The organism is Enterobacter cloacae complex sp. SHL001 (assembly GCF_049236825.1).
Taxonomy (GTDB): domain Bacteria; phylum Pseudomonadota; class Gammaproteobacteria; order Enterobacterales; family Enterobacteriaceae; genus Enterobacter; species Enterobacter hormaechei_C.
Window position 1 is genome coordinate 1 of record NZ_JBMKIP010000013.1, and the last position, 49,663, is coordinate 49,663.

Consider the following 49,663-nt stretch of genomic DNA (forward strand, 5'->3'; position numbering starts at 1 on the left):
TTTTCTTCTGGTGCGTTATCGATCTGGTCGAAAGCACGAGCAGCACCGCCGTAGGTTTTAGCCAGTACGGTAGTGATTGCAGCGGTCAGCGTTGTTTTACCATGGTCAACGTGGCCGATAGTACCGACGTTAACGTGCGGTTTTGTACGTTCAAACTTTTCTTTAGACATCGATTGTCCCTCTAAGACACGGATAAATCGGTGATATCACCACATCAACCAGGCGAAAATGCCTGAACTGTTGAATACATTTACATTGAAACAGAGAGAAAGGGAGGGAGAAGTGAAGTGGTGCTGATACCCAGAGTCGAACTGGGGACCTCACCCTTACCAAGGGTGCGCTCTACCAACTGAGCCATATCAGCACGTATTGGAGCGGGCAGCGGGAATCGAACCCGCATCATCAGCTTGGAAGGCTGAGGTAATAGCCATTATACGATGCCCGCATCCTGAAACTCGGCTACCCAGTTCTTTCTGTAACAAAAAAAGAGATTTCTCTCTTTTCTGTTCGAGCTGGTCAATTTTTCCAACCAGCTCCGGCGGCGTTGTCGCTGCCAGAAAGTGGTGGTGGGGGAAGGATTCGAACCTTCGAAGTCTGTGACGGCAGATTTACAGTCTGCTCCCTTTGGCCGCTCGGGAACCCCACCGGACTTGATGGTGCCGACTACCGGAATCGAACTGGTGACCTACTGATTACAAGTCAGTTGCTCTACCTACTGAGCTAAGTCGGCATCAAGTAGCGCGCATTCTATGGAGACCTGCGCAGTCATGCAACTAAAAAATTGCATAAAACGTTCTTTCGCTCACATTTTATTCGAAACCAGGGCTAACCGCTGTAAATTCATCCGCTCACGGTTAAAAATTCAACATGAACGCCTGATTTCGGCACGCTATAGCCCCAGGTGATGCCTGCCCGGTTAAGCATCGCTTTCCCATATTTTTTCTTATTATTCCTCTCATCTGGTGTTAACCTCCTGCCCATTGTCCAAAATTAACTATGTGATGAGCCCGCACCCGCCGTTTCGTGATGGTTCACAGAAGCATGCTTATGAGCAAAAAAGAGCAAACGTTAATGACGCCCTATCTTCAGTTTAACCGTAGCCAGTGGGCAGCCCTGCGTGACTCCGTCCCTATGACACTGACGGAAGGTGAAATCGCACGGCTAAAAGGGATAAACGAAGATCTCTCCCTGGAAGAGGTGGCAGAAATCTATCTCCCCCTCTCTCGCTTGCTTAACTTCTATATCAGCTCCAATTTGCGTCGTCAGGCCGTACTGGAACAGTTCCTCGGCACGAACGGTCAACGTATTCCTTATATCATCAGTATTGCGGGCAGCGTGGCAGTGGGTAAAAGTACCACCGCGCGCGTGCTACAGGCGCTGCTGAGCCGCTGGCCGGAACACCGCAGCGTGGAGCTGATCACCACCGACGGCTTCCTGCATCCCAACGAGGTGTTGAAAGAACGCGGCCTGATGAAAAAGAAGGGCTTCCCGCTCTCTTATGATATGCACCGCCTGGTAAAGTTTGTTTCAGATCTAAAATCGGGCGTACCTCACGTTACCGCGCCGGTTTACTCGCATCTGATCTACGACCGCATCCCGGATGGCGACAAAACGGTTGTGCAGCCCGACATCCTGATTCTGGAAGGCTTAAACGTCCTGCAAAGCGGGATGGATTATCCTCACGATCCGCATCATGTGTTTGTCTCTGACTTTGTCGATTTCTCAATTTATGTCGATGCGCCGGAAGATTTGCTGCAACGCTGGTATATCAACCGCTTCCTGAAGTTCCGCGAAGGCGCGTTCACCGACCCGGATTCCTACTTCCACAACTACGCCCAGCTCTCTGAAGAAGAGGCTATCAGCGTGGCGACCGGGCTGTGGAATGAGATCAACTACGTCAACCTCAAAGAGAACATCCTGCCGACGCGCGAACGCGCAAGCCTGATCCTCACCAAGAGTGAGAAACACGCCGTCGACCAGATTCGTTTACGGAAATAGATCTCAGACGTAAAAAAACCGGCTTAGCGCCGGTTTTTTTATTTATGCCTGCGGCTTTTCGCCGTTTTCATCCTGATCGACCGCGAAGCAGGCCACCAGCTGTCCGCCATAATCCTTCAGCTGTGGCTGCAACTGCGTGCACGGACCGAAGCGGCGACGGCAGCGGGCGTTGAATGCACATCCCGGCGGTGGGTTAAGCGGGCTTGGCAACTCGCCGGTCAGCTTAATGCGCTCCCGGCGGTCATCCGGGTTCAGTCTCGGCGTTGCAGACAGCAGCGCCTGCGTATACGGATGACGCGGGTTAGTAAAGATCTGATCTTTCGTCCCCTTCTCCACGCAGCGTCCCAGATACATCACCATCACCTCATCGGCAATGTGCTCAACCACGGACAGGTCATGGGAGATGAAGACGTACGACAGTCCCAGATCCTGCTGTAAATCCATCATCAGGTTAAGCACCTGCGCGCGAACGGACACGTCAAGCGCTGAGACCGGCTCATCGGCAATCACCACGTCCGGGTCAAGCATCAGCCCACGTGCGATGGCAATACGCTGACGCTGACCGCCAGAGAACATATGCGGGTAGCGATCGTAATGCTCGGTTTTAAGCCCCACCTTCGCCATCATCGCCAGCGCTTTTTCACGACGCTGCTCTTTGCTCAGATTGCTGTTAATCAGCAGCGGCTCTTCCAGAATCTGCCCCACTTTTTTACGCGGGTTTAAAGAACCGTACGGGTTCTGGAACACAATCTGGATTTTTTGACGACGCAGCTTCTGCGCCTGCGGATCGTGCTTGAGCAGATCCTGGCCCTGATAGTAAAGCTCGCCGCCGGTTGGCGTTTCGATCATCGTCAGCAGACGGCCCAGCGTGGATTTTCCACAGCCCGACTCCCCGACGACCGCCAGCGTTTTACCGCGTTCAAGGCTGAAGGAGACGCCGTCCAGCGCTTTTACCAGGCGCTCGGGGGCAAAAATCCCCTTCTTCACCGGGTAATGTTTTTTCAGGTCGATAGCCTGCAACAGCGGCTGTTGCGTGGTGGCCTCGTGCGTACTCATAGTGTTGGCCTCCCGGCATCATCGAGTGGGTAGTGGCATTTTGACTGCCGACCATCGGCCAGCAGATTCAGCTCTGGCTCCTCGGCGCGGCATTTATCCGTCGCATACGGGCAGCGCGGATTCAGCAGGCAGCCCTGCGGACGGTCATATTTACCCGGAACCACACCCGGCAGTGACGCCAGACGCGCTTTGTCCTGGGCAAACTCCGGCAGCGCGCGCAGTAACGCCTGCGTATACGGGTGACGCGGCGCGCGGAAGATATCGTGCGAACTTCCGGTCTCCACCACCTGACCCGCGTACATCACGATGATTTTGTGTGCCGCTTCCGCCACCAGCGCCAGGTCGTGCGTAATCAGCACCAGCGCCATATTCTCTTTCTGCTGCAACTCCAGCAGCAGCTCGATGATTTGCGCCTGGATGGTTACGTCCAGCGCGGTAGTTGGTTCATCCGCAATCAGCAGTTTTGGTCGACAGGCAATCGCCATGGCGATCATCACGCGCTGGCTCATGCCGCCGGAAAGCTGATGCGGGTAAACGTCCAGACGCGATGCTGGGTCAGGTATCCCCACCAGGTTCAGCAGATCGATAGCACGCTGGCGACGGGTTTTCTTGTTGCCGCCCTGATGCACCTTAATGGCTTCCATAATCTGGAAACCGACGGTGTAGCATGGGTTCAGGCTGGTCATGGGGTCCTGGAAGATCATCGCCACTTCCGCGCCCACCAGCTGGCGGCGCTGTTTTTCGGAAATGCGCTTCAGATCCTGACCGTTGAACTCCAGATTTTCCGCCATCACGCGGCCGGGGTAGTCAATCAGCCCCATAATCGCCAGCGAACTCACTGACTTACCGGAGCCCGACTCTCCTACAATCCCGACCACTTCGCCCTGATTAACGCTGTAGCTGATGCGGTCCACGGCGCGAAACGGTGTGCCTTCGTCGCCAAAGTGCACGGATAATTTATCTACATTTAATAACGCCATCTCGTGCCTCTTACTGCTTCAGTTTGGGATCAAGTGCATCACGCAGACCGTCACCCATCAGGTTAAATGCCAGCACCGTCAGCAGAATCGCCAGACCCGGGAAGGTGACGACCCACCAGGCGCTTTGCGCGAACTGCAACACGTCGGAGAGCATGGTGCCCCACTCCGGTGTTGGCGGCTGCGCACCCATGCCAAGGAAGCCAAGAGCGGCCATATCAAGAATGGCGTTAGAGAAACCGAGCGACGCCTGAACAATCAGCGGCGCAAGGCAGTTTGGGAAGATATTGATAAACATCTGACGCATAGCACCGGCACCCGCCACGCGAGAGGCGGTAACGTAGTCGCGGTTCACTTCCACCAGCACCGCCGCACGGGTCAGACGCACGTAATGCGGTAGCGCAACAAACGTCAGCGCAAGCGCGGCGTTACCAATCGACGGACCAAAGATCGCCACCAGCACCAGCGCCAGCAGCAGGCTTGGCAATGCCAGCATAATGTCGACGACGCGCATGATGATGTTATCAACAATGCCGCCGAAGTAGCCTGCCACCAGGCCGAGTACGATCCCCATGATCAGCGACAGTACGACAACGAGGCAGCCAACCAGCAGCGACAGGCGTGCGCCGTACATCAGGCGCGACAGCACATCGCGGCCCACGTCGTCGGTGCCCAGCAGGTGCGTCAGGCTTCCGCCGTCCTGCCATGCAGGAGGTGCCAGCAGCGCATCGCGGAACTGATCAGCCGGGTTATACGGCGCAAGGAAGTTCGCAAACACCGCAATCAGGATCATGATGGAAACATACACCAGCCCGACAACCGCGCCTTTGTTGCGCTTGAAGTAGTGCCAGAACTCCTGCATCGGCGTCATTGGCACCGGTGCGGTGACCACTTTATTTTGAGTAACTTGTGACATGATGGCCCCTTACTTCTTATGACGAATACGCGGGTTCACCACGCCGTACAGCAAATCGACCAGCAGGTTGACGAGGATAATCATCGTCGCGACCAGCAGTACACCGCCCTGCACAACCGGATAGTCACGGCGTTGCAGCGCATCAATCAGCCAGCGACCAAGACCCGGCCAGGAGAAGATGGTTTCGGTCAGGATCGCCCCCGCCAGCAGCGTACCGACCTGCAAACCGATAACGGTCACCACCGGCAGCATAGCGTTACGCAGGGCATGAATGATGATGACGCGCATACGGGTCAGGCCTTTAGCGCGGGCTGTACGAATATAATCCTCGCCCAGCACTTCCAGCATGGAGGAACGGGTCATACGCACGATCACCGCCAGAGGGATGGTGCCCAGCACCATTGCAGGCAGGATCATGTGCGCAACCGCATCAATGAAGTTGCCCTCTTCGCCCCAGATCGCCGTATCAATCAGCATAAAGCCGGTTAACGGGTTGGTGTCGTCAAGGAAAACCATATCGCTGACGCGTCCGGAGACCGGCGTCAGATTCCACTGCACCGAGACCAGCATGATCAGCATCATGCCCCACCAGAAGATAGGCATGGAGTAGCCGGTCAGTGCCAGGCCAACAGCGGTGTGGTCGAAAATAGAGCCACGCTTAACGGCAGCCAGTACGCCAACGGGGATCCCTACCGCGGTCGCGAAGATCATGGCGCAGATACCGAGTTCCAGCGTCGCTTTAAAGCGCGGTACGAACTCGTCCCACACCGGAAGACGGCTTTTCAGTGAAATCCCTAAATCGCCGTGCAACACACCCCAGATATAGTGGAGATACTGCTGCCACATCGGCTTATCAAGGCCGAGTTCAGCCAGCAGTTGCGCATGACGTTCAGGGGAGATACCACGCTCGCCTGCCATAATCATTACCGGGTCACCCGGGATCATATGGACGAAGGCAAAAGTGAGAAGGGTGATACCGATAAACGTCGGGATAACCAGTCCCAGACGTCGGAGGATGAACTGCAACATAACCCGGATTCTCTCTGATGACGCACGCCCAGTGGCGTGACGTCTGTATTGCTCACAAATGTAAATTCCCTCTCCCTGTGGGAGAGGGTTAGGATGAGGGGATGCATGCACGCCCCTCACCCCTGCCCTCTCCCACAGGGAGAGGGAGAACACCCTACTTATTATTCAACAGACACGTTTTCGAAGTGGTGTTTGCCCAGTGGATCGACCACGTAGCCCTTCACTTCTTTACGCACTGGCTCGTACACGGTGGAGTGAGCAACAATCAGCGCCGGAGCCTGATCGTGCATGACAACCTGAGCTTGCTTGTACAGTTCAATACGTTTGTTGTGATCGTCGGTCGCACGCGCCGGCTGGATCAGATCTTCAAACGGCTTGTAGCACCAGCGAGAATAGTTTGAACCGTCTTTCGCTGCCGCACAGCTGAACAGGGTCGCGAAGAAGTTGTCCGGATCCCCGTTGTCGCCGGTCCAGCCCATCATGACCGCCTGGTGTTCGCCCGCTTTAGCGCGCTTCAGGTACTCGCCCCACTCGTAGGTTACAATTTTGGCCTGTACGCCAATCTTCGCCCAGTCAGCCTGAACCATTTCCGCCATACGACGTGCGTTCGGGTTGTAAGGACGCTGTACCGGCATCGCCCACAGCTCGACGGTGAAGCCTTTGTCCTGGCCCGCTTCTTTCAGCAGCGCTTTCGCTTTCTCAGGATCGTAGGTGTAGTCCTTAATGTCGTCGTTATAACCCCACATGGTTGGTGGGATCAGGTTCTTGGCCGCAACGCCCGCGCCCTGGTAAACGGCTTTGATGATCGCTTCTTTGTTCACCGCGTAAGTCAGCGCCTGACGCACTTTCACGTCATCGAACGGTTTCTTCTCGGTGTTGAAGGAGAGATAACCCACGTTCAGGCCCGCCTGCTCCAGCAGGTTGATATTTTTGTCCTGCTTCATGCGCGCGATGTCAGCCGGGTTTGGATACGGCATCACCTGACATTCGTTTTTCTGCAATTTTGCGTAACGCACGGATGCGTCAGGCGTGATGGAGAAGACCAGACGGTCGATCTGCGGCTTGGTGCCCCAGTAGCCCGGGAAGGCTTTATACAGAATACGGGAATCTTTCTGGTACTGAAGCAGCTGGAACGGGCCGGTACCGATTGGGTTCAGGTCCACTTTTTCCGGCGTGCCGGCTTTCAGCATGTTGTCAGCGTACTCTTTAGAGAGAATCGAGGCGAAGTCCATCGCCAGGTCAGCCAGGAATGGCGCTTCCGGACGCGTCAGCACAAACTGAACGGTTTTATCGTCCACTTTTTTCACTTCAGCGATCAGGTCTGGCAGACCCATCCCTTCGAAGTATTCATAGCTGCCGCCAGACACTTTATGGTACGGATTCTGGGCATTTTTCTGACGGTCGAAGGAAAACACAACGTCGTCGGCGTTAAAGTCGCGCGTAGGTTTAAATTCTTTGCTGTCCTGCCACTTCACGCCCTGGCGCAGGTGGAAGGTATAGGTTTTACCGTCTTCGCTGATATCCCACTTTTCAGCCAGGCCAGGAATTACTTCCGTGGTGCCGGTTTTAAATTCAACCAGACGGTTATAGATCGGTACAGAGCTTGCGTCGTAAGTCGTACCAGAGGTAAAGAGCTGTGGGTTAAAGCCTTCCGGAGAGCCTTCAGAACAGTAAACCAGGGTTTTTGCCTGTACGCTTGCTGCAACAGTCATGGCCACCAGGCTCAGACCAAGCTTCAGCATCCCTGACTTCTTCAAGGAAATACTCATTATTGTGCTCCAATGTGATGTTTTGCTTTGTTGTGTTACGCCGCCTGACCTTTATTTATTTTTTACCCGGTCCGGTCGGTGATGCCCGAAGGCGTTAAAAGGGATAGAGAATCCTTTCAGAAGAGCGTTTGAGTTGCAGCGCAGATCCTCCCTGAAATGCCCCTCGTGCCCTACAATCTGTCAACAGAATGTGAAAACGTCAATACAGGTGGCGGGGATTTACGTGGAGTGTGAGAAACCGCAAACAAAGATTAAAAAAACCCTGACCGTGAGTTTTCAGCAGAGAAATTTATGCTACTCGCCATGATGCAGCACAATTATCTTCATATTTCGCAACACTCAGTGATTAAGTTTTATTCAGAATGGGTAAATTTTCTTACAGAATGGTGATTATCTGAGCACTAAATACCGCGAACGTTAAAACGCACAGCGAAAAATGCTGAGGTTATCCATAAGCAACGCGAAAAAAGATCAAACTATATATAAAAAAATACAATGGATTATGTCACAAAACCGCAAGCAGGCAGGGGGAAGCAGGGCTAAGGGGTATTTTGAGGACTCGTGCGGGGTAACGCGTTAATGCAAAAAGGGCTAACCTTGCGGTTAGCCCTTTTTAGAATGTGGTCGGCGAGAGAGGATTCGAACCTCCGACCCACTGGTCCCAAACCAGTTGCGCTACCAAGCTGCGCTACTCGCCGAATGCGGAGCGCATCTTACTGCTGAGGTGCGCCCCCGTCAATCCCTTATTTTCAAAAAGCCATTCAACTGGCGATATTCTCGCCAGACCAACTACTGCGCGGCTTTTGTGGTGTTATCAGGGAGTTTACACCAGTTGTTGTTTTCGTTAATCCCACCGTTCGGTGAGGTATAGCCGAGACAACCCATAATGGTGTCGTACAGCTCAACGTGACGGCGCGGTACCTTGATCTCTGCCTGCTGTTTCAGATGGGCAAACATTTTGGCTTTGTCCGGGTTTTCCAGGTACTTATCCGACATCCACATGATCATCGGCACGCGGAACTGCTCAGGCGGGGCCAGCTTACGCGGCGTGCCGTGTAAATGCTCTTTCTCGTTGATGGACTCGCCGTGGTCGGCCGCGTAAATCACAATCGCTTTCTTATCGCGAAGCTGGTCGATCACCCGGCTGAGGAAGGTATCCACATACAGAATCGAGTTATCATAGGCATTGATCAGCTCCTGCTTGCTACAGTTCTTGTTAATGCCGACGCACTCAGGCGTCCATTTGGCGAAATCGCGCGTGTAACGCTGATAGTAGCTGTAGTGTGAACCTTTGGTATGCAGAACAATAAGGTGCTTACCCTGCGGATGGTTTTTCAGCGACTGTTCCATCTCAGAGAGCAGCAGCATATCATCAACGTTCTTTCCGCGGTTACGCGGCTCGGCGCCAATCTGCTCGCGGTAGGCGATGTTATCCGCCATGGTGTTGGTGTAGAACCACATCTCACTTTGCATGGCGAACAGATCGGAGCTAAATCCAAGCTGCTTCAGAACAGCAAACACGTTTTGCTCTTTGAGAGTGCGCTGAGGATTATCACTCGCACCGCCCTCACGAACAAACATACAGCGCAACGAAAGCTTCGTGGCGGTATCGCAGGAGTAGCCGCGGTATGCCACCAGGTTCTTTTCCTGCGCCAGTTTCGGGGTGGTATCGCGGTCATAACCGAGAATACCCATATGATCCCAGCGCGTCGTTTCGCCGATAACGAAGACCACGTAAGTATCATCCAGCCCGTCAGCCGGAGCCTGGTAGGTGAACTTTTTGGTCGGGTTAATCAGCGATTTCACATCGCTGGATTCGTCCGCCTGGGCCCAGGCATAAAGACCTAACGCCGACAGCCAGTTAGACGGCAGATACGAGTTAGCCACCACGCCGCCGTAGCTTGGCATATCTACGCCTGTCGCTTTTTCGATCCGCTTTTGCTGTTTTTCCATCAGGCGAATAGGCGCCCATACCAGCAGACCCGCCAGAAGAACGACGGCGACGTTGCGGATGCGTTGCCCACGGGTACGCAGCTGGCGTAACAGGGTATAGCGACAGGTATTACTCCAGATAAAGAAGAGCGGGATCAGGCAGGTCAAAATCGTCCACATGATGAACCCTTGCCCCACCACCTCTTTCGAGAGGTCGATGTCCGTGGTCATCACCGAGGCCACAATACCGTAGCCAATGACCACATTCATGAATGTCATGTAATAGCTTGCGGCGGCAGAGATAATCACCACCAGCGAGGCCAGAACCTGCCATGTACGTCTGCCAAAAAGCGAGAGCAGACGTAGCAGGAAGAAGGTTGCCAGAATTGAGCCAAACACTTCAATCGCGGCGAAAATCCCGTTTCTTACGGTGAGGTGTTCAAAATAACCTTCCACTCTTCTGAACAGCACCGCGCCATTCAGAAACAAACCGATATAGACAGCCAGCATCAGACACAATCTTTGCTGGGTAAGAGACCTGATATATTTCATGCAAACAACCCTGGGGGAAGGGGTATAAAGACCCGCCGAATCTCATTGAGAAAGCAGACAGAGTAAGTAGGTGCGAGATAAACCGTTATCAGAAACGTCTACAAGCGCGATAAGTAGACCACAGCGAGGAAGAAAAGTGGCAGCAGAGAATGTGAATCGATGAAAATTTTTACAAAATAACAAGTCCGGAAGTGATATGGCGATAAAAAAAGAGGCCCTGCGGCCCCTTTTTATCGAATCATGCATGCGCTTCTTTATATACCTCGCGCTGCGGCTGACGAATCGTGGTGGACAGCGCCAGTGAAATAATCAGCAAGGCAAATATCACGCAGAATGTCACGTAGAAGCCACCAAACAGCGAGGCAATCAGCGATCCGCAAATACTGCCGATACCGAAGCCGAGATAAATCACACCGTAGTTTTTCGCCAGATTGTTCAGCCCGAAGAACTCGCTCACCAGCGACGGGAAGACGGTAATGGTGCCGCCAAAGTTAAAGGCTACGCAGGCTATCGCCGCAAAGAATGTCGCTTCGTTCAGCGGAGCGAACAGCAGCGCTGCCATCCCCACCAGGGATATCACCTGCCCCAGCGTAATCACGCGGATCCTGGCGATTTTGTCAGACAGGATACCCAGTACCAGACGACCCGAGAGGTTAGCGATGGAGATGACCGTTACCGCGTTCGCCGCCGTCGCCGCGTCCAGTTTTACCATTCCCTGCGCGATATCTTTCGCCACGCCGATGACATACAGACCGCTCATGCAGGCCGTCAGGAACATCACCGCCAGCATCCAGTACTGCGGTTTACGCATGGACTGTGCAAGGGTGAAATCATTCTCCACCACACCGTTAACGGTTTTCACTTCCTGCTGCGGCGCGTCTTTCATCAGCGTTGCGCCGAAGAGGATCATCACCAGCACAATCACGCCCCAGATCATAAAGGTTTTCTCAAGCCCCACCGAGGCCAGCAGATGCGCATCGATGAATTTGAAGCCAAGGCTGCCCAGGCCATATGAACCAATGGCAAACGCGGAGATAAGCCCTTTACGCTCCGGGAACCACTTCACGCAGTTAGACAGCGTCAGCAGGTAACCTGCGCCGTCCGCCAGCCCCACCAGCACCCCGGCGCTCAGCCACAGCATCATCAGGTTGTCGGAATATGCCGTCAGGAAGAAGCCCACGCCCAGCAAGATCCCGGAGGCCATGGTTACACGCTTCACGCCGAAGCGCTCCTGAAGTTTGCCCGCCACGGAAGAGGAAATTGCTAACCCAAGACTCAGCAAGCCGAAGGAGAACGCCACCTGGCTTATCGGCGCGCCGATCTTATCAGACAGGGCGCTGTTAAACAGACTCCAGGTATAGACCGATCCCAGTGCGAACTGGGTAACGATGGTGCCTAATAGCGTCAGCCAACGCGTGCGGTTATAAGTTGATGTGTTCATGGCAGTGTCCTGCAAGATAAATTAAGGAAATTCGCTGAGGACACGATAAACAAAACCCCATAACACCAGGGGTAAAACGGCATGAAATGCAGGAGAAACGGAATGAAATGCCTGGAAGCGGGAATGAATGACCTTGCCGGAGAAGAAAAAGGTCAAAGGTGAGCGATCACTATCGCTACAGTCCTCGCCGTTATTGTATTAAATATGTTACCGCAGCGTTTAAAAAAGTGACAACCCTTTAAAATTTGGCGCTCAATCCCAGCGTATATAAATATTCTTCTTCAGTTTGCTGGTTATAGCTGATCTTCGCCCAGGGGTGTAAATCACCATACTGCGTATCGACACGCCACCCCAATGAGTTCACGCTGGCATGCCAGAGTGGATCGGTAAGCGACTGCGTGGTGGTTGTATCCTCAAACGCATTCACTGGTGCGGAGGGAGCGTCATCAGTGCGCCACGCCATTACGGGCCCGGTGGTGAAATGTCCCGCCACGGGAAAATTCCAGCCAACGCTCAGAACGGTTTCCGCATCCGAACCGGAGGGATCGTTCAGGGTAAACCCCGCAGCATTCTGCGTGCGGTTAATACGCTCCGCGAGAATATCTTCATAACGAGGTTGGTGATCGGCGTCCCATGTATAGCGTTCCATCGTATTACTTTGAGCATCTGAAACGATATATTCCTGTTGCCACGCAAAAGCGGTGTTACAAAAAAGCAGGCAGACTGAAACACCCACCAGGCCAGAAGCAGCATGGCGACCACTGATTTTTTTTATCATCATCAAAGCGACTCCAGAAAGAGCCGAGTTCGGCGATATATGTCATTGTTCGAAGAGGTATTAGGGCGTATAGCCCTGTATTAACTATTGTCTCTTTAGCAGACACGTCAAGCCGGGCAGATTGAAATTTTTGCGTTTACCGTATCAGGAAGGGAGATGACCTATGCAACGTTGCGGCTGGGTAAGCCAGGATCAGCTTTATATCGATTATCACGACAAGGAATGGGGCGTACCGGAAACCGACGGTAAAAAACTGTTTGAAATGATTTGCCTTGAAGGCCAGCAGGCCGGACTGTCGTGGATCACCGTTCTGAAAAAGCGTGAGAACTACCGTAAAGCCTTCCACCAGTTCGATCCGGTAGCGGTTGCCGCCATGAACGACGAAGACGTGGAAAGGCTGGTTCTGGATACCGGTATCATCCGCCATCGCGGTAAAATTCAGGCCATTATTGGTAACGCGCGTGCTTATCTGGCGATGGAGCAAAACGGCGAACCCTTCTCAGCATTCGTCTGGTCGTTTGTGGATAACGAGCCGAAGGTGACGCAGGCCGCCACGCTTGCAGAGATCCCAACGTCGACCCCCGCCTCAGATGCCCTGTCGAAAGCGCTGAAAAAACGCGGCTTTAAGTTTGTGGGCACCACCATCTGTTACTCCTTTATGCAGGCCTGCGGGCTGGTCAATGACCACATTACGGGCTGCTTCTGCCATCCGGAGGGCCACCATGATCCGCAAATGGCAAAGTGAGGACACTGCTCCGCTTTTGAGTCTGTGGCTGGAGAGCACCACCGAGGCGCATCCGTTTATCGACGCAAGTTACTGGCAAGCGAATGAAGCGGTAGTGCGGGATGAATACCTTCCCGCCGCCGAGACCTGGGTCTGGGAAGAAAACGGTACCCTGTGCGGTTTTATCAGCGTCATGCAGTTCCAGTTCGTGGGGGCGTTGTTTATCGCCCCGGCGTTCATCGGAAAGGGGATCGGGCGTGCGCTGCTGAACCACGTTCAGCAGCACTATCCGTATTTAACTCTGGAGGTGTATCAGAAAAACGTGCGGGCGGTGAATTTCTATCATGCTCAGGGTTTTCGCATCGAAGACAGCGCCTGGCAGGATGATACCCAACACCCGACGTGGATCATGAGCTGGCAGGCGGATCAAACGCCGTAAGGGTAAGCGCCGGCCCCTGATATTTCTCCACCCATGCCAGCGCCGTATTCCCCGCGCAGCCATTCCCCAGCTTCGAGCTGGGGAGATCTTTGGTCAGCACGTTTACGGCGCCGTTCTTACAAATACCGCCCTCGTCCAGCGCCAGATCCGGCCATGCGCCCTGATGAATGCAGAAAACGCCAGGGCGGATCCCGTCACTCACCACGGCGCCTGCCAGCACCTGCCCGCGCGCGTTCCAGACCCGAACGAGGTCGCCGTGGTTAATCCCCCGCGCCTTCGCGTCATCGCTGTTCAGCGCAATCGGCTCACGACCCGCCACCGCATACTGCTCGCGCAAAGCCGAATAGTTGAGCTGGCTGTGCAGACGATGGGCGGGATGGGCAGACAGCAGCTGAAGCTGCCCCGGCTGCGCATTGCCATGCCATTCGTCCGGCTCCAGCCACGCCGGATGCGGCGGACAGTCCGCGTAGCCAAAGCTGGCGATGCGTTCGCTGTAGATCACAATCTTCCCGCTTTCGGTTTTTAACGGATGATTCTCCGGATCGCGACGGAAGTCAGCAAAGCGCACAAACCGCGCATTCTGCTCGCTTTCCGGCATTTCGAAGAGTTGATTCGCCTCCCAGAACTCAGCGAATGGCGGCAGCGTCACGCCCTGCGCAGCCCCGCGCTGGCTGGCAATCTGGTAAAACGTTTCCAGCCATTGCAGATCGGTTTTGCCCTCGGTGAAACGCTCCCGACCGCCCGCTTCCCACATTTCACTCAGGTCGGCAAAGACATCAAAATCATCCCGCGCTTCATCCCGGGGAGCCACGACGCGCTTCATCGGCACCATATGCTGATTACTGTAATCCCCCGTCATGGTGAGATCGTTACGCTCGAACGAGGTCGTGGCGGGCAAAACGATATCGGCATGTTTCGCTGACGCAGTCCAGAAGCACTCCGAGATCACCACCAGCTCCGGTTTCTGCCAGGCGCGGATCAGGCGGTTAGTATCCTGGTGATGGGTGAAGTTGGCCCCACCCGCCCACCAGACAAACTTAATATCCGGGAAATGCCGATCCTGGCCGTTGTGCTGATAAAACCCGCCTGGGTTCTCCAGGGCTTCAACAATGCGTGCCACCGGAATTTTATCTACCGCGTCCACGCCACCCTGCACCGAGCCCTGCATGGAGGCCAGCACCGCGGCTTTTCGCGTCGGGTTGCCGCCGTTAGCAAAGTGATAGGAAAGCCCAAAACCGCCGCCGGGTGTGCCAATCTGCCCGAGCATCGCGGCGAGCGTCACCAGCATCCAGTGCTTCTGCTCGCCAAACTGCTGGCGCTGCATCCCCCAGCCGGACATGAGCATCGTGACACGGCTATGGAATAACGTAGCCAGTTCGCGGATTTTAACGGCATCAACGCCGCAAATCGCCGCAGCCCACTCTGCGGTTTTGGCGATACCGTCGGTTTGTCCCGTCAGGTAGTCGGCAAATTTATCGAAGCCCGTGGTGCAGCGCGCCAGAAATTCCGTATCGTGCCAGCCGTTCTCCACCAAGGTGTGGGCGATGCCCAGCATCATCGCCACGTCGGTGCCCATATGCGGCGCGATCCACTCGGCGCTGTCGCCGAAGAAATCCAGCGTTTCAGAACGCATCGGATCGATACAGATGATGCGCTTGCCGCTTTTGCGCAGCGCATCAAAGTAGGAAACGCCCTGCTCGTCGGACGCATTCCAGGCAATTTTCAGGGTATTGAGCGGGTTGGCGCTCCAGAGCACCACTACCTCCGCATGCTCCAGCACCAGCGGCCAGCTGGTCTGCTGCTGATAAACCTCATTCCCGCCCACGACATACGGCATGATTGCCTGCGCCGCGCCGGTCGAGTAATCGCCCAGATGGCCGGTGTATCCTCCGGCCAGGCTCATATAGCGTTGCAGCAGGGTTGCGGCCTTATGCAGCACGCCGTTCGAGCGCCAGCCATAGGAGCCGGCAAAAATGGACGACGGGCCATAGCTGTCGCGAATGCGTTTATGCTGGGTATGGATCAGCGCCAGCGCGTCGTCCCAGCTCACGCGTACGAACTCATCCTGCCCACGAATACCCTGCGGCTTATCCGGTGACGCCAGAAAGCCTTTACGCACCATCGGCCAGCGGACGCGGGTTTTACTGTGTACCTGATCGCGAACGACGGTCTGTAAAGAGTTGAGATGGCGCGAAGGCAAAGCCCCGCGAGACGACAGCACAGTGTCGCCATCGGTTTCGACCAGCATCGGCCCCCAGTGGGCGGCGGTCAGAATGGTTTTTGTTGAGGTGCTCAAAGCGTGCGCTCCTGGTTGCGTGCAGGTGTTTCGGCCTTTCATTGAGGCAGTTTATCGTTTGTGACAAATTTCAGAGTTATACACTGAATTTTCTCCGTATCCGGACGTCATAATCCACTGCCACGTCCATCGTGGCAAAGAATAAAAAGGATTAAGGAAATAAGATGAAAAAACGCGTACTCGTTATTGCCGCTCTGGTGAGCGGCGCACTGGCTGTTTCTGGCTGCACAACCAACCCTTACACCGGTGAACGCGAAGCGGGCAAATCCGGCATTGGCGCGGGTATTGGTTCCCTGGTGGGCGCTGGCGTTGGCGCACTCTCCTCCTCCAAGAAAGATCGCGGCAAAGGTGCGCTGATTGGCGCAGCGGCAGGCGCAGCCCTGGGCGGCGGCGTGGGTTATTACATGGACGTGCAGGAAGCAAAACTGCGTGACAAAATGAAAGGTACGGGCGTGAGCGTGACGCGCAGCGGTGACAACATCATCCTGAACATGCCAAACAACGTGACCTTTGACAGCAGCAGCGCGACGCTGAAACCCGCCGGCGCAAACACCCTGACCGGCGTGGCCGCGGTGCTGAAAGAGTACAATAAAACTGCCGTGAACGTGATTGGCTACACCGACAGCACCGGCAGCCAGGATCTGAACATGCGTCTGTCCCAGCAGCGCGCCGATTCCGTGGCCAGCTCGCTGATCGCCCAGGGCGTAGAAGCGAACCGCATCCGCACCAGCGGCATGGGTCCGGCTAACCCGATCGCCAGCAACAGCACGGCGGAAGGCAAAGCGCAGAACCGCCGCGTTGAGATTACGTTAAGCCCGGTGCAGTAGGTAAAAGCAAAACGGCAACCCCGTTGCCGTTTTTAGTGTTTGCGCCCTCTCCCGTGGGAGAGGGTTGGGGTGAGGGCATCAGACCGCAACCTCCGGTAAGCGCAGCGCCACCCGGCAAATAGCTTGATTCGCCAGATTTTCCCGCTAAGGTATTCTCACTAAATTCAGGGAAATCAGCGATGATCAAACCAACCCGGGCCACCATCAGCGACGTGGCGAAAGCCGCCAAAACCGGTAAAACCAGCATTTCACGCTACCTCAACGGCGAGAAACACCTGCTTTCCGATGCGCTGCTGGCGCGAATCGAACAGGCCATTGCCGATCTCGACTACCGTCCCAGCCTGATGGCGCGCGGCCTCAAGCGGGGCCGCACCCGTCTGATTGGCCTCATCATCGCCGATATCACCAACCCCTACTCCGTAAACGTCCTCAGCGGCATCGAAGCGGCATGCCGTGAGAAAGGCTTTACCCCGCTGGTCTGTAACACCAATAACGAGGTTGATCAGGAGCTGCATTACCTCGATCTGCTGCGCAGCTATCAGGTGGAAGGGATTGTGGTGAATGCCGTCGGGATGCGAGAAGAGGGGCTAAATCGTCTGCAACAATCGTCTCTGCCAATGGTGCTTATTGACCGAAAAATCCCGGAATTTGCCTGCGATGTGGTCGGGCTGGATAACACCCAGGCGGCTACCACCGCCACTGAGCACCTGATTGAACAGGGCTTCGAAGCCATTTTATTCCTGAGCGAACCGCTGGGCATGGTTAACACCCGCCGCGACCGCCTGGCTGCATTTCGTGCCACGCTGGCGCGATATCCCGGCGTGATCGCCGAGAATGCCGAAATCACCCTGCATGAAGCCGGGCAGCTGGATAATACCCTGCGCCAGTTCCATACCCGCCATCGGGGTATGCGCAAGGCGGTGATCTCCGCGAACGGGGCGCTGACGCTTCAGGTTGCCCGCTCGCTTAAACGCATTGGCCTGCACTGGGGCAGCGACATCGGCTTACTCGGCTTTGATGAACTGGAGTGGGCAGAACTTGCTGGCGTAGGCATCACCACCCTCAAACAACCCACCTGGCAGATCGGCTATGCCGCGGTTGAACAAGTGGTCCGCCGCATTGAAGGCACCCGCGACGCCGTACGCGAGCAGGTTTTTTCCGGCGAACTGATCGTTCGCGGCTCTACTGCCCGTTAATTTCCCCTTCGTGACAGCGATCATAAATTCAGCATCCCGATCTTTTCTTTGGAACCGGTTCCATCTAGCGTAATACTATCGATTACGCTCTGGAGTCAGGAAATGAGCAGGAAAATTATGGTGGTCACCGCCGCGTATGGTGCGGATCAGGTGCGACAGGCAGGCGGTCAACGGGCAATGCTTCCCGTTATTGCCGGCGCAGGAGCTGATGGCGTTGAAATCCGCCGCGAGCTCTTCAGCAACGACGAGTTAATGGCCCTGCCTGCGCTCGGCGAGTCCATTGAACTGCTGGGTTTACTGGCGTGCTACTCCGCCCCGGCCCCCCTGTTTATGCCCGATGGCACCCTCAACACGGATCTCCCGCGCTACCTTAGCGAAGCCAGCGCCCTGAACGCGCTGTGGCTTAAAGTCTCGCTGGGTCATTTCAGCGACAAACAGCCGCTTGAAGCCCTGCGCGCACTGCTGGATGAAAGCGGCATGACGCTGGTGGTGGAAAACGACCAGACCGACTGCGGGCAGCTCGCGCCGATGCAGCGCTTCAAAGCCGCCTGCCGGGTAATGGCGCTACCGGTCACGCTGACGTTCGATATGGGCAACTGGCTGTGGGTTGGCGACTCCCCGGAAGAGGCTGCACGTCAGCTGGCTCCCGCCGTGAGCTATATTCATGTCAAGTCCGCAGTCCCGCATAAGGCGCAGTTCCGCGCCGTCGCGCCGGATCAGACCGATTCTCGCTGGCGGGATCTGCTCAATCAACTCCCTGCCGATGCGCCACGCGGTATCGAATTTCCGCTGGAAGGGACGGATCTCACCGCCGTCACCCGCCATTACGTCAACCTGCTGCGCGAGGAGTAAACCATGCACAAGACGCTGGATGTCATCACCATTGGCGAGGCCATGGCGATGTTTGTCGCCACCGAAACGGGCGAGCTGAGCGCAGTGGAGTACTTCATTAAACGCGTGGCAGGTGCCGAGCTGAATGTTGCTACCGGCCTTGCGCGGCTGGGGCTGAATGTCGGCTGGGTAAGCCGCGTGGGAAATGACAGCTTTGGCCATTTTGTTCTCGACTCACTGAAAAAAGAGGGCATTGATGCCGCAGGCGTGACCCTCGACGGACGCTTTGCGACGGGCTTTCAGCTGAAATCTAAAGTTGAAAATGGAACCGATCCCATCGTGGAGTATTTTCGCAAAGGCTCAGCGGCAAGCCATCTCTCCGTGGATGATTATCACGCCGCGTATTTCTCCTCCGCGCGCCACCTGCACCTGAGCGGCGTGGCGGCGGCGCTCTCGGCCAGCTCGTACGATTTACTGGATCACGCGGCTTCGGCAATGAAAGTGCAGGGCAAAACGATCTCCTTTGATCCGAACCTGCGCCCGGTGCTGTGGAAAAGCGAAGCGGAGATGGCTGAGAAACTCAACCGACTGGCGTTTCAGGCGGACTGGGTTCTGCCGGGCATAAAAGAGGGAATGATCCTCACTGGCGAAAGCACGCCCGAAGGCATTGCTGATTTTTACCTCAACAGAGGGGTAAAAGCCGTGGTGCTGAAAACCGGTGCCGACGGCGCATGGTTCAAAACTGCCGACGGCGAGCAAGGCGCCGTCGCTGCGGTAAAAGTCGACAACGTGGTCGATACCGTGGGCGCGGGCGATGGGTTTGCCGTCGGGGTCATCAGCGCTCTGCTGGAGGGCAAACCGCTGTCGCAGGCCGTGGCGCGAGGCAACAAAATTGGTTCGCTGGCGATTCAGGTGCAGGGCGACAGCGAAGGATTACCAACACGAGCAGAGCTCGGCGTCTAAATTCCCTCTCCCTGTGGGAGAGGGCCTGGGTGAGGGCAGCAATCCGCACCAGATAATTAAGCCACCGTGTACCCTACAGACAACGGCGGCAACAACCTCAACAACAGAGGCAAGCCTATGAACAGTTCGACCAATGCAGTAAAACGCTGGTGGTACATCATGCCAATCGTGTTTATCACGTACAGCCTGGCGTACCTGGATCGTGCCAACTTCAGTTTCGCATCCGCCGCCGGGATCAACGAAGACCTCGGGATCACCAAAGGGGTCTCCTCCCTGCTGGGTGCCCTCTTCTTCCTGGGTTATTTCTTCTTCCAGATCCCCGGCGCGATTTACGCTGAACGCCGCAGCGTGCGAAAGCTCATTTTCATCTGCCTGATCTTATGGGGTGCCTGTGCGTCGCTTACTGGCGTGGTGAATAACATTCCTGCTCTGGCGGCTATTCGCTTTATTCTCGGCGTGGTTGAGGCGGCCGTCATGCCAGCAATGCTGATTTACATCAGCAACTGGTTCACAAAATCTGAGCGTTCACGTGCTAATACGTTCCTGATACTCGGTAACCCGGTCACCGTGTTGTGGATGTCGGTGGTTTCCGGCTACCTGATCCAGTCCTTCGGCTGGCGTGAGATGTTCATCATCGAAGGGGTTCCCGCGATTATCTGGGCCTTCTGCTGGTGGGTGCTGGTGAAAGATAAGCCAGCCCAGGCGAAATGGCTTTCTGAGGACGAAAAAGCCGCGCTCCAGGCGCAGCTGGATAAAGAGCAGCAGGGGCTGAAAGCGGTGCGTAACTATGGCGAAGCCTTCCGCTCCCGGAACGTTATTCTGCTGTGCGCACAGTATTTTACCTGGAGTATTGGCGTGTACGGCTTTGTGCTGTGGCTGCCGTCGATTATCCGCAGCGGCGGTGAAAACCTTGGCATGGTGGAAGTGGGCTGGCTGTCATCGGTGCCTTACCTGGCTGCGACCATCGCGATGATTATCGTCTCCTGGGCATCGGACAAGCTGCAAAACCGTAAGCTGTTCGTCTGGCCACTGCTGCTGATCGCTGCTTTTGCCTTCATTGGCTCCTGGGCCGTGGGCGCAAACCACTTCTGGGCTTCGTATACGCTGCTGGTGATTGCGGGTGCGGCCATGTATGCCCCGTATGGTCCGTTCTTTGCCATCATCCCGGAAATGCTGCCGCGTAACGTCGCAGGGGGCGCGATGGCGTTGATCAACAGTATGGGCGCGCTGGGTTCGTTCTTTGGCTCGTGGTTTGTGGGCTATCTGAACGGCGCCACCGGCAGCCCATCGGCCTCTTACATCTTTATGGGGGTGGCGCTTTTTGCCTCGGTATGGCTTACTCTGATTGTTAAGCCTGCTAATAATCAACAGCTACCCGTCGGCGCACGCCACGCCTGAATCCTTTTAAAATCAACGGAGATTAGCATGAAGCCGTCCGTCATTTTGTACAAAGCACTGCCTGAAGACCTGCAAAAACGCCTGGAAGAACACTTTACCGTTACCCGGGTCAAGAACCTCAGCCCGGAAACCGTGGCACAGCACGCCGACGCGTTTGCCAGCGCCGAGGGCCTGCTGGGTTCGAGCGAAAAGGTGGATGCAGCGCTGCTGGAGAAAATGCCGAAGCTTCGTGCTACCTCAACCGTTTCGGTGGGATACGACAATTTCGACGTGGATGCGCTAAACGCGCGCAGCATCCTGCTGATGCACACGCCGCATGCCCTGACGGAGACCGTCGCCGACACGCTGATGGCGCTGGTACTCAGCACCGCCCGTCGCGTGGTGGAAGTGGCCGAGCGCGTGAAAGCGGGCGAATGGACGAAAAGCATTGGCCCGGACTGGTTCGGCGTGGACGTTCATGGCAAAACGCTGGGGATTGTTGGGATGGGCCGCATCGGTCTGGCACTGGCACAGCGCGCGCATTTCGGCTTCAACATGCCCATCCTGTATAACGCACGCCGTCACCACACTGAAGCTGAAGAACGTTTCAATGCCCGCTACTGCGAGCTTGATACGCTGTTGCGGGAAGCCGACTTTGTCTGCCTGATCCTGCCGCTGACGGATGAAACGCGTCATCTCATCGGCAAAGCGGCGTTTGAAAAGATGAAGAAGTCGGCCATTTTCATCAACGCGGGTCGTGGTCCGGTGGTCGATGAGAAGGCGTTGATTGAGGCACTGCAAAACGGTGAAATCCACGCCGCTGGTCTGGACGTGTTTGAACAGGAGCCGCTGCCGGTGGATTCTCCGCTACTGACCATGCCGAACGTCGTCGCCCTGCCCCACATCGGCTCTGCCACTCATGAAACACGCTACAATATGGCGGCGACCGCCGTGGATAATCTGATTGCCGCGCTCGGCGGTAAAGTGGATAAGAACTGCGTTAACCCACAGATACAACAGTAGAAACGAAAAAACCCGCCAGAAGGCGGGTTTTTGAATTTTGTGCTACTGGGCTGGAAGCTTACAGGCTTACAACGTTACCAGCTGCTGGGCCTTTAGCGCCGCTTTCGATGGTGAAGGAAACTTTCTGACCTTCATCCAGAGATTTGTAGCCATCGTTCTGGATAGCAGAGAAGTGTACGAACACGTCTTTAGAGCCATCGTCAGGAGTGATGAAGCCGAAACCTTTATCAGCGTTGAACCATTTTACCAGACCAGTCATTTTAGCAGACATAGAAATTACCTTATTAACAAATATATTGTGCCTTCCGGCTTGATGGATTGCGTTACAGATTTTTAAGCGATGAAGGAAGGGTCACTACGAAGGGTATCTATGGATAACAATCTGGACTGCTTTACTAAACTGCTTTAGGTCTGTGTAACAAACCGACGAACATAGTTATACCGATGTGGTAGATGAATGACAAGCGTTATTTTCATCAAGCATAAAAAAAACCCCGCCGAAGCGGGGGTTTTTCTTATTCCGTAGCAGCGACCGCTGCGCTCCAGGCCTGGCTAAAGGCCTGATGCTGGGACGCGAGCGGCCCGATCAGCGCGTTGTACTGGCTCGCCTGCTGGGAGGTCGGGAACTGGATACCGTTAGAGACGAAGCTCACCTGCGTACCTTGTTCACTGATAAAGTCACCCACCTGAACCAGCTGCTGAGTAAAGACCTGCGCCGCCGGGATCAGCGGTTGCAAGGCGTTTGACGGCTTGGTCACGACTTTCTCATACACCTGGTCATAGACCGGTTTGAGATCCTCGCCCTGCTTCAACGCGGAACGCGACGCATCAGCCTGCATTTTGGCATTTTGCAGCTGCTGGCTCAGTACCCCAAGCGCGCCATTTGACTGGCGCAGCGGTTCGCGCTGGGTCATATAATCCTGTGGAACGCGAATAGCATTCACGCTATCCACTACCGGGCGAATACCGGAATCCATCGCCTGGCTTACCTGTTGTGAATAGCCATACAGAATGGCGTAATCCGACACGAATGGACCAAACTGTTTTTTCTGATCCGCAGTCAGCGTTGGTAAACGCTCGCCGCTACGCATCACTGTATTCTGTAGAAAATCGATAAACGCTTTGCGCTGATCGCCTTCTTTATCGAAACACCCACTCAGGCTAACAACCATCAACAACGCCGCAATAGGCGCAAACCAGCGAGAGCAGGACTTTCCTGTCGCCATTTTATTACTCCTTTCACCCAAAAAGCGCACATCGGCACACGCGTGCCCAACGCTGACAAGGATAGTCCAGGTCAGCCTTGCAAGATAGAGTTTTCATGCAAAACGGGTATTCCCGTTTTTGTACTGACTATTTACAAAAAAATACCTGTGCATCCCTACATATGACTAATCAGGTAATTAGCATAACTATCCATATAGCTGAAACGCGTAAAGCGATCGTTATCGCACAATTAATCACAGCCGTGACGATCCTGTGTCTGGTTTAGGGACTATTCTTAACAGGCTCTCTGATGTTCATGATCCCGATGTGTGATTTATGAGGAGTTCTCAATGGAATTAAAAGATCCTGAGTTTGAGCTGCTGAGCAGCCTGGAACAGATTATTTTTAAAGATGTACCGCCGACGGTTACCCTGAATCAAAAGTCCAATCCTTTTAGTGAATTTGAGCGTTTACGCAAAGGATCGGGCCTGAAAACAGATGAATTCGCAAGAGCGATGGGTGTCAGCGTAGCGATGGTGCTGGAGTGGGAGTCAAAACGTGAAAAACCAACCCCAGCCGAGCTAAAGCTGATGCGCCTGATCCAGGCAAACCCTGACCTTCGCAAGCAGTTAGCCTGATAAAGTTTGTTTGCCCCCGCCCTTGCGGGGGCTTGTGTTTACAGGCTTTCACATCGCCATCCCGTCTCTTCCCACACCAGTTCATGCGTCAACTTCAGCCCTGCCAGAAAGGCTTCATCATGCGACACCACCAGCAGCGCGCCGGGGTAATCGGCTAAGGCCGCTTCTATAGCCTGAACAGAGGCCAGATCAAGATGGTTGGTTGGCTCATCCAGAAGCAACAGCTGCGTTGCCGCTTCACGCCACAATACGCAGGCCAGCGCGGCCTTCAGGCGCTCGCCGCCACTCAGTTCGGCCAGTGGTAGTGTTACTTTCTCTGCGCCCAGCTGAAGCTGCGCTAAACGGGTACGCAGCGCCCCTTCTTCGAGCGGCGTATTGCCCAGGCTAAGGTGTGTCATCACCGACTGCGACAGATCCAGCCGGGAAAGATGCTGATCGAGATACGCACACCTGACAGAGACCTTACAGGTTCCCGTGACAGGGGCTGTTTCGCCCAACATCACTTTCAACAGCGTGGATTTTCCACAGCCGTTCGGCCCGCGTAGCGCCACGCGCAACGGGCCATCCATTCGCCAGTTTATCGGGGAGACAGGCACGTGCGGAACCACCAGTTCTTCCAGCACCAGCACCTGTTTTCCTTCCGGGATTTCACTGCCCGGCAGGGTAAACATCACCGCGTTCTCCTCTTCAACCCGCTCGCGTGCCTGGTTGACCGCAGCGTTCAGAGCATGATTTTGATCGCTATGCTGTTTTTTCCAGGAACCAATACGCTCTTTCGCCGCCCCTTTGTATTTGACCCGTTCAAACGAGGCGATGTTAAGGCTGTCGACCGTGCGAAGCGTTTTGGCTGAACGCCGCAGGCTGTCGTCATGCTCTTTATGCATACGGGCGCGGGTACGCTTGCGTTCGGTGGCAGCATGCTCCAGCGCGGCGCGGGCAGCCAGCTGCTCAGCATCACGCTGGGTTCGATAGCCAGCATAATTCCCACCGTAGCTGCGCAGGCCCAATGCGCTCAGTTCAAGGATACGCGATACCTGGGCCAGCAACTCACGGTCGTGGGAGGCCACCAGCACCCCGCCCTGATACCGGGAAAGCTGCTCGTAGAACCACACGCGGCCTTGCCTGTCGAGGTGGTTGGTCGGTTCGTCCAGCAGCAGGTAATCAGCATCTGCGGCGAATGCGCCGCACAGCAAGGCACGAATGCGCTCGCCGCCGCTCAGCTCTGCCGCGCGTTTATTCGGGTCAAAAGGGGGAAGTTTTGCAGTGATAAAAGCCTGGCTCAGCCGTTCAGCCAGATCCCAGTAACCATCGAGCGTGTCGAGATCGTCGGGTTCATAATGACCGCTGTCGATGCGCGTGCGCGCCGCAAAGATCGCGTCGTAACCAAGCAGTCCGGCAAGAGTCGTATCCGCAGAAATATCCTGCTGCTGCGCCACATAGACGTGTGTACCAAAGCGCTCAATATGACCGCTGGCGGGTTCATCAACCCCTGCCAGCAGCCGCAGAAGACGTGTTTTACCGCTGCCGTTGCGGCCAACCAGCGCGCACACTGACGCATCCAGAGAAAGATTCAGCGGACCAAAAAGGATATCGCCCGTCGCAAACTGACAGGTGACCTGATGCAAAATAAAAGAGGGGGACTGCGCAAAATGAGCCATAAGCACTCCTGAATGAAATCAAAACATCCCCTGCCGACGCGGTGCGTTGAGCAAGGATCGAAATTCATCAGTCGTGTTTGTTCATTTTTGGGGGGCGCTCCTGAGGGCGAAATTTAACGGGAACAAGAATAACGGCAATGCGCCGCCCATTTCAAGGTTAAATTTTCACCAGGCTAATGTCCGAGCGTAAAAAACCCGCCGAAGCGGGTCTCTCAATCAGATAAACGCAAACGCATCGCCAAACAGACGATCTTCCCGCGCGTCACGCTCGTTGCAGAACAGGTCGCGGGCAATTTTTGCCATTTCAAAGCGACCGGCAATATAGATATCGTGCCCGGCCAGCGTCCCATGATCCTGCAATACCGCAGTCAGCACCGTACCGCTGCGCCCGCGCCAGCCCTCTTCAGGCTGCTCGACAACCGGCTCGATGCGCAGGTTTGGATGATTTACGCTCAGCGCTTCCAGCTCAGACAGATCGTAAAGATGCTTCTCTTCACGGCCGCCCCAGTAGATGGTGATGTCGCGATTCGGGTTGCGCGCCAGCGCGGTCAGCAGAATAGAGCGGACATAAGAGAAGCCCGTGCCACCGGCAATCAGGATCAGCGGACGGTCTTCGTCTTCACGCAGCCAGGCCTCGCCATGAGGAATATCGACCACGATTTCACGCTCTTTCAGGATGCGGTCCATCACGGCCATCGCGTACAGGTTAAGCTCAGACGCACCAATATGCAGCTCAATAAATTCCTTCTCTGCTGGCGTTGAGGCCATAGAGAAAGGACGCTTATCACGCTCATCCATCACGACCATCAGGTACTGACCGGCACGGAATGAGAATGCCGCTTCAGGAACCAAACGGACGCGATATACGGTGTCGGTAATAGCATCTACCGACGTCACTTTACAGCTTAAGGTTGTCATTCGCTCTCTCTGTCGGGAAGTCTATAGGGCTAAACGGTCTTATTCTGCCTTACCGTTATTCATTATGGCCAGCTCGTCCCAGATCGCGTCAATTCGCGCGGTCACGGCAGGATCTTTTTCGATCGGGCGACCCCATTCACGGTCGGTTTCGCCAGGCCATTTGTTCGTGGCATCCAGTCCCATTTTTGAGCCAAGTCCGGAAACCGGCGAGGCAAAGTCCAGGTAATCAATCGGCGTGTTTTCCACTAACACCGTATCACGCGCCGGATCCATACGCGTGGTGATGGCCCAGATGACGTCATTCCAGTCGCGGGCATTGACGTCATCATCGCAGACAATCACAAACTTGGTATACATAAACTGGCGCAGGAAAGACCATACGCCCATCATCACGCGCTTAGCGTGACCGGCATACTGCTTCTTCATCGTCACCACCGCCAGGCGATACGAACACCCTTCCGGCGGCAGATAAAAATCAACGATTTCCGGGAACTGCTTTTGCAGGATCGGCACAAACACTTCGTTCAGCGCCACGCCAAGCACCGCCGGTTCGTCGGGTGGACGGCCGGTATAGGTGGAGTGATAGATGGCATCTTCACGCTGGGTAATGTGGGTGACGGTGAACACCGGGAAGTTATCCACTTCGTTGTAATAACCGGTGTGGTCGCCGTACGGCCCTTCGGGTGCCAGCTCGCCCTGTTCAATGTAACCTTCCAGCACGATCTCTGCGCTGGCCGGTACTTCCAGGTCATTGGAGATGCACTTCACCACTTCGGTTTTGGTGCCGCGCAGCAGCCCTGCAAAGGCATATTCAGACAGCGTATCAGGAACAGGCGTCACCGCGCCCAGAATGGTTGCCGGATCGGCACCCAGCGCGACTGAAACCGGGAAGCGTTCGCCCGGATGGGCCGCGCACCACTCCTGGAAATCCAGCGCCCCACCGCGATGGGACAACCAGCGCATGATGAGCTTGTTTTTGCCAATCAGCTGCTGGCGGTAAATGCCGAGGTTTTGACGCTCTTTATGCGGCCCACGCGTCACGGTGAGGCCCCAGGTGATCAGCGGTGCGGCATCGTCAGGCCAGCACTGCATGATGGGAATTTTGGTCAGATCCACCGCATCGCCTTCCAGCACTTTTTGCTGGCACGGCGCACCGCGCAGGCGTTTGGTGGGCATGTTCAGCACCTGCTTAAACTGCGGCAGCTTGTCGAACAGGTCGCGGAACCCTTTTGGCGGCTCCGGCTCTTTAAGAAAGGCCAGCAGTTTGCCCACTTCACGTAACGCCGTGACATCTTCCTGTCCCATCCCCAGCGCCACGCGGCGAGGTGTGCCAAACAGGTTGCACAGCACCGGCATGGCGTAGCTTTTTGGGTTTTCAAACAGCAACGCCGGGCCGCCCGCGCGCAGGGTGCGGTCAGCGATTTCTGTCATTTCCAGATACGGATCAACAGGAAGCGTAATGCGTTTGAGTTCGCCCTGCTTTTCCAGCAGCGCCAGGAAGTCGCGTAGATCGTGGTATTTCATGCAGTTAATCATGGCCTCTCTGTAAGCGCTTCATTATACGGCGTAAGACCGCGTGATGCTGTAATTTTGTTAAATTAGCGTGAACTTCCACGACTTACTCTCTTTTTCGCCATTATAATCACCTTAGCGATCCCGCCAGGGTTTTGGTATGCTTGCGCCCCGAACAATGGGAAGAGTGATTATGCAGGCCTGGTATTTACTGTATTGCAAACGCGGGCAACTTCAGCGCGCGCAGGAACATCTTGAACGTCAGTCTGTTAACTGCCTGACACCCGTGATCACGCTTGAAAAAATGCAGCGTGGAAGACGCACGACCGTCAGTGAGCCTCTGTTCCCGAACTATCTGTTCGTCGAGTTCGACCCCGAAGTGATCCACACCACGACGATCAGCGCCACGCGCGGCGTCAGCCATTTTGTGCGTTTTGGCGCCCATCCGGCAAGAGTACCGTCATCGGTTATTCATCAGCTTTCTGTCTACCAGCAGCCTGAAGATATTACCGATCCGGAAACCCCTTATGCCGGCGACAGCGTGGTGATCACCGAAGGCGCCTTTGAAGGGTTACAGGCCATCTTCGCTGAGCCGGACGGTGAAGCGCGCTCCATGCTGCTGCTCAACCTGCTGAACAAAGAGGTGTTGCAGAGCGTTAAAAACACCGATTTCCGCAAAGTTTAGAACTGCACGCCGAACAGACGACGCACGTTATCATCGGTTTGTGCTGCCAGCCACTGGGCATCTTCTCCGCGCCAGTGCGCCACTCGCTCAGCAATATGCCCCAGGTAGGCCGGTTCATTACGTCGTGATGGCGGTTTGGGCTGCATATCCCGGGGCAACAGATACGGCGCATCCGTTTCCAGCAGCAAACGATCGGCCGGGATAACGGGTAACAGCTCACGCAGTTCCAGCCCACGACGCTCATCGCAGACCCAGCCCGTGATACCCAAATACAGCCCGCGGTTCAGGCAATCCAGCGCTTCCTGACGGGAGCCCGTAAAGCAGTGCAACACCGCGCCCGGCAGTTTCTCCAGCCAGGGTTCCAGTAGCGCCATAAAACGTTCATGCGCATCGCGACAGTGCATAAACACCGGCATCTCCAGCTCTGCTGCCAGCGCGAGCTGGGCGGTAAATGCCTTCTCCTGCTCTTCAGGCGTCGAGAAGTTACGGTTGAAATCAAGCCCGCATTCGCCAATGGCAACCACTTCTGGCGTTTGTGCCAGACGATGAAGCGCCTCAGCGCTTTCATGCGTCCACTGGCTGCTGTCATGAGGATGCACGCCTGCGGTGGACCAGCAGTGTTGATAGCGTTGCGCCAGCTGCCGTGCCTGCTCACTCTCATGCAGATTCGTTCCCGTCAGTAGCAGCCCACCCACGCCGGCGGCAAAGGCGCGCGCCACCACCTCATCGTGGTCTTTCGCAAACTGGGCGCTGGTGAGGTTAAGCCCGATATCAAACATACGTATCCCCATATGACAACCGCCCTGACGGGCGGTTGGTTTTATTCTTTAGTAGTCTCTTCAGACGGCTCGTCTTCTTCGTCCCGGGTACGCCCCTTTCCGACGTAGAAACGAGCGAAGAACACGCCGACTTCAAACAGGCAGTACATGGGTATCGCCAGTAAGGTTTGCGAGAAGACGTCCGGTGGCGTTAACAGCATACCTACGACAAATGCCCCCACCAGGATGTACGGGCGCTTCTTACGCAGATCGTCAGGCGTGGTCACCCCCACCCAGCAGAGCAGGACAATTGCTACGGGCACCTCGAAGGCGACACCAAAGGCCATAAACAGCGCCATCACGAAGCTGAGGTAGCTGGCGATGTCCGTCGACACCTGTACCCCTTCCGGCGCGGTATGCGTCAGGAAGCCGAAGGCCAGCGGGAAGACAACGAAGTAGGCGAACGCCATGCCGATATAAAACAGCAGCGAACTGGACACCAGCAGCGGAATAACCAGCTTGCGTTCATGCTTGTACAGCGCGGGCGCCACAAATGCCCAGACCTGATACAGAATGACCGGCGCAGAGGCAATCAACGACACCCAGAAGGTCAGTTTGATCGGGGTAAAGAACGGTGAAGCAACGTCTGTTGCAATCATCGTCGCGCCCAGAGGCATCTGTTTAATCAGCGGCGCGGAAACCACCTGATAGATATCGTTGGCAAAATAGACCAGACATAAAAAAATGAGGAAAACCGCAATAATGCAGTTTAACAGGCGCTTACGCAGCTCAATGAGATGCGTAATAAGCGGTTGAGTATCATCTACTGCCATGTTTACGCTTTATCACTCGACGAGGGGGATGATTCGGAAACGGGCGCGGCGGGTTTTACCTCAGCCGTTTTGACCACGGGCTCTTCCGGCGGCACCTGCTTTTTCACTTCGGGCTCCTGCGGCGATTGCTCTGGCGAAGCAGCCTGATGCTCCGCGCTGGAAGGCGTTACACCCTCGCGCTGCTCTTCGCTACCCTTCACCACCGGATTGTGGATGGTGTTTGCTTCATCGCTCGCCTTCTCAGGATCGTTAATACTGTAAGAACGCTTCATGGATTCAGCCGCTTCGCGCAACTCATCCATTGATGCTTTCAGCTCCGGCGTCAGGTTGTCCATGCTCGCCTTTTCAACCTTTTTCAGGCTGTCCTGAAATTCCTGAAGCTTCAGCTCCTGCGCCAGTTCGTTCTGCACGGTAGTTGCCAGCGAGCGAAGCGCCCGCACCCAGCCCACGACGGTTTTCACCGCAACGGGTAAACGCTGCGGCCCCAACACAATCAGACCAATCACAAAGACCAGCAGTAACTCACCAAAACCAATGTCGAACACGAATTACACCTGCTCTTTATCGTGACGTTTAGCCTCTTCCTTTTTGGCTTCGTCCTGCTTATCGGCGATGGATTTAGCGGTAAAATCAGCATCCTGACTGGTTTTTTCCTGCTTATTCTCATCATCGCTCATGGCTTTCTTGAAGCCTTTGATTGACGCGCCCAGGTCGGAACCAATCGATCCGAGTTTTTTCGTGCCAAACAGCAGCACAACGATGACGGCAATGATCACTAACTGCCAGATACTGATACCACCCATGCGTGTTCCCCAGTGATAGATGATTAATTAGTCAGATCGCATTATACGTATGCAATCTCTCGATAGCGACGCTAATTCAGCGCGTTTTTCGCCAGCCAGCAAGCCAGACAACCACACCGGCAGCCATAATCCAGGCTGGCATCATTTCCCAGTCCGGACGATTGATCAACAGCAACGTGCCGCTTATCAGCAGCGTCGCGCCAATTCCGAAGAGATAGCGGGACTGCCCCTGACGCACGCGACTGGATTGAAGCTCGTGCGCGATTTTATCCATGCTGTGCTGAAGGTTCTTGCTCTGACGCAAACTGTCGTAAACCAGTTCAGGAATTTCAGGCATTTTTTCAATCCAGAACGGGCCTTTCTCTTTAAGCGAGCGAACCAGGGCTGGAATACCGACCTGATCCTTAATCCAGGATTCGAGGAACGGTTTCGCGGTTTTCCACAAGTCTAACTGAGGATAGAGCTGGCGGCCTACGCCCTCAACGTAAAGTAATGTTTTCTGAAGTAAAACTAATTGTGGCTGCACTTCCATATTGAAACGGCGTGCGGTGTTGAACAGGTTGAGCAGGACGTGTCCGAAAGAGATCTCCGAGAGCGGCTTTTCAAAAATCGGCTCACAGACGGTGCGGATCGCAAATTCAAACTCTTCCACGTTGGTATCTGGCGGAACCCAGCCTGAATCCACGTGCAGCTCGGCCACCTTACGGTAGTCGCGATTGAAGAAAGCGATAAAGTTCTCGGCGAGATAACGCTTATCCTCTTTATTCAGCGAGCCGACAATACCGCAGTCGATGCCGATGTATTTCGGATCTTCCGGGTGCTCATAGCTGACGAAAATGTTGCCCGGATGCATGTCTGCATGGAAGAAGCTGTCGCGGAAAACCTGAGTAAAGAAGACCTGCACGCCACGCTCGGCCAGCAGCTTCATGTTGGTGCCCTGTTTTTCCAGCGCCACCACGTCCGAGACCGGAATACCGTAGATACGTTCCATCACCATCATGTTCTGACTGCAATAGTCAGAATAGACTTCAGGAACATACAGCATCGGGCTGTCTTCAAAGTTTCGACGCAGCTGAATGGCGTTCGCCGATTCACGCAGCAGGTTAAGCTCGTCAATCAGCGTTTTTTCGTATTCCCGAACCACTTCCAGCGGACGCAGACGGCGACCATCCGGCAACAGACGCGGCACCCAGCGAGCCAGGCGATAAATCAGCTTCATGTCTGCTTTGATAACCGGCAGGATATCCGGACGAATCACTTTGATGACCACCTCTTTGCCATTTTCCTTCAGGCGCGCGGTGTGAACCTGCGCAATAGAGGCAGAGGCCAGGGGCTGAATATCGAAATCATCAAACCAGGTCTCGATGGGGATATTGCCCATCGCTTCTTCGATTTGTTTCTTCGCTCTCTCTCCGTCAAACGGAGCAACGCGGTCCTGCAATAGCGCGAGCTGATCGGCAATCTGCGGTGGGAAAAGGTCGCGACGTGTTGAGAGCATCTGCCCAAACTTGATCCAGACCGGGCCCAGCTCCTGTAACGCAAGACGCAGGCGTGCGCCCAGCTCCTGATCCTTATGGCGATTCGGCATCCAGAACAGCGTGCGACGCCAAAGCCGAAGCGGCAGGGTGATACGCATTCTGGGGATAAGCTCGTCGAGCCCGTAGCTCAAAAAGGTGCGAACGATAAAATAGAGGCGCCGAATTTCACCAGGCGTCATTTGCCCTCCAGTTTTTCCAGCCGTTTGGTTAACGCATCAACTGCGCGCTCAACTGCCGCGGTCTCTTCTGCAAACCAGGCGACTTCTAAAGGCCCCGGCGCCATACGCCACTCTTCGGTCAGCACCTCGGCAGCGTAGCGCTGTTGACGGAGCAGACCTTTACGAAGGAAAGCGGAACCCGTGCGCAGCGTTTTGCTTATACCTTCAGCCGCGATGTCGCCGATATAGGGCGCCAGCAGTTCCGCCGGGTCGAATTCAGCCTGATCGCTGAGTGCAACGAAGTTCTGTACCACCTGAATATCGCCCTCGACCTCCAGCTCACCGCTGCGAATAAGCGCCGTCATCTGCTGACGGTCACGCAGTTTTGGCAATACGCTCATGTGCGTAATCACCGAGCAGTCCGCCTCGCCTTCCCACTCCCCCAGAACGTCAAGCTGGCGTTCGCTGAAGACCAGCACAAGCGGCGTCGAGAACTCCTTTAAAACGATGCGCAGCACCTTTCCGTTAAGCCGCTGACGTGCGGTTTTCAGCGCCGGAGCGCGATACAGAAAGGCATTCAGCACATTCTCGATGCCAGCGGTGACTAAGGGTTTAATGGGCACGGGAAACCTCCACTCAGAACTTGTAACCACGATGCAGCGCGACGACACCCGCCGTCATATTGAAGTATTCCACGTTTTCAAACTCCGCATCCTGCATCATCGCTTTCAGCGTGTCCTGATCCGGGTGCATTCGGATGGACTCGGCCAGATAACGGTAACTTTCTGCATCGTTTGCCACCAGCTCGCCGATGCGCGGCAGAACGTGGAAGGAATAGGCATCGTAAGCTTTGCTCAGCGGGTCGATAATCGGTTTAGAAAACTCGAGTACCAGCAGTCGACCGCCCGGCTTAAGCACGCGGTACATGGAGCGCAGCGCTTTATCTTTATCGGTCACGTTACGCAGACCGAAAGAGATGGTGATGCAGTCGAACGTATTATCCGGGAACGGCAGCGCTTCGGCGTTGGCCTGAACATATTCAACGTTGCCTACCACGCCGATATTACGCAGCTTTTCGCGTCCCATTTTCAGCATGGAGTCGTTGATATCCGCCAGCACCACGCGGCCGGTTTCGCCAACCAGACGGGAGAATTTAGCGGTCAGATCCCCTGTGCCTCCGGCTAAATCCAGCACCGTTTGTCCACGGCGCACGCCGCTGCAATCAATAGTGAAGCGCTTCCACAAGCGATGAATGCCAAATGACATCAAATCATTCATCACATCGTACTTCGCCGCCACGGAATGAAATACGTGGGCCACCATGTCAGCTTTCTGCGCTTTGGCGACAGTCTGAAAGCCAAAGTGCGTTGTGTCTTGTGAATCGTCAACCATCTCAGAGCCTGCTAATCAGTCAAATGTTCGTGAAGTGTAACAGATTGGGCGCATTTGCCCTACGTTTCAACCACCGTGAAAGAAACGCGCCGGCTGCGCTTCGGGGGATAAACTCGCCGCTAAATCGTTGTCTTCATTGCGGCTATTTTGCTCACCGTCGCCTTCACGCAGACGAAACTCTTCGTCCTGAGCGGTAGCCTGCTCCACCAGTTCCGGATTAATCTCGCGTTTAACTTCCACCCCCAGGCTGCGAAACGCCTCCGCCTGCGCCAGCAAATTGGCACGCCCGGAGGAGAGTTTTTTCATCGCCTGGCGGTAGTTATCCTGCGCGCGATCCAGGCTTTGCCCCACCGAGGACATATCGTCCACAAACAGCCGCATTTTGTCGTACAGCTTGCTGGCGCGATCGGCAATCTGCTGCGCGTTACGGCTTTGGTGCTCATAGCGCCACAGGTTGGCAATGGTACGTAACGCCACCAGTAGCGTGGTGGGGCTGACCAGCATAATGTTATTTTTCAGCGCTTCGGTGATCAGTTCGGGCTGTCTGTCGAGCGCCAGCAGGAACGCAGGCTCGACCGGAATGAACATCAGCACATAATCCAGCGATCGCAGCCCCGGCAACTGCTGATAATCTTTTCTGCCCAACAGACGGATATGGTTACGCACGGAGGCGATGTGCTCCTGCAACGCTGTTTCGCGGGTGTAGTCATCCTCAGCGTTGAAGTAGCGCTCATAGGCCACCAGCGTCATTTTGGCGTCGATAACCACATCTTTGCCCTGTGGCAGACGAACAATGACATCCGGCTGCATCCGCGAGCGCGCATCGTTCTCAATGCTGACCTGCGTTTCGTATTCGTATCCTTCGCGCAGGCCAGAGGCCTCCAGCACGCGCGTCATGACCACTTCGCCCCAGTTTCCCTGCGCTTTGTTATCACCTTTCAGTGCGCGCGTCAGGTTAACCGCCTCCTGCGCCATCTGCGCATTCAGCTGCTGGAGATTACGAATTTCATGCGCCAGCGTGTGGCGTTCGCGGGCTTCCTGACCAAAGCTGTCCTGTACCTGACGGCGAAAGCCATCCAGCTGTTCACGCAGCGGCGTCAGCAGGCTGTTCAGGCTCTGGCGGTTCTGCTCATCCACGCGGCGATTGCTGTGCTCAAAAATGCGGTTCGCGAGGTTCTCAAACTGCTCGCTAAGACGCTGCTCGCTGTTGATCATCTGACGGATTTTGTCTTCCGCGTGCAGTTGGGTGGACTCAAGACGGGTGGTCACTTCACGGAGATCGGCCTCCAGCGAGGTATTGATATCACGCAGATTGCGCAGTTCGTTATTGAGCAGTTCGCATTCGTCGCGCCAGTGGTCACTCAGCGCAAGCTGTTGTTTCGTCGCGCTAAGTTCAGCGACGATCTCTTCGCGCTCTGCCAGCTGTTCGGCTTTCTGCTGCGCATGCTGGTAGCCGGAAATGAGCCAGCCAATCCCCACGCTCACCAGCGCAATCACTGCATAAATCAGGATTGAGATATCCACAATGCCCCCTGCATCAACGTATTACCGCACAAAATAGAATTGTGCTGTATGAACGTCCAGTTTGAAAGGGTTTTCCTGCGAGGCGTTACGCAAAAAGAAAAGGCCGAGCATGTCGGCCTTTCAGCACTGAAGAGAGAATTAGATCAGGCGGCGCGCCGCTTCAACCACGATTTTCACCGCATGGCTTTCAGTCTGCTTCATGGTTTCAGCGTTCGGGATCTCCTGCTGGGTACGGTTGACGATAACGCCCGCCACCATACCGGCACGCAGACCCTGGCTTGCGCACATGGTCAGCAGCGTCGCAGATTCCATTTCGTAGTTCATGACGCCCATCGACTGCCACTCTTCCATGGAGCCTTTGAAACGGCTCACCACGCGCCCAGAGAAGGTGTCGTAACGCTCCTGGCCCGGGTAGAAGGTATCGGAAGAGGCAGTTACGCCCACGTGGGTGGTGGCGCCCACGGACTTCGCGGCTTCAACCAGCGCGGTGGTGCATTCGAAATCGGCCACTGCCGGGAATTCCATCGGTGCAAAGTGCAGGCTTGCCCCGTCCAGACGCACGGATGCGGTGGTAACCAGCACGTCGCCCACGTTGATGTGCGGCTGAATGGCGCCTGTGGTGCCGATGCGCAGGAAAGTACGAATGCCCAGCTGCGCCAGCTCTTCAACGGCGATAGAGGTAGACGGGCCACCAATACCGGTAGAGCACACGATCACCGCTTTACCGTCCAGCTCTGCGCGCCAGGTGGTGAATTCGCGATGCGCTGCCAGCTTAACCGGCTTATCCATCAGCGCGGCGATCTTTTCCACACGCTCAGGATCGCCAGGGACGATAGCAAGCGTAGCCCCTTGTAAATCGTTTTTAGTGAGGCCGAGATGAAAAACATCAGACTTAGACATAGGTGACTCCTCTGTGGGTCGGTTTGTCAGAAGAAGTAAAACGGTACTTTACAGAAGCAATGTGCATTATTTCGTGACACACCTCACCATGAATGAAAATGATTGCAGTTAATTTCCATAAAATAGTGATTCACATCACATTAACAAGTTATATCGCCGGGTGCTGCACAAAAGATAGACGCTATAAGGCACTGTGGATTGTTAACCTGGTGTCTATATTTATCTTTGCGCTAATCCATTCATTGGTACGGAGAATGCCATGACTGAAAAAACCGGTTTTGCACCTGCTGCGGCCCCGCATGCTTCAACCATCGTCTCAACCCCTGAAGAGGCCATTACCGCAGGCGAGACCTCCATTCCCTCCCAGGGAGAGAACATGCCAGCGTACCACGCGCGGCCAAAATCTGCCGATGGCCCGCTGCCCATCGTGATCGTGGTGCAGGAAATATTTGGCGTTCATGAACATATTCGCGACCTCTGCCGCCGTCTGGCGCTGGAAGGTTACCTGGCCGTTGCGCCGGAACTCTATTTCCGTCAGGGCGATCCGAATGATTACAGCGACATCCCGACGCTGTTCAGCAACCTGGTCAGCAAAGTGCCGGACGCGCAGGTGCTGGCCGATCTCGACCACGTTGCCAGCTGGGCGGCGCGCAACGGTGGCGACCCGCACCGTCTGATGGTGACCGGCTTTTGCTGGGGCGGACGCATTAGCTGGCTGTATGCCGCGCACAATCCGCAGCTGAAAGCCGCTGTGGCCTGGTACGGTAAACTGGTGGGTGAAAAGACCCTGAACTCGCCGAAACATCCAGTTGATATCGCCACCGATTTAAATGCCCCGGTGCTAGGGCTGTATGGCGGCCAGGATACCGGCATTCCGCTTGATACCGTCGAGACCATGCGCCACGCGCTGCGGGCGGCAAACGCGAAGGCCGAAATCGTGGTGTACCCGGATGCGGGACACGCGTTTAATGCCGATTATCGTCCGAGCTATCACGCAGAATCGGCGAAAGATGGCTGGCAGAGAATGCTGGCGTGGTTCAGCCAGTACGGCGGGAAGAAAGCGTAATACAAAAAGCCCGGTGGCGGCTGCGCCAACCGGGCAATCCAGCCCCACTACGCCTGACGCAAATTCTGCGCCGCCTGCACCATGTTCGCCAGCGCCGCGCGGGTTTCAGGCCAGCCGCGAGTTTTCAGGCCGCAGTCCGGGTTTACCCACAGGCGTTCCGCCGGAATGCGCCGGGCGGCTTTTTGCAGCAGCGTTTCAATCCACTCCACGCTCGGCACGTTAGGGGAGTGAATGTCATACACACCCGGCCCGATTTCGTTCGGGTAGTCGAACTCTTCGAACGACTCCAGCAGCTCCATGTCTGAACGCGAGGTCTCGATGGTGATCACATCGGCGTCGAGCGCGGCAATGGAGTCCATGATGTCGTTAAATTCGCAGTAACACATGTGGGTGTGGATCTGCGTGTCGTCCTTCGCGACGGCCGCGTTGAGGCGGAACGCCTCCACGCCCCACGTCAGATAAGCATCCCAGTCGCTGCGACGCAGCGGCAAGCCTTCACGCAGCGCCGGTTCGTCGATCTGAATGATGCCAATCCCCGCCGCTTCCAGATCCGCCACTTCATCACGCAGCGCCAGGGCGATCTGTTTGGCGATGGTTTCCCGGGATACATCTTCACGCGGGAACGACCAGCAGAGAATGGTCACCGGCCCCGTCAGCATGCCTTTTACCGGTTTGTCGGTCAGAGACTGCGCATATTTCGCCCACTCCACGGTGATCGCTTCCGGGCGGCTGACGTCACCGATCACCACCGGCGGCTTCACGCAGCGGGAGCCGTAGCTTTGCACCCAGCCGTTCTGGGTAAAGACAAAGCCGTCCAGGTGTTCACCGAAGTATTCCACCATATCGTTACGCTCGGCCTCGCCGTGCACCAGCACGTCCAGACCCAGACGTTCCTGCTCGACGATCGCCTGTTTGATGTGCTCCGCAATGCCGGTGCGGTAGTGATTCGCATCCAGATTGCCCTTTTTGAAGTCCAGGCGCAGGCCGCGGATCTCGGTAGTCTGCGGGAAGGAGCCGATGGTTGTGGTCGGCCACGCGGGCAGGTTAAAGCGCGCACGCTGGGCTTCGGCGCGCACTTCATACGGGCTCTGGCGCTGGCTGTCCCGGGCAGTGATGGCCGCCAGACGTTTTTCCACCGCCGGGTTATGCACGCGCGTCGAGTGACGGCGCGCCTGGATCGGGGCGCTCCAGTCAGTAATCGCTGCTGTGTCGCCGCTGTTCAACGCGTCGCGCAGCAGAGCCAGCTCCTCACACTTTTGCAGGGCAAAGGCAAACCAGCTTTTCACCTCAGGGTCGAGTCGGGTCTCCACGCTCAGGTCGATCGGGCTGTGCAGCAGGGAACAGGAAGAGGCTACCCACAATTCACGTTTACCGACAATGTCCTTGATTTGTGCATATTTCCCGGTGAGATCGGCACGCCAGACGTTACGACCATTCACCAGACCGGCAGAGAGCAGCCACTCCGCAGGCAGACGCTTGTGCAACTCTGCCACATCGTCTTTGCCGTGAACGAGATCAACGTGCAGACCCTGAACCGGCAGCGCGGTAATGGTGTCGAGGTTCGGCGTTACGCCCTCGAAATAGGTGGTCAGCAGCAGCTTCACCTGGCCCGTGAGCGCGTCATACGCCGGTTTGAAGGCATCCAGCCACGCCTGCGGCAGCTCAAGCACCAGCGCCGGTTCATCGATTTGCACCCACTGAATACCGCGCTTACCCAGCTCAATCAGCACCTGCTTATAAACCGGCAGAATATCGTTCAGCAGGCTGAGGCGGTCGAACTGCTCACCTTTCACTTTGCCCAGCCACAGGTAGGTGACCGGCCCCAGCAGCACGGGTTTCACCTGGTGACCCAGCGCCAGCGCTTCGTCCACTTCATCCAGAAGCTGGGTCCAGGTCAGTTTGAACTGCTGGTCCTTAACGAACTCCGGCACCATATAGTGATAGTTAGTGTTAAACCACTTGGTCATTTCCGCCGCTGCCGCTGGCTCACCCGTTGGCGCGCGGCCACGGCCGATGCGGAACAGGGTATCGATATCCACCGATCCATCGTTGTTCTGATGACGAGCCGGCACGTTGCCAAGCAGCAGGCTGGTGGTCAGAACATGGTCGTACCAGGCGAAATCGCCCACCGGCAGCAGGTCTACGCCCGCCTGTTTTTGCTGATCCCAGTGACGCGCGCGCAGCTCGCGCCCCACCGCCAGCAGTTCTTCGCGGGTGGCGTTACCCGCCCAGTAGCTTTCTTGCGCTTTTTTCAGCTCGCGACGCAGACCAACGCGAGGGAAACCGAGAGTGTGAGTGCGGATTGTCATGGCATACCCCTTGTAGAAATTCGTTATTTAGACGTCCAGATGTTTACACTTCTATAATTGGCAGGTACTGTATATTCCTCAAGCGCAAAATGTTCATGGCGAAGTGAAGGACTTTCATGATCGAGATAAAACACCTGAAAACGCTACAAGCGTTGCGGAACTGCGGTTCTCTTGCGGCGGCAGCGGCCACGCTGCACCAGACTCAGTCTGCCCTTTCTCACCAGTTCAGCGATCTGGAACAACGCCTCGGCTTTCGTCTTTTTGTGCGTAAGAGCCAGCCTTTGCGCTTTACGCCGCAGGGCGAAATTTTGCTTCAGCTGGCGAACCAGGTGTTGCCGCAGATTGCCAGCGCGTTGCAGTCCTGCAACGAGCCGCAGCAGACCACCCTGCGCATCGCCATTGAGTGTCACAGCTGTATTCAGTGGCTGACCCCCGCGCTTGAGAACTTCCGCCAGAAGTGGCCGCAGGTGGAGATGGACTTCAAATCCGGCGTCACGTTTGATCCGCAGCCGTCGCTTCAGCAGGGTGAGCTGGATCTGGTGATGACCTCAGATATTCTGCCGCGCAGCGGTCTGCACTATTCGCCAATGTTTGATTTTGAGGTGCGTCTGGTGCTGGCCCCGGACCATCCGCTGGCCGCTAAAACGCGTATCACGCCGGAAGATCTGGCAACGGAGACGCTGCTGATTTACCCGGTACAGCGCAGTCGTCTGGATATCTGGCGCCATTTCCTGCAACCCGCGGGCATCAGCCCACAGCTGAAAAGCGTGGATAACACGCTGCTGTTAATTCAGATGGTGGCGGCCAGAATGGGGATTGCGGCGCTGCCGCACTGGGTGGTCGAGACGGTTGAACGCCAGGGTCTGGTGGTCACCAAAACTCTGGGTGAAGGACTGTGGAGCCGGCTGTACGCCGCCGTGCGTGACGGCGAGCAGCGTCAGCCGATTACGGAAGCGTTTATTCGCTCAGCGCGGAACCACGCGTGCGACCATCTTCCGTTTGTGCGGAGCGCGGAGCGACCCAGCGGCGATGTACCCACAGCGAAGCCAGGATCACCGTTCCCCCAATAAGGAAACTCGGCCAGTGCGGCTGCTCCTGCCAGATGGCGAGGTTCACCAGTAGCCCCGCCGGCACGTGCACATTGTTCATGATCCCCAGCGTCCCGGCGTCTACCTGCGTAGCGCCGTAGTTCCACATAAAATAGCCCAGCCCCGACGCCACCACGCCCAGCCAGACCAGAACGCTCCACTGCACGGAGGTGGTCGGCAGCTTTTGCGGATTGCCGAGCAGAAACCACGCCGCTACCGCGACAATCGCCGCGCCCATATAGAACCACGCAAACGCGTTATGCTGCGGCATCGGGCGGGTCTCCATCAGACGTTTGTAACCCACCATCCCGATGGCAAAGCTGATATTAGCGAGCTGGACGAACATCAGCCCGGTCCAGAAGTGATCGCTTACCTTGTCATAGCGAATAATCGCCGCGCCAATGACTGCCAGCGCAGCGCTCAGCAGATATCCCCAGCGCAAACGGCGCCTGCTGAGCAAGTCATAAATCAGCGTGATGTAGAGCGGCGTCAGCACGGTGAAGAGCAGAAATTCCGAGACGGACAGGTAAACGTAGGCCCGGAAGCTGAACAGGTACATGATGCCGAGCTGCATCGCGCCTACCAGCATGTACAGCAGTATCGTTTTTAGCGACTGCCCGCGGGTACGCAGGAACGGCAGGAACACCAGCGCCGCCAGCCCCACGCGCATCAGTACCGAGAAGTAGCTGTCGACCGATCCGGCAAGGTATTCGCCAATCAGACTAAAGGAGAAGGCCCACAGGATAGTGGTGATAATGAGTAGCGCCACAATGCTTGTCTCTCAGAAAGAAGGAGAGGCATTGTAGCGAACTCTTTAGTTGACATCTGAACAATAAACAATCAATTGAAGATTATTCAAGGAACAATTTGCGCAGATACTTAGGCACGGCGTTATCGCCGTTGGTGCCGATCACTTCCAGCTCCGGGTGCAGATCTTTCAGGCGCTGGTGCGCGTTCTGCATGATGCAGCCTTTACCCGCCATGGAGAGCATCTCGGCATCGTTCATGCCATCGCCAAAGGCGATACAGTCTTTCAGATCAAAGCCCAGCCGTTTCGCTACCGCTTCCAGCGCGTGACCTTTGGACACCCCGCCCGCCATCACTTCCAGACAGGTCAGCGTGGAGAAGCTCACGTTCACGCGGTCGCCCCAGCGGGCGTTGATCGCCTGCTCCAGCGGCAGTAACTCCTCATGATTTACACAGGTGAAGAATACCTTGCTGATCCCTTCCGGCTCCAGCAGACCCGGCTCGTACAGTGAGTACTGGAATACGGCTTCCTTGAAGAAGCGCATCTCTTCCGGGCGATGGCGGTTCATAAACCACTCGTCGTCGCGGTAAACGTTAGTCACGATATCCGGGTTGTTATGCACAATGCCGAACAAATCGGTGGCGATGTCACGATCGAGATTATGGGTAAAAATCAGGTTGCCGTCCGTGTCATGTACGCGCGCACCGTTAGAGGTGATCATGTACGACTTGATCTCCAGGTTATCGCGGATCTGTCCCACGTCCACGTGGTGGCGACCGGTGGCGAACACAAAGTTCACGCCACGGGCAGTCAGGAGTTTTAGGGTCTCTTTCGCATAAGGCGACAGGGTGTGGTCGGGGGAAAGCAGCGTGCCATCTAAATCAGATGCAACAACCTGGTACATAGGGATTTCAACCTCTGGTGGAAAACAATAATCAGTTATGCCTGTTGAAAAATTCAACAATGGCGTTGAGCGCGACTGAGCGCATAGCGTCCTTTTCAAAAAGGATCTCATGGTACGCACCGTTGATGACCAGCGGTTTACCCCCTTCACAGGGATGGCCCGCAGCGGCGCGAAGTTCACAATAGCGGTCATGCATGCGGTTATCCACCACACGCTCTTCTTCCGCCTGGATCAGGAGCGTCGGCGTGTCATCATCGCCTACGCCCGCCAGCACCTGCTCACCGGCATGAATACCTTCCCGCACCCAGTGCCAGGTGGGGCCGCCGACCCGCAGACGCGGTTCATCGGCATAAAAACGCAGGTTGCGGCGATAACGCTGCCGGCTGTGGGTTAACACGTTGATGGCAAATGGCAATGCCCGCCAGCGTCCTGTTCCGATGGCATAGCCTTCTCGAATGCGCTGATGGCCCTCAGCCCAGTCGAGAAGATGGCGCACCATCCAGTCAGGAAAACGTATCACAATGCCGTACATCGGCGCGGTCAGCGCAATGGCGTCACACTGGTGCTTATGGCGCTGCAAAAACAACGTCGAGATCGCCCCCCCCATGGAGTGGGCAAGAATATAACGCTTGCGCCACGGTCCGGGCTGCACTTCCTGCTGCCAGAACGCGGCCAGATCGTCGACGTAATCGCTGAAGTTATCCACGTGGCCGCGATGGGTATCCGGCAACATCCTGCCAGAAAGCCCCTGCCCGCGATGGTCGATAATTAACACATCAAAGCCCAGATGGAACAGGTCATACGCCAGCTCGGCATATTTGATATAGCTTTCGATGCGCCCGGGGCAGACCACAATCACCCGGTCATTTTTTTCATCACGGAAACGAACGAAGCGTACCGGGATTTCCCCGACGCCCATAAACTCATCTTCCTCACGCTGGCGCCAGAAATCGGTCAGCGGCCCCATGGAGAAAGCAGCAAATGCGTTTTCTCGTGTTTCCCAGTCCTTTTTCTGCTGAAACATTGGGTTTCCACCCCCCGTAATTCAGGGAATATCGTTTTTTTCGTCACCGGTCACAAAATGACTCAACAATAGCGTATTGTGGCATAAAAACAGACGATCCGGGAGTTTCAAATGACCTTCGAATGGTGGTTCGCCTACCTGCTGACATCCATCATCCTCAGCCTTTCACCTGGCTCGGGCGCAATCAACACCATGACCACCTCCATTAATCACGGCTATCGCGGCGCGGCGGCGTCAATCGCCGGTTTACAGACCGGGCTTGGCATTCATATTGTGCTGGTGGGGATTGGTCTGGGCACGCTGTTCTCCCGTTCGGTGCTGGCCTTCGAGGTGCTGAAATGGGCTGGCGCAGCGTATCTTATCTGGCTGGGTATTCAGCAGTGGCGCGCCGCAGGCTCGATTGATCTGCATACGCTCTCCCGGACGCAAACACGCGGCCACCTGTTTAAACGCGCGGTGTTCGTTAACCTGACCAACCCGAAAAGCATCGTGTTCCTCGCCGCCCTGTTCCCGCAGTTTATCGTGCCGCATCAGCCACAGGTGATGCAGTACGTGGTGCTGGGCGCGACCACCATTATTGTCGATATCATTGTGATGATTGGTTACGCGACGCTAGCGCAGCGAATTGCGGCGTGGATCAAAGGGCCTAAACAGATGAAGGCCCTGAACAAAGTCTTTGGTTCGCTGTTTATGCTGGTTGGCGCGCTGCTTGCGTCAGCGCGTCATGCTTAGCGAGAAATGATGAGATGAATGCCGAAGCCGGCGAACAGCGCGCCGGCAAAGCCGTCGATCCACTTCGCGATGCGCTGGTAGCCGCGACGCATCGCCGGTAAGGCAAACAGGCTTGCCACAACGGTAAACCAGGCGAACGTCTCAACAACGATCAGCAGAAAGATCCCCCAGCGCGCGCCCGCGCCGACGTTATCCCCTACAAACAGCGAGAACACAGAGCCGAAGTAGATAATCGCTTTCGGGTTCGCCAGGTTGGTCAGCAGCCCTTTCACAAAGCTACGGCCGCCCGTTGCCAGCTCAACCTTTGGCTCTTCCGGCTTTTTCTCTTCTTTCTTCAGCGCCCCGCGCAGCATCTGGTAGCCCATCCAGCACAGGTACAGACCGCCGCCGACCATGATGATGTTATGCAGCCACGCCATTTTCGCCAGGATCAGGTTCAGACCGAGCAGCGCAACCGCCGCCCAGACCATGACGCCCATGGTAATACCGAGCACACCCATCATTGCCTCTTTGCGGGAGCGGCTGACGGCCGTTTGTGACACGAAGAAAAAGTCAGGGCCAGGGCTCATCAGCGCAACGATGTGCACTAACGCCACGGTGAGAAATAGCATTAACATAATTAGCTCGCGGGGAAATAATACAGTGAGTCACCATCCTGGCACTTTTTCGCCCGGCTGACTACTCCTCATCATCACCATCAGCGTGGGAACGGATGAGCGCCATAAACTCTTTACCAAAGCGCTCCAGCTTACGCGTGCCGACGCCGTTGACGCTGAGCATCTCGCTGGCGCTGAGCGGCATTTGCTCGGCCATCTCGATAAGCGTCGCGTCGTTGAACACCACGTATGGCGGGATGTTCTCTTCATCCGCAATGGCTTTACGCAGCTTACGCAGCTTGGCGAACAGCTTGCGATCGTAGTTACCGCCGTAGGATTTCTGCATCACGCGCGGCTTCAGGGCGACAACGCGCGGAACGGCGAGCTTCAGTTCAACCTCGCCACGCAGGACCGGTCGCGCCGCTTCGGTCAGCTGAAGCGCAGAGTGCTGGGCAATGTTCTGCGTGGCAAAGCCGAGATGGATCAGCTGGCGGATGATACTCACCCAGTGCTCGTGGCTCTGGTCTTTCCCGATGCCATAAACCGGCAGTTTGTCGTGACCCATATCGCGGATACGCTGGTTGTTAGCCCCGCGCAGCACTTCAACGACGTAGCCCATCCCGAAGCGCTGGTTCACGCGTCCGATAGTCGAGAGCGCTTTGCGCGCGTCCATCAGGCCATCGTACTGCTTCGGCGGGTCGAGGCAGATATCGCAGTTGCCGCACGGTGCCTGACGCCCTTCACCAAAGTAGTTGAGCAGCACCAGACGGCGGCAGGTTTGCGCTTCGGCGAAGGCCCCCATCGCGTTAAGCTTGTGCCGTTCGATATCCTGCAACTGCCCCTGCGGTTTCTCCTCGAGACAGCGGCGCAGCCACGCCATATCCGCCGGATCGTAAAACAGCATCGCTTCCGCAGGCAGGCCGTCACGCCCGGCGCGGCCGGTTTCCTGATAGTAGGATTCGATATTGCGCGGAATGTCGAAATGCACCACAAAGCGCACGTTGGGCTTGTTGATCCCCATCCCGAACGCCACCGTTGCGACCACGATTTGCAGGTCGTCGCGCTGGAATTTCTCCTGCACGTCGGCGCGGATATGGTTCTCCAGCCCGGCGTGATAGGCCGCGGCGCTAAAGCCACGGTTTTGCAGACGCGCGGCGGTGTCTTCCACCTTCGCCCGGCTGTTGCAGTAGATGATGCCGGACTTTCCGCGCTGCTCCTGCACGTAGCGTAAGAGCTGATCCAGCGGCTTGAACTTCTCCATCAGCATATAGCGGATGTTCGGGCGGTCGAAGCTGCTGACCTGAATATACGGGTCGTTCAGCCCCAGCAGGCGAACGATGTCCTGACGCGTGGTGTCGTCCGCCGTGGCGGTAAGCGCCATAAACGGCAGCTCGGGGAAGCGCTGACGAAGCTGGCCAAGCGCGGCGTATTCCGGGCGGAAATCGTGCCCCCACTGGGAGATACAGTGCGCTTCATCCACTGCCAGCAGCACCGGATTCCAGTGCGCCAGATGATCGAGGAAGTTGTCCAGCATCAGGCGTTCTGGCGCGATATACAGCAGGCGGATCTGCCCGGTGCGGCACCCGGCCATTACCTCTTGCTGTTGCTCGCGGGTCTGCGTCGAGTTCAGGCAGGCCGCCGCCACGCCGTTGGCAAGCAGCTGGTCGACCTGGTCTTTCATCAGGGAAATAAGGGGCGATACCACGACCGTCAGGCCATTAAGCACCAGCGCGGGCACCTGATAGCAGAGCGATTTACCGCCGCCGGTCGGCATGACCACCAGGCAATCGCGGCCTTCCAGCACGGTTTCAATGATGGTTTCCTGGCCAGGACGGAACTGCTGGTAGCCAAAGGTTTCCTGCAAAACCTGTTTAGCCAGCGATTCCTGATTCAATACTTCCGCCTGCGCCACGTTAACCCCATATGCCAGAAATGAAACAGGCGCTATTTTCAGCGCCTGAGAGAGAAACTTCAACGTTTAACGCAAAAACATTCGAGCAGCTTAGAAAATATCGTTCAGCATGACGCCCACACCGACGCGGGTCTGATTGAAATTGTAGTCGATCAGCGATTCGCCATACCCGCTATACACCTGAGTATAAAGACGAACGTGTTTCGTTACCGGGTAGCTCAGGCCCAGCTCTGCACCGCCGTAGCCGGTATTCCAGTTGTACTGGCCTTTGGCGCTCAGCACCGCGTCACCCAGCTGATAGCCCACTTTAAGCTGATAGTAGCCCATATATTTGGTGATATCCGGGTTGTCATCGGTGCTGCCCACCACGTACCACGGCTTCACTTCCACCATGAAATTGCCGTTCTGCGCCATCAGACGCGTATAGATGCGGTTCCAGCTGCGTGAGGTTGGGTCGGAACGACCGTTAGAATCGTGGTTATAGCCCACCTCCACGTCTCGCAGCGTCCAGCCTGCAAACTCATAATCGGTGGCGAAACCGAGGAACAGCTGCGGTTCATAGTTGGTTTCGCGGAACGGTGAAGATTCCCCGCTGTTGGAGAGCTGCCACCATGACTTCTGCGTGTAAGACGCGCCAAGCACCGAGTTCGGCCCCAGGATGCCGCGCCAGAACGGGAAGGCGAGGCTGAGCTGGAACTTCACCTCATCTTTACGCGCATTATCAGACCAGTTATAGGAGCTTATCGCCTCTTTGTTGAGATCGCTGGTCTGGGTGTAGATCACGTAGTTTGTATCATAAGGGTACAGCGTGAACGGATTGTCATGCTCCTGAAGCATATTGGCGATGATGCTGCCCTTAACGGCAGGTTTATCATGCACCTCTTTGATCGTCGCTTCCTGCGCATATGCTGTGAGGGGCAGCGCAACCGCCGCCAGTAACCAACCCAGATACGTCCGCATCGGTGGTGTTCTCCTGAAATGGTGACATTTAATGAATAGTTTTGTCCGGGCATTCTACAGACTTCTGCGATAACTTCCGCTTCCTCGTTTCTTAAAGTGGCATTCCTTTATCCCGAAGCATAAAATCAACATTTTGTTAACAACAAGGATGCCACGTCAGATGTCAGCCACACTCACCGCCGAAGAAACCTTAAAGCTCGTGGGCGAGATTTTTGTGTACCACATGCCGTTCAACCGTGCACTGGGTCTTGAGCTGGAGCGATACGAAAAAGACTTCGCTCAGCTGAGTTTCAATAATCAGCCAATGATGGTCGGTAACTGGGCGCAAAGCATTTTGCACGGCGGGGTCATTGCCTCCGCGCTGGACGTGGCGGCCGGTCTGGTGTGCGTGGGCAGCACGCTGACGCGCCATGACACCATCAACGAAGATGAGTTACGCCAGCGCCTGTCGCGCATGGGCACCATCGATTTACGCGTCGACTACCTGCGTCCGGGACGCGGAAACCGCTTCACCTGCACCAGCAGCCTGCTGCGCGCCGGGAATAAAGTTGCCGTCGCCCGCGTTGAGCTGCATAACGAGGAGCAGGTTTATATCGCCAGCGCAACCGCCACTTATATGGTGGGTTGAGACGGCAAATTCGGGTAAAATTACTTCACTTTTTTGTAACGGATTTTACCGATGGATGCTAAACAGACGCGGCAGGGCGTTTTACTCGCCCTTGCCGCTTATTTTATTTGGGGTATCGCACCGGCGTACTTCAAACTTATCGCCTATGTCCCGGCGGACGAGATCCTCACTCACCGCGTCATCTGGTCCTTTTTCTTCATGATTGCGCTGATGAGTATCAGCCGTCAGTGGTCAGGCGTCAAAACGCTGCTGAAAACCCCGAAGAAGGTCTTCCTGCTCGCTCTCTCTGCGGTGCTGATTGGCGGAAACTGGCTGCTGTTTATCTGGGCGGTGAATAACCATCACATGCTCGAAGCCAGCCTGGGCTACTTTATTAACCCGCTGGTCAATATTTTGCTGGGGATGATTTTCCTTGGTGAGCGCTTTCGCCGGATGCAGTGGGTGGCGGTGATTCTGGCCTTCTGCGGCGTGCTGGTACAGCTGTGGACCTTCGGCTCACTGCCGGTTATCGCCCTGGGGCTGGCGTTCAGCTTTGCCTTCTACGGCCTGGTGCGTAAAAAAATTGCCGTGGAAGCGCAGACGGGAATGCTGTTTGAAACCCTGTGGCTGCTGCCTGTCGCCGCGATCTACCTGTTCGGTATTGCCGACAGCGCCACCAGCCACATGGGCAGCAATCCATGGTCGCTGAACCTGATGCTGATGGCCGCGGGCGTGGTCACGACGATCCCCCTGCTGTGCTTCACCGGCGCGGCAACGCGTCTGCGCCTCTCCACGCTGGGCTTCTTCCAGTACATTGGCCCGACGCTGATGTTCCTGCTGGCGGTGGTGTTTTACGGCGAGGTGCCGGGTGCGGATAAGATGGTGACGTTCGCCTTTATCTGGGTGGCGCTGGCCATCTTTGTTGCGGATGCGATTTATACCCAGCGCAGGGTGCGCAAAGGGCTGTGATGTTGCCCTCACCCTAACCCTCTCCCACAGGGGAGAGGGTTCCCCAGTAATTTGAAAGCAAAAGCTATAACGTTGCCTCAGAATAACTGAGGGCTTTCAGC

47 protein-coding genes and 5 tRNA genes are annotated in these 49,663 nt (G+C 55.8%); 16 read left to right on the forward strand and 36 right to left on the reverse strand.

What is annotated here, in order from left to right; genetic code table 11:
* The 5 genes from ACOTYH_RS21035 to ACOTYH_RS21055 all read right to left on the reverse strand — a co-directional run.
* Nucleotides 1–170, reverse strand: a 170-nt coding sequence (locus tag ACOTYH_RS21035) for a GTP-binding protein (RefSeq protein WP_001692288.1), incomplete at its 3' end; no start/stop codon positions are given.
* A 118-nt stretch (nt 171–288) separates the two neighbouring features.
* A tRNA-Thr gene (locus tag ACOTYH_RS21040) sits at nt 289–364 on the reverse strand.
* 6 nt (nt 365–370) lie between these two features.
* A tRNA-Gly gene (locus ACOTYH_RS21045) sits at nt 371–445 on the reverse strand.
* A 116-nt stretch (nt 446–561) separates the two neighbouring features.
* Nucleotides 562–646, reverse strand: a tRNA-Tyr gene (locus tag ACOTYH_RS21050).
* Nucleotides 647–654: 8 nt separating this feature from the next.
* Nucleotides 655–730, reverse strand: a tRNA-Thr gene (locus ACOTYH_RS21055).
* A 317-nt stretch (nt 731–1,047) separates the two neighbouring features.
* Here ACOTYH_RS21055 and coaA point away from each other — a divergent pair.
* Nucleotides 1,048–1,998 carry a type I pantothenate kinase gene (gene coaA / locus ACOTYH_RS21060; RefSeq protein ID WP_015569977.1) on the forward strand — a complete coding sequence of 317 codons (951 nt, stop codon included), beginning with the start codon at nt 1,048–1,050 and terminating at the stop codon, nt 1,996–1,998.
* Nucleotides 1,999–2,040: 42 nt separating this feature from the next.
* On the opposite strand, the gene dppF is transcribed toward coaA, so the two are convergent.
* From dppF to ACOTYH_RS21105, 9 genes are all read right to left on the reverse strand, one after another.
* Entirely contained in the window at nt 2,041–3,054 is a 1,014-nt protein-coding gene (gene dppF, locus ACOTYH_RS21065; RefSeq protein WP_017383568.1) for a dipeptide ABC transporter ATP-binding subunit DppF, read from the reverse strand.
* Nucleotides 3,051–4,034, reverse strand: a complete 984-nt coding sequence (gene dppD / locus ACOTYH_RS21070; protein WP_015569978.1) for a dipeptide ABC transporter ATP-binding protein — start codon at nt 4,032–4,034, stop codon at nt 3,051–3,053. Before dppD ends, dppF begins: the two co-directional genes overlap by 4 nt.
* 10 nt (nt 4,035–4,044) lie before the next feature.
* The gene (gene dppC / locus ACOTYH_RS21075) at nt 4,045–4,947 is read right to left on the reverse strand and encodes a dipeptide ABC transporter permease DppC (protein WP_017383569.1); all 903 of its coding nucleotides are present in this window, start codon (nt 4,945–4,947) and stop codon (nt 4,045–4,047) included.
* A 9-nt stretch (nt 4,948–4,956) separates the two neighbouring features.
* Nucleotides 4,957–5,976 carry a dipeptide ABC transporter permease DppB gene (gene dppB, locus ACOTYH_RS21080; protein WP_006810536.1) on the reverse strand — a complete coding sequence of 340 codons (1,020 nt, stop codon included), beginning with the start codon at nt 5,974–5,976 and terminating at the stop codon, nt 4,957–4,959.
* Between the two features lie 161 nt (nt 5,977–6,137).
* Nucleotides 6,138–7,745: a dipeptide ABC transporter periplasmic-binding protein DppA gene (gene dppA, locus ACOTYH_RS21085; RefSeq protein ID WP_003860756.1), complete on the reverse strand. Its 1,608-nt coding sequence runs from the start codon at nt 7,743–7,745 to the stop codon at nt 6,138–6,140.
* Between the two features lie 621 nt (nt 7,746–8,366).
* Nucleotides 8,367–8,443: transfer RNA gene (locus ACOTYH_RS21090), tRNA-Pro, on the reverse strand.
* 91 nt (nt 8,444–8,534) lie between these two features.
* Nucleotides 8,535–10,229: a kdo(2)-lipid A phosphoethanolamine 7''-transferase gene (gene eptB / locus ACOTYH_RS21095; RefSeq protein WP_017383570.1), complete on the reverse strand. Its 1,695-nt coding sequence runs from the start codon at nt 10,227–10,229 to the stop codon at nt 8,535–8,537.
* 238 nt (nt 10,230–10,467) lie between these two features.
* On the reverse strand, nt 10,468–11,670 hold the full coding sequence (locus tag ACOTYH_RS21100; protein ID WP_045338637.1) for an L-lactate MFS transporter: 1,203 nt from the start codon (nt 11,668–11,670) through the stop codon (nt 10,468–10,470).
* 238 nt (nt 11,671–11,908) lie between these two features.
* Entirely contained in the window at nt 11,909–12,451 is a 543-nt protein-coding gene (locus tag ACOTYH_RS21105) for a lipase (RefSeq protein WP_048973805.1), read from the reverse strand.
* 160 nt (nt 12,452–12,611) lie between these two features.
* On the opposite strand from ACOTYH_RS21105, the gene tag reads away from it, so the two are divergent.
* Nucleotides 12,612–13,193 carry a DNA-3-methyladenine glycosylase I gene (gene tag / locus ACOTYH_RS21110; protein ID WP_015569984.1) on the forward strand — a complete coding sequence of 194 codons (582 nt, stop codon included), beginning with the start codon at nt 12,612–12,614 and terminating at the stop codon, nt 13,191–13,193.
* Complete coding sequence (locus tag ACOTYH_RS21115) at nt 13,171–13,611, forward strand: N-acetyltransferase (protein WP_015569985.1); 441 nt, start codon at nt 13,171–13,173, stop codon at nt 13,609–13,611. The genes tag and ACOTYH_RS21115 overlap by 23 nt, the downstream gene beginning before the upstream one ends.
* On the opposite strand, the gene ACOTYH_RS21120 is transcribed toward ACOTYH_RS21115, so the two are convergent.
* Entirely contained in the window at nt 13,580–15,949 is a 2,370-nt protein-coding gene (locus ACOTYH_RS21120) for a molybdopterin guanine dinucleotide-containing S/N-oxide reductase (RefSeq protein WP_063931937.1), read from the reverse strand. The genes ACOTYH_RS21115 and ACOTYH_RS21120 overlap by 32 nt on opposite strands.
* Before the next feature lie 122 nt (nt 15,950–16,071).
* Between ACOTYH_RS21120 and ACOTYH_RS21125 the strand changes: the two genes are divergently transcribed.
* The 6 genes from ACOTYH_RS21125 to ghrB all read left to right on the forward strand — a co-directional run bounded on the left by ACOTYH_RS21125 (nt 16,072) and on the right by ghrB (nt 22,124).
* Complete coding sequence (locus ACOTYH_RS21125) at nt 16,072–16,734, forward strand: OmpA family lipoprotein (RefSeq protein ID WP_015569987.1); 663 nt, start codon at nt 16,072–16,074, stop codon at nt 16,732–16,734.
* Between the two features lie 179 nt (nt 16,735–16,913).
* Nucleotides 16,914–17,930, forward strand: a complete 1,017-nt coding sequence (locus tag ACOTYH_RS21130; protein ID WP_047746386.1) for a LacI family DNA-binding transcriptional regulator — start codon at nt 16,914–16,916, stop codon at nt 17,928–17,930.
* 102 nt (nt 17,931–18,032) lie between these two features.
* Complete coding sequence (locus ACOTYH_RS21135; RefSeq protein WP_033486944.1) at nt 18,033–18,782, forward strand: sugar phosphate isomerase/epimerase family protein; 750 nt, start codon at nt 18,033–18,035, stop codon at nt 18,780–18,782.
* Between the two features lie 3 nt (nt 18,783–18,785).
* Nucleotides 18,786–19,724, forward strand: coding sequence for a sugar kinase (locus ACOTYH_RS21140; RefSeq protein ID WP_047637945.1), 939 nt, complete (start codon nt 18,786–18,788; stop codon nt 19,722–19,724).
* Between the two features lie 117 nt (nt 19,725–19,841).
* Nucleotides 19,842–21,122 (forward strand): MFS transporter, encoded by a 1,281-nt coding sequence (locus tag ACOTYH_RS21145; protein ID WP_001089079.1) that lies wholly within the window; start codon nt 19,842–19,844, stop codon nt 21,120–21,122.
* 27 nt (nt 21,123–21,149) lie between these two features.
* Entirely contained in the window at nt 21,150–22,124 is a 975-nt protein-coding gene (gene ghrB, locus ACOTYH_RS21150; protein ID WP_045329437.1) for a glyoxylate/hydroxypyruvate reductase GhrB, read from the forward strand.
* Between the two features lie 58 nt (nt 22,125–22,182).
* On the opposite strand, the gene cspE is transcribed toward ghrB, so the two are convergent.
* Both cspE and ACOTYH_RS21160 read right to left on the reverse strand, forming a co-directional pair.
* Nucleotides 22,183–22,395 (reverse strand): transcription antiterminator/RNA stability regulator CspE, encoded by a 213-nt coding sequence (gene cspE / locus ACOTYH_RS21155; RefSeq protein WP_003860775.1) that lies wholly within the window; start codon nt 22,393–22,395, stop codon nt 22,183–22,185.
* A 244-nt stretch (nt 22,396–22,639) separates the two neighbouring features.
* Complete coding sequence (locus ACOTYH_RS21160) at nt 22,640–23,350, reverse strand: DUF3053 domain-containing protein (protein WP_017383576.1); 711 nt, start codon at nt 23,348–23,350, stop codon at nt 22,640–22,642.
* Between the two features lie 330 nt (nt 23,351–23,680).
* Between ACOTYH_RS21160 and ACOTYH_RS21165 the strand changes: the two genes are divergently transcribed.
* Complete coding sequence (locus tag ACOTYH_RS21165) at nt 23,681–23,968, forward strand: HTH-type transcriptional regulator (RefSeq protein ID WP_003860776.1); 288 nt, start codon at nt 23,681–23,683, stop codon at nt 23,966–23,968.
* 38 nt (nt 23,969–24,006) lie between these two features.
* On the opposite strand, the gene ACOTYH_RS21170 is transcribed toward ACOTYH_RS21165, so the two are convergent.
* The 3 genes from ACOTYH_RS21170 to ubiD form a co-directional block, all read right to left on the reverse strand.
* Complete coding sequence (locus ACOTYH_RS21170) at nt 24,007–25,626, reverse strand: ABC-F family ATP-binding cassette domain-containing protein (protein ID WP_033486948.1); 1,620 nt, start codon at nt 25,624–25,626, stop codon at nt 24,007–24,009.
* A 216-nt stretch (nt 25,627–25,842) separates the two neighbouring features.
* Nucleotides 25,843–26,544 (reverse strand): NAD(P)H-flavin reductase, encoded by a 702-nt coding sequence (fre, locus tag ACOTYH_RS21175; protein ID WP_003860778.1) that lies wholly within the window; start codon nt 26,542–26,544, stop codon nt 25,843–25,845.
* Nucleotides 26,545–26,583: 39 nt separating this feature from the next.
* The gene (ubiD, locus tag ACOTYH_RS21180; RefSeq protein WP_086524167.1) at nt 26,584–28,080 is read right to left on the reverse strand and encodes a 4-hydroxy-3-polyprenylbenzoate decarboxylase; all 1,497 of its coding nucleotides are present in this window, start codon (nt 28,078–28,080) and stop codon (nt 26,584–26,586) included.
* A 169-nt stretch (nt 28,081–28,249) separates the two neighbouring features.
* Here ubiD and rfaH point away from each other — a divergent pair, with 169 nt between their 5' ends.
* Nucleotides 28,250–28,741, forward strand: a complete 492-nt coding sequence (rfaH, locus tag ACOTYH_RS21185) for a transcription/translation regulatory transformer protein RfaH (RefSeq protein ID WP_003860779.1) — start codon at nt 28,250–28,252, stop codon at nt 28,739–28,741.
* On the opposite strand, the gene tatD is transcribed toward rfaH, so the two are convergent.
* The 9 genes from tatD to udp all read right to left on the reverse strand — a co-directional run bounded on the left by tatD (nt 28,738) and on the right by udp (nt 36,647).
* Complete coding sequence (tatD, locus tag ACOTYH_RS21190; RefSeq protein ID WP_017694739.1) at nt 28,738–29,520, reverse strand: 3'-5' ssDNA/RNA exonuclease TatD; 783 nt, start codon at nt 29,518–29,520, stop codon at nt 28,738–28,740. The genes rfaH and tatD overlap by 4 nt on opposite strands.
* Before the next feature lie 41 nt (nt 29,521–29,561).
* Nucleotides 29,562–30,332, reverse strand: coding sequence for a Sec-independent protein translocase subunit TatC (gene tatC, locus ACOTYH_RS21195; protein ID WP_015569997.1), 771 nt, complete (start codon nt 30,330–30,332; stop codon nt 29,562–29,564).
* A 2-nt stretch (nt 30,333–30,334) separates the two neighbouring features.
* Nucleotides 30,335–30,877 (reverse strand): Sec-independent protein translocase protein TatB, encoded by a 543-nt coding sequence (gene tatB / locus ACOTYH_RS21200; RefSeq protein WP_003860783.1) that lies wholly within the window; start codon nt 30,875–30,877, stop codon nt 30,335–30,337.
* A 3-nt stretch (nt 30,878–30,880) separates the two neighbouring features.
* On the reverse strand, nt 30,881–31,135 hold the full coding sequence (tatA, locus tag ACOTYH_RS21205; RefSeq protein WP_003860787.1) for a Sec-independent protein translocase subunit TatA: 255 nt from the start codon (nt 31,133–31,135) through the stop codon (nt 30,881–30,883).
* Between the two features lie 76 nt (nt 31,136–31,211).
* Complete coding sequence (gene ubiB / locus ACOTYH_RS21210; RefSeq protein ID WP_015569998.1) at nt 31,212–32,852, reverse strand: ubiquinone biosynthesis regulatory protein kinase UbiB; 1,641 nt, start codon at nt 32,850–32,852, stop codon at nt 31,212–31,214.
* Nucleotides 32,849–33,454, reverse strand: a complete 606-nt coding sequence (gene ubiJ, locus ACOTYH_RS21215; RefSeq protein ID WP_003860788.1) for a ubiquinone biosynthesis protein UbiJ — start codon at nt 33,452–33,454, stop codon at nt 32,849–32,851. The genes ubiB and ubiJ overlap by 4 nt, the downstream gene beginning before the upstream one ends.
* A 13-nt stretch (nt 33,455–33,467) precedes the next feature.
* The gene (gene ubiE / locus ACOTYH_RS21220) at nt 33,468–34,223 is read right to left on the reverse strand and encodes a bifunctional demethylmenaquinone methyltransferase/2-methoxy-6-polyprenyl-1,4-benzoquinol methylase UbiE (protein ID WP_003860790.1); all 756 of its coding nucleotides are present in this window, start codon (nt 34,221–34,223) and stop codon (nt 33,468–33,470) included.
* A gap of 66 nt (nt 34,224–34,289) precedes the next feature.
* Nucleotides 34,290–35,747, reverse strand: coding sequence for a DNA recombination protein RmuC (gene rmuC / locus ACOTYH_RS21225; protein ID WP_086524165.1), 1,458 nt, complete (start codon nt 35,745–35,747; stop codon nt 34,290–34,292).
* Nucleotides 35,748–35,885: 138 nt separating this feature from the next.
* Nucleotides 35,886–36,647: a uridine phosphorylase gene (udp, locus tag ACOTYH_RS21230; protein WP_003860792.1), complete on the reverse strand. Its 762-nt coding sequence runs from the start codon at nt 36,645–36,647 to the stop codon at nt 35,886–35,888.
* Nucleotides 36,648–36,906: 259 nt separating this feature from the next.
* Between udp and ACOTYH_RS21235 the strand changes: the two genes are divergently transcribed.
* Nucleotides 36,907–37,713 (forward strand): dienelactone hydrolase family protein, encoded by an 807-nt coding sequence (locus ACOTYH_RS21235; protein ID WP_003860793.1) that lies wholly within the window; start codon nt 36,907–36,909, stop codon nt 37,711–37,713.
* A 47-nt stretch (nt 37,714–37,760) separates the two neighbouring features.
* Here ACOTYH_RS21235 and metE read toward each other — a convergent pair whose 3' ends face one another.
* Nucleotides 37,761–40,022, reverse strand: coding sequence for a 5-methyltetrahydropteroyltriglutamate--homocysteine S-methyltransferase (gene metE, locus ACOTYH_RS21240; RefSeq protein WP_063413367.1), 2,262 nt, complete (start codon nt 40,020–40,022; stop codon nt 37,761–37,763).
* A 116-nt stretch (nt 40,023–40,138) separates the two neighbouring features.
* Between metE and metR the strand changes: the two genes are divergently transcribed.
* Nucleotides 40,139–41,092, forward strand: a complete 954-nt coding sequence (gene metR / locus ACOTYH_RS21245) for an HTH-type transcriptional regulator MetR (protein WP_015570000.1) — start codon at nt 40,139–40,141, stop codon at nt 41,090–41,092.
* Here metR and ACOTYH_RS21250 read toward each other — a convergent pair.
* The 3 genes from ACOTYH_RS21250 to pldB all read right to left on the reverse strand — a co-directional run bounded on the left by ACOTYH_RS21250 (nt 40,980) and on the right by pldB (nt 43,786).
* Nucleotides 40,980–41,879 carry a carboxylate/amino acid/amine transporter gene (locus ACOTYH_RS21250; protein ID WP_023295736.1) on the reverse strand — a complete coding sequence of 300 codons (900 nt, stop codon included), beginning with the start codon at nt 41,877–41,879 and terminating at the stop codon, nt 40,980–40,982. The genes metR and ACOTYH_RS21250 overlap by 113 nt on opposite strands.
* Before the next feature lie 82 nt (nt 41,880–41,961).
* On the reverse strand, nt 41,962–42,762 hold the full coding sequence (gene yigL / locus ACOTYH_RS21255) for a sugar/pyridoxal phosphate phosphatase YigL (protein ID WP_015570001.1): 801 nt from the start codon (nt 42,760–42,762) through the stop codon (nt 41,962–41,964).
* 31 nt (nt 42,763–42,793) lie between these two features.
* Nucleotides 42,794–43,786: a lysophospholipase L2 gene (gene pldB, locus ACOTYH_RS21260; protein ID WP_015570002.1), complete on the reverse strand. Its 993-nt coding sequence runs from the start codon at nt 43,784–43,786 to the stop codon at nt 42,794–42,796.
* A gap of 111 nt (nt 43,787–43,897) precedes the next feature.
* On the opposite strand from pldB, the gene rhtB reads away from it, so the two are divergent.
* Nucleotides 43,898–44,518, forward strand: a complete 621-nt coding sequence (gene rhtB / locus ACOTYH_RS21265; protein WP_006812363.1) for a homoserine/homoserine lactone efflux protein — start codon at nt 43,898–43,900, stop codon at nt 44,516–44,518.
* On the opposite strand, the gene rhtC is transcribed toward rhtB, so the two are convergent.
* The 3 genes from rhtC to pldA all read right to left on the reverse strand — a co-directional run bounded on the left by rhtC (nt 44,515) and on the right by pldA (nt 47,986).
* Nucleotides 44,515–45,135 (reverse strand): threonine export protein RhtC, encoded by a 621-nt coding sequence (gene rhtC / locus ACOTYH_RS21270; protein ID WP_006179256.1) that lies wholly within the window; start codon nt 45,133–45,135, stop codon nt 44,515–44,517. The genes rhtB and rhtC overlap by 4 nt on opposite strands.
* A gap of 61 nt (nt 45,136–45,196) precedes the next feature.
* Nucleotides 45,197–47,026: an ATP-dependent DNA helicase RecQ gene (gene recQ / locus ACOTYH_RS21275; RefSeq protein WP_017383584.1), complete on the reverse strand. Its 1,830-nt coding sequence runs from the start codon at nt 47,024–47,026 to the stop codon at nt 45,197–45,199.
* Between the two features lie 90 nt (nt 47,027–47,116).
* A complete protein-coding gene (pldA, locus tag ACOTYH_RS21280) occupies nt 47,117–47,986 on the reverse strand; it encodes a phospholipase A (RefSeq protein WP_003860803.1) in 870 nt (289 codons plus the stop codon).
* Nucleotides 47,987–48,146: 160 nt separating this feature from the next.
* Here pldA and yigI point away from each other — a divergent pair, with 160 nt between their 5' ends.
* Nucleotides 48,147–48,614, forward strand: coding sequence for an acyl-CoA thioesterase YigI (yigI, locus tag ACOTYH_RS21285; protein WP_006812366.1), 468 nt, complete (start codon nt 48,147–48,149; stop codon nt 48,612–48,614).
* A 51-nt stretch (nt 48,615–48,665) separates the two neighbouring features.
* The gene (rarD, locus tag ACOTYH_RS21290; RefSeq protein ID WP_017694744.1) at nt 48,666–49,562 is read left to right on the forward strand and encodes an EamA family transporter RarD; all 897 of its coding nucleotides are present in this window, start codon (nt 48,666–48,668) and stop codon (nt 49,560–49,562) included.
* Nucleotides 49,563–49,663: the final 101 nt, after the last annotated feature.

Coding starts and splice junctions, on each gene's coding strand:
- ACOTYH_RS21125 (WP_015569987.1), top strand. CDS start 16,072: ATGAAAAAACGCGTACTCGTTATTGCCGCTCTGGTGAGCGGCGCACTG.
- tatC (WP_015569997.1), bottom strand. CDS start 30,332: ATGGCAGTAGATGATACTCAACCGCTTATTACGCATCTCATTGAGCTG.
- metR (WP_015570000.1), top strand. CDS start 40,139: ATGATCGAGATAAAACACCTGAAAACGCTACAAGCGTTGCGGAACTGC.
- ACOTYH_RS21135 (WP_033486944.1), top strand. CDS start 18,033: ATGAGCAGGAAAATTATGGTGGTCACCGCCGCGTATGGTGCGGATCAG.
- eptB (WP_017383570.1), bottom strand. CDS start 10,229: ATGAAATATATCAGGTCTCTTACCCAGCAAAGATTGTGTCTGATGCTG.
- ubiE (WP_003860790.1), bottom strand. CDS start 34,223: ATGGTTGACGATTCACAAGACACAACGCACTTTGGCTTTCAGACTGTC.
- ACOTYH_RS21145 (WP_001089079.1), top strand. CDS start 19,842: ATGAACAGTTCGACCAATGCAGTAAAACGCTGGTGGTACATCATGCCA.
- dppA (WP_003860756.1), bottom strand. CDS start 7,745: ATGAGTATTTCCTTGAAGAAGTCAGGGATGCTGAAGCTTGGTCTGAGC.
- rhtB (WP_006812363.1), top strand. CDS start 43,898: ATGACCTTCGAATGGTGGTTCGCCTACCTGCTGACATCCATCATCCTC.
- ACOTYH_RS21100 (WP_045338637.1), bottom strand. CDS start 11,670: ATGAACACATCAACTTATAACCGCACGCGTTGGCTGACGCTATTAGGC.
- ACOTYH_RS21120 (WP_063931937.1), bottom strand. CDS start 15,949: ATGAAAGGCCGAAACACCTGCACGCAACCAGGAGCGCACGCTTTGAGC.
- rarD (WP_017694744.1), top strand. CDS start 48,666: ATGGATGCTAAACAGACGCGGCAGGGCGTTTTACTCGCCCTTGCCGCT.
- ACOTYH_RS21105 (WP_048973805.1), bottom strand. CDS start 12,451: ATGATGATAAAAAAAATCAGTGGTCGCCATGCTGCTTCTGGCCTGGTG.
- ACOTYH_RS21140 (WP_047637945.1), top strand. CDS start 18,786: ATGCACAAGACGCTGGATGTCATCACCATTGGCGAGGCCATGGCGATG.
- pldB (WP_015570002.1), bottom strand. CDS start 43,786: ATGTTTCAGCAGAAAAAGGACTGGGAAACACGAGAAAACGCATTTGCT.
- tatD (WP_017694739.1), bottom strand. CDS start 29,520: ATGTTTGATATCGGGCTTAACCTCACCAGCGCCCAGTTTGCGAAAGAC.
- yigI (WP_006812366.1), top strand. CDS start 48,147: ATGTCAGCCACACTCACCGCCGAAGAAACCTTAAAGCTCGTGGGCGAG.
- pldA (WP_003860803.1), bottom strand. CDS start 47,986: ATGCGGACGTATCTGGGTTGGTTACTGGCGGCGGTTGCGCTGCCCCTC.
- udp (WP_003860792.1), bottom strand. CDS start 36,647: ATGTCTAAGTCTGATGTTTTTCATCTCGGCCTCACTAAAAACGATTTA.
- metE (WP_063413367.1), bottom strand. CDS start 40,022: ATGACAATCCGCACTCACACTCTCGGTTTCCCTCGCGTTGGTCTGCGT.
- ACOTYH_RS21235 (WP_003860793.1), top strand. CDS start 36,907: ATGACTGAAAAAACCGGTTTTGCACCTGCTGCGGCCCCGCATGCTTCA.
- ghrB (WP_045329437.1), top strand. CDS start 21,150: ATGAAGCCGTCCGTCATTTTGTACAAAGCACTGCCTGAAGACCTGCAA.
- dppF (WP_017383568.1), bottom strand. CDS start 3,054: ATGAGTACGCACGAGGCCACCACGCAACAGCCGCTGTTGCAGGCTATC.
- rhtC (WP_006179256.1), bottom strand. CDS start 45,135: ATGTTAATGCTATTTCTCACCGTGGCGTTAGTGCACATCGTTGCGCTG.
- yigL (WP_015570001.1), bottom strand. CDS start 42,762: ATGTACCAGGTTGTTGCATCTGATTTAGATGGCACGCTGCTTTCCCCC.
- cspE (WP_003860775.1), bottom strand. CDS start 22,395: ATGTCTGCTAAAATGACTGGTCTGGTAAAATGGTTCAACGCTGATAAA.
- dppC (WP_017383569.1), bottom strand. CDS start 4,947: ATGTCACAAGTTACTCAAAATAAAGTGGTCACCGCACCGGTGCCAATG.
- ACOTYH_RS21130 (WP_047746386.1), top strand. CDS start 16,914: ATGATCAAACCAACCCGGGCCACCATCAGCGACGTGGCGAAAGCCGCC.
- fre (WP_003860778.1), bottom strand. CDS start 26,544: ATGACAACCTTAAGCTGTAAAGTGACGTCGGTAGATGCTATTACCGAC.
- dppD (WP_015569978.1), bottom strand. CDS start 4,034: ATGGCGTTATTAAATGTAGATAAATTATCCGTGCACTTTGGCGACGAA.
- ubiB (WP_015569998.1), bottom strand. CDS start 32,852: ATGACGCCTGGTGAAATTCGGCGCCTCTATTTTATCGTTCGCACCTTT.
- dppB (WP_006810536.1), bottom strand. CDS start 5,976: ATGTTGCAGTTCATCCTCCGACGTCTGGGACTGGTTATCCCGACGTTT.
- tatA (WP_003860787.1), bottom strand. CDS start 31,135: ATGGGTGGTATCAGTATCTGGCAGTTAGTGATCATTGCCGTCATCGTT.
- ACOTYH_RS21165 (WP_003860776.1), top strand. CDS start 23,681: ATGGAATTAAAAGATCCTGAGTTTGAGCTGCTGAGCAGCCTGGAACAG.
- tag (WP_015569984.1), top strand. CDS start 12,612: ATGCAACGTTGCGGCTGGGTAAGCCAGGATCAGCTTTATATCGATTAT.
- ACOTYH_RS21160 (WP_017383576.1), bottom strand. CDS start 23,350: ATGGCGACAGGAAAGTCCTGCTCTCGCTGGTTTGCGCCTATTGCGGCG.
- ACOTYH_RS21115 (WP_015569985.1), top strand. CDS start 13,171: ATGATCCGCAAATGGCAAAGTGAGGACACTGCTCCGCTTTTGAGTCTG.
- rfaH (WP_003860779.1), top strand. CDS start 28,250: ATGCAGGCCTGGTATTTACTGTATTGCAAACGCGGGCAACTTCAGCGC.
- ACOTYH_RS21170 (WP_033486948.1), bottom strand. CDS start 25,626: ATGGCTCATTTTGCGCAGTCCCCCTCTTTTATTTTGCATCAGGTCACC.
- ubiD (WP_086524167.1), bottom strand. CDS start 28,080: ATGATTAACTGCATGAAATACCACGATCTACGCGACTTCCTGGCGCTG.
- coaA (WP_015569977.1), top strand. CDS start 1,048: ATGAGCAAAAAAGAGCAAACGTTAATGACGCCCTATCTTCAGTTTAAC.